The following is a 57671-nucleotide window of genomic DNA, read 5'->3' as shown; positions in this document are numbered from 1 at the left end:
GGGACAGGCGGTTGGCCTCTGATCATTCCCTCCGTCGGTGAAGGTATACCGATGTCGGTGATACTGGAACGCCTGGACGGCATTCTTTTTACCGGTTCGCCCTCCAATGTAGAGCCCCATCATTATGCGGGGACTGCGAGCGAGCCGGGTACTCACCACGATCCTCGTCGTGACGCCACCACACTGCCACTGATCAGAGCGGCGATTGCCGCCGGTGTGCCAGTGCTGGGAATTTGTCGCGGCTTTCAGGAAATGAATGTGGCCTTCGGTGGCAGCCTGTATCAAAAGCTCCACGAAACAGGCAAATACATGGAGCACAGGGAAGACAAACAAGCACCGCTTGAGGTGCAGTATGGTCTGGCCCATACGGTTACCCTGGAGCCCGGGGGGGTGATTTTTGAAGCCTGGGGCCGCAGCTCGGCGGAAGTTAATTCCGTCCACACTCAAGGCGTTGAGCGCCTTGGAAACGGGTTGCGGCCAGAAGCGTATGCTCCGGATGGCTTGATTGAAGCCTTTTCCGTAAAAGAAGCCACAAATTTCGCCCTTGGCGTGCAGTTTCACCCTGAATGGAAGGTAGCCGACAATGCATTTTATCTGTCGATTTTCAAAGCCTTCGGTGACGCGTGCCGACGCAGGGCCCAAGACCGAGTGAGATAACAAGATGGAAAAGCTAATCGCGTTTTTGAAAGAAAAGAAAATTACCGAAGTGGAATGCGTCATCAGCGATATGACCGGCATTGCCCGTGGCAAAATCGCCCCGGTAGACAAGTTTATTGCTGAGCAGGGCATGCGTCTGCCTGAAAGCGTGCTGCTGCAGACAGTGACCGGCGACTATGTTGACGACGACACCTACTATGAATTGCTGAACGAAGCCGACGTCGACTTTTTGTGTGTACCCGATGAAAACGCCGTGTTCGAACTGCCTTGGTGTGTGGAAGCCACCGCTCAGGTGATCCACGACGTGTACGATCGCATGGGGAATCCCATCGAACTGTCGCCACGTAACGTACTGAAAAAAGTGCTTAAGCTTTATGAGGACAAAGGCTGGGAGCCTGTGATTGCCCCCGAGATGGAATTCTATCTGGTGGCGCGCAATGGGGATCCTGATCTGCCGTTGAATCCGCCTCTGGGACGTTCCGGCCTTCCGGAAGCCGGTCGTCAGTCGTTCTCTATCGATGCTGCCAACGAATACGACCCGCTGTTTGAAGACATGTATGAGTGGTGTGAGGCCCAGGGCCTGTTTATCGACACCCTGATCCACGAAGACGGCCCGGCGCAGATGGAAATCAACTTCAGCCACGGCAATGCGCTGTCGCTGGCCGACCAGGTGTTTGTGTTTAAGCGTACCCTGCGTGAAGCGGCGCTCAAGCACAATGTATGTGCCACCTTTATGGCCAAGCCGGTGACCAACGAGCCAGGCAGCGCCATGCACATTCACCAGAGCGTAGTGGATAAAAAGACCGGCAAGAACATCTTCACCAAAGAAGACGGCACCAAGAGCGCCAACTTCCTCGGTTTCATCGCCGGTCTGCAGCGCTACATTCCCGAGTTTCTGCCATTGATGGCGCCCAGCGTGAACTCGTTCCGCCGCTTCCTGCCCGGCACTTCTGCGCCGGTAAACCTGGAGTGGGGCGAAGAGAACCGCACCTGTGGTCTGCGTATTCCTGAATCATCGCCGCAGAACCGCCGCATCGAAAACCGTATTCCAGGCGCCGATGCCAACTGTTATCTGGCCATTGCCGCGAGCTTGCTGGCCGGTTACATCGGTATGGTGGAAGGCCTTAAGCCAACCAATCCTGCCCTTGGCCGCGCTAACGAGAGCCGTACTGCTGAAGCTAACCACCTGCCACTGACTTTGGAAGAGGCACTGGTGGCGCTGGGTGAGAGCGATGCAGCACGTAAATATCTGGGTGATGCCTTCACCACCGGCTTTGTGGCGGTGAAGCAGGCGGAACTGGAAAACTTCAGGCGCGTGGTCAGTGCCTGGGAGCGTGAATTCCTGCTGTTGACGGTATAACAAGCACAACGAGCCGGGGCTTGCCCCGGCATTGAAAGGGGAAGGGCGAAGATGCAACAACAAAAGCAACATCACATCGGCGCACTGCAGGAGATGGATGCCAACCATCATCTGCATCCATTCACAGACACAGCCGATTTGGCGCAGCGTGGCACCCGCATTATCGAGCGTGCCGATGGCGTCTATATCTGGGATGCCGAAGGCAACAAACTGCTCGACGGTATGGCCGGTCTCTGGTGTGTGAATGTGGGCTATGGCCGTGAAAGCATTGCCAAAGCTGCCTTTACCCAGCTCAAAACCCTTCCTTTTTACAACAACTTCTTTCAGTGCACCCACGAACCGGCCATCAAGCTGGCGGCCAAGATTGCCGATCTGGCACCTGGGCACATGAACCGGGTGTTCTTTACCGGCTCGGGCTCCGAAGCCAACGACACCAATCTGCGGATGGTGCGCCGTTACTGGGATCTCAAAGGCAAGCCCGGCAAGAAAACCATCATCAGCCGCAAAAATGCCTATCACGGCTCCACCGTTGCCGGTGCCAGCCTTGGCGGCATGGGGTTTATGCATCAACAGGGCGACCTGCCCATTCCCGGCATAGTACATATCGACCAGCCTTACTGGTTTGGCGAAGGCCGTGATATGTCACCCGAGGATTTTGGCATCAAAACGGCCCGGGCACTGGAGGCCAAAATCCTTGAGCTTGGCGAAGACAAGGTTGCAGCCTTTATTGCCGAGCCATTCCAGGGGGCCGGTGGCGTAATCATTCCGCCAGCAAGCTACTGGAATGAAATAAAAAGCATTTTGGCAAAGTACGATATTCTGTTTATTCTGGACGAAGTGATCAGCGGCTTCGGCCGAACCGGTAACTGGTTCGCGGCGCAAACGCTGGATCTCAAACCCGATTTAATCACCATCGCCAAAGGCATGACCTCAGGGTATATCCCCATGGGCGGGGTGATTGTGTCCGATCGGGTGGCCGATGTGCTCGTCACTGAGGGCGGTGAATTTGCCCACGGCTTTACCTACTCGGGCCATCCGGTTGCCGCTGCGGCGGCGCTGGAAAATATCCGCATTCTCGAAGAAGAAGGCTTGGTGGACAAAGTAAGACAGGATACCGGCCCCTACCTGCAGGACAAGCTGCAGACACTGGCGGCTCATCCTTTGGTGGGCGAAGTGCGCGGCATGGGCATGGTGGGGGCTATCGAACTGGTGGCAAATAAGGACACCCTGGCCAGATTTGATAACGAAATCGGTGCCGGAATGCTGTGCCGTGAGGCCTGTATTGCCAAGGGTTTGGTTATGCGTGCTGTGGGTGACACCATGATAATTTCGCCGCCACTTTGCATCAGCCGCGATGAGATTGACGAACTGATTTTTAAAGCAAGTCAGGCACTTTCACTGACGCTTGAGAAGATTGCAGCTCAGGGTAACTGAGTGCATATTAAAAGCCTGCCAATGAGGTAAAAGAGGTACTGGGCAGCAGCAACTGCCGATGCAGTTTTTCAGGTTGTAGCATTGGTCCTAACAATAAAACTAAAGCCGGCCGCGCCGGCGACACAATCAGAGTAATTGGCTTTCAATTACGGCTACCTGCAAAAGGAGATAGCATGAAGTTATTACAAAAAATGACCGCTCTGGCATTGGCGACCGCCGGAATTATGGGCAGCGCTGTGGTATCGGCCGAAGAAGTGGTTCGGGTGTACAACTGGTCTGATTATATTGCCGAAGACACCCTGGAAAACTTCCAGAAGGAAACCGGCATTCGCGTGATCTACGATGTGTTTGACACCAACGAAGTGCTGGAAGCCAAGCTGCTCTCCGGTCGCAGTGGTTATGATCTGGTGGTGCCTTCTGCGCACTTCCTCGCCAAGCAGATCAAAGCCGGCGCCTTTATGAAGCTGGACAAGTCCAAGCTGCCAAACGAAAAGTACCTCAACAAAAACCTGATGACCCAGCTGCAAAAGAGCGATCCGGGTAACGAGCACGCTGTGCCTTACCTGTGGGGCACCACCGGCATCGGTTTCAACGTGGCCAAGGTAAAAGAAGTACTGGGCGAAGATGCGCCAGTGGATTCATGGGAACTGATTTTCAACCCAGCCAACGCCGAGAAACTGGCCAAGTGCGGTATCGCAGTGCTGGATTCTCCTGATGAAATCCTGCCACCTGCACTGAACTATCTGGGTCTGAACCCTAACAGCACCGACCCTGCCGACTATGAAAAAGCCGGTGAAGTTCTGCTGAAAATTCGTCCATATTTGAAGTATTTCCACTCTTCACGCTACATCTCAGATCTCGCCAACGGCGAAATCTGTGCTGCTATCGGCTGGTCCGGTGACGTGCTGCAGGCTCAGGCCCGCGCCGAAGAAGCCGGTAACGGTCAGGAAGTGGATTACCGTATCCCTAAAGAAGGTGCACCACTGTGGTTCGACATGATGGCGATTCCAGCCGATGCCGCTAACCCAGGCAATGCGCACGCCTTCATCAACTACCTGATGCGTCCTGAAGTGATTGCTTCCATCAGTAACTACGTGGCTTATGCCAACGCCAACGATGGTTCAACCCCTATGCTGGACGAAGAAGTGGCCAAGAACCCTGCTGTGTACCCATCAGAAGAAACACTCGCCAAGCTGTACCTGGGTGAAGTGCGTCCAATGAAGACCCAGCGTGCCATGACCCGCATCTGGACCAAGATCAAGTCTGGTCAGTAATCGACATTTGGGGCAGCGGATGGCTGCCCCACCTTTGACTCTATATTGCACAAGTAAACCGAGTTCCAGAAGGCCGGAGGCTCGTTCTGGCGCAGTTTGGAATGGAGAAGTATTATGGCTATGACCTCGGGCGTCACCAACAAACCAACGACAAAGACGCAGGAAGAAGTACTGCTCAAAATTGAGCGGGTAAGCAAGCTGTTTGACGATGTTCGCGCCGTAGATGACGTGTCGCTGACCATCAATAAAGGAGAGATTTTTGCATTGCTCGGCGGCTCAGGCTCGGGCAAATCCACCTTGCTGCGGATGCTGGCAGGCTTTGAAAGACCCACCGAAGGACGCATTTTCCTCGACGGTCAGGACATTACCGACCTGCCGCCCTACGAGCGTCCCATCAACATGATGTTCCAGTCTTATGCGCTGTTCCCTCACATGACTGTGGAGCAGAACATTGCCTTTGGTCTGAAGCAGGACAAGCTGCCAAAGGACGAAATTGCCCAGCGGGTGCAGGAAATGCTCAAGATTGTGCATATGGAGCAATATGCCAAGCGTAAGCCGCACCAGCTTTCCGGTGGCCAGCGTCAGCGTGTGGCTTTGGCCCGTTCTCTTGCCAAGCGCCCCAAACTGCTGCTGCTCGACGAGCCCATGGGCGCTCTGGATAAGAAACTCCGTACCCAGATGCAGCTCGAAGTGGTTGAAATTCTTGAGCGTGTAGGCGTGACCTGTGTGATGGTTACCCACGATCAGGAAGAAGCCATGACCATGGCGGGCCGTATCGCCATCATGAGCGACGGCTGGATTGCCCAGGTAGGCAGCCCCATGGACATCTATGAGAGCCCCAACAGCCGCATGATTGCCGAATTTATCGGTACCGTGAACCTGTTTGATTGCGAAATCATCGAGGATGAGGCAGACCACGCCATTTTGCAGTCGCCCACCTTGCCGCAGCCGTTCCTGATTGGCCACGGTGTAACCACCAGTCTGGAAGACAAGCATGTGTGGCTGGCGGTTCGCCCCGAGAAGACCCACATCAGCCGCGAGCAGCCTGAAGGTCAGTACAACTGGGCCAAGGGCAAGGTACATGACATTGCCTATCTTGGCGGTCTGTCGGTGTATTACATCAAGCTGGAAGACGGCAAAATCATCCAGTGCTCCATGACCAACACCGAGCGCCGTGCGGATCATCCCACCTGGGAAGATGAAGTCTACATCAGCTGGGAGGCCACCAGTGGCGTGGTATTGAGATCATGAGCAAACGAAAGAAAGGTTTTCGCTTTGCCATTCGTGGCAGGCACTTTACCCTCGGCTTTCCCTTCCTGTGGCTGACTCTGTTCTTTGCACTGCCATTTGCGATTGTGCTCAAGATCAGTTTCTCCACCGCAGCGATTGCCATTCCGCCCTACGAGCCCACGTTCACCTATGCGGATCAACTGCTGAATGTGGCGCTGAACCTCGGCAACTATTTGTTGCTGTTGGATGACGCGCTCTATTACACGGCATATCTTGGCTCGCTGAAAATGGCATTAGTGGCAACCCTCGGCTGTTTGCTGCTGGGCTACCCCATGGCCTATGCCATCGCCCGGGCGCCGGTGAAGATGCAGACGGTATTGCTGCTGCTTATCATGCTGCCGTCATGGACCTCGTTCCTTATCCGTGTGTACGCCTGGATGGGCCTGCTGGCTGACACCGGCCTTATCAACAACGTGCTCTTGTGGCTTGGGGTGATTAGCGAGCCGCTGAAGATAATGAACACCAACATCGCAGTATACATAGGCCTTATCTACGCCTACCTGCCGTTTATGGTGCTGCCGCTGTACGCCAACCTGGTGAAGATGGACGTGAGCCTGCTGGAAGCTGCGGCGGATCTCGGTTCCCGAAGCATTAACACCTTCTGGCAGATCACCTTGCCACTGTCCAAAGGCGGTGTGATTGCCGGCTCCATGCTGGTGTTTATTCCGTCTGTGGGTGAGTTCGTTATCCCTGAGCTGCTCGGCGGCCCGGACTCGCTGATGATAGGTAAGGTGTTGTGGCAGGAGTTCTTCAACAACCGTGACTGGCCGGTCGCCTCGGCGCTGGCGATAGTGATGCTGGGACTTTTGATTATCCCCATTACCCTGTTCCATCATTATCAGGCCCGTGATTTGGAGAAAGAGGCATGAAAAAGCTGAGTTTTTCTACCGTGATGTTGTGGTTGGGGCTCATCTTCCTTTATGCCCCTATGTTTATCCTGATTTTCTACTCCTTCAACGCGTCCAAGCTGGTGACCGTGTGGGGCGGATTTTCGGCCAAATGGTATGTGGAGCTGTTTAAGGATCAGCAAATTCTCGATGCGGTTTGGACCAGCCTTGAGATTGCCTTCCTGTCGGCCTCCATGGCGGTGGTGCTGGGCACTATGGCGGCGTTCGTGATGACCCGTTTTCGCCGCAGCTGGGCCAAGTTGTCACTGTCGAACATGATCACAGCGCCACTGGTAATGCCAGAGGTGATCACAGGTCTGTCGCTGCTGCTGTTGTTTGTGCACATGGCCGACCTTATCGGCTGGCCTGCCGAGCGTGGCAGACTCACCATTTGGCTGGCGCACTCTACCTTCTGTGCCGCCTATGTGGCCGTGGTGGTGTCGTCCCGCCTGCGTGAACTGGACATGTCGATAGAGGAAGCGGCAATGGATTTGGGGGCTACGCCACTCAAGACCTTCTTCCTGATCACTGTGCCCATGATTGCGCCAGCGCTGACCGCAGGCTGGCTGTTGTCCTTCAGCCTGTCACTGGACGACCTGGTTATCGCAAGCTTCGCCTCCGGCCCTGGTGCGACCACGTTGCCGATGGTGGTGTTCTCCTCGGTGCGTCTGGGGGTATCGCCCAAGATCAACGCCTTGGCGACCCTGATCATCCTTGCGGTATCGCTGATGGCTTTCCTGTCCTGGTACTTTGCCCGCCGGGCGGAGAAAAAGGCCAAGGCCGCCATGGAATAGTGCCTGGAGGCGCTTGGATTAACCTGCAAACGGTCGCTTCGGCGGCCGTTTTTATTTGTTTAATATATTCAACAAATATGCAAAATATTCGGCAAATACGGCTAGAGTTTCCCTTGTCGAAGGTGTAGGATGGTTCCGTTGTTTAAAATAATGAACATAAGAAAGAAGGAAGCATCATGTCTGCTACACCTCATACCGAGTCCTACTATGCCGCTTCCGCCAATGACACCCGCATTCGTCCTCGTCTTGAGGAGCATCTTGAAACCGACGTGTGTGTTATAGGCGCAGGCTATACGGGTCTGTCCTCGGCATTGCATTTGCTTGAAAGTGGTTTCAAGGTCGTGGTTTTGGAGGCCGCCCGAATTGGTTGGGGCGCCTCGGGTCGCAATGGCGGCCAAATCGTTAACAGCTATAGCCGAGACATTGATGTCATTGAAAAAACTGTTGGCAAGGAAAAGGGCAAGCTGTTCGGTGAGATGGCATTTGAAGGCGGTCGCATCATTCGCGAGCGCATCGAAAAATACAATATCGACTGCGATTTGAAAAACGGTGGCGTGTTTGCCGCACTGAACCAAAAACAGATGGGCCACCTCAAGGCGCAAAAGGCGCTGTGGGAAGCTCACGGCCACACTGAACAGCTGGAAATTCTCGACGAAGCCGGTATTCGTAATGTGGTAAATACTGAGCGCTACGTCGGCGGTATGCTGGACAAGAGCGGTGGTCACATTCATCCGCTGAACCTGGCCCTCGGCGAAGCTCGTGCGGTGGAAAGCCTCGGCGGTAAAATCTTTGAAGACTCAGCTGTGCTGGATGTGGTGGAAGGTGAGCCTGCCATCGTTAAAACCGAGTTCGGTCAGGTAAAGGCCCGCTTTGTGGTGGTGGCCGGTAACGCCTATCTGGGCAAACTGATGCCTGAGCTGATGGCCAAATCCATGCCGTGTGGTACCCAGGTGATCACCACCGAACCCCTGAGCGATGAGATGGCAAAGAGCCTGCTGCCTCAGGATTACTGCGTTGAAGACTGTAACTACCTGCTGGACTATTTCCGTCTCTCCGGCGACAAGCGTCTGATTTACGGTGGCGGCGTGGTATACGGTGCCCGCGACCCGGACAACATCAAGTCCATCATTCTGCCGAAGATGCTGCAAACCTTCCCGCAGCTGAAGGATGTGCGTATCGACTTTACCTGGACAGGTAACTTCCTGCTGACGCTATCGCGTCTGCCTCAGGTAGGCCGTATCGGCAAGAACATTTATTACTCCCAGGGCTGCAGTGGCCATGGTGTGACCTACACCCACTTGGCCGGCAAGCTGATTGCCGAAGTGCTGAACGGTCAGGCGACCCGCTTCGATGCCTTTGCCGCGCTGCCCCATTATCCGTTCCCCGGCGGCCACGCGCTGCGGGTACCTTTCAGCGCCCTGGGCGCCTGGTACTACACGGTTCGCGATAAGCTGGGTATCTAACAGCATTAACGGCGCAAGCGCCCAGTAACAAGTATCAAGGAGTCAGCTGTGCAGCTCAAACGTCCTTCACTTTTGAAAACTCAGTGTTATCTCAATGGCGAGTGGCGCGATGCCCTGTCGGGCGAGACGGTAACCATTGCCAATCCGGCTACCAACGAGGCTATCGCCGATGTGCCCGTGATGGGCCGCGATGAAACCCGTGAGGCCATCGCTGCTGCCGAAGCTGCGCTGCCGGCCTGGCGCGCGCTCACCGCCAAAGAGCGCGGTGCCAAATTGCGCCGCTGGTATGAGCTGATGCTGGAAAACGCCGACGATCTGGCGCTGATGATGACCACGGAGCAGGGCAAGCCGCTTGCTGAAGCAAAGGGTGAGGTGGTGTATGCCGCATCCTTTATCGAGTGGTTTGCCGAAGAGGCCAAGCGCCTTTACGGCGATACCATCCCGGGTCACCAGGGCGACAAGCGCATCATGGTGATTAAGCAGGGCGTGGGTGTTACTGCGGCCATTACCCCGTGGAACTTCCCGGCAGCGATGATAACCCGTAAGGCGGGCCCTGCGCTGGCTGCGGGCTGCACCATGATTGTGAAGCCTGCGCCGCAGACGCCGTTCACCGCGCTGGCGCTGGCTGAGCTTGCTGAAGAAGCGGGTATTCCACCAGGGGTATTCAGTGTGGTTACCGGCGATGCGGTGGCCATCGGTAACGAGCTTTGCGAAAGCCCTGTGGTGCGCAAGCTGTCGTTTACCGGTTCAACCGGTGTTGGCATCAAGCTGATGCAGCAGTGCGCGCCAACCTTGAAGAAAGTCTCGCTGGAGCTTGGTGGCAACGCGCCCTTTATCGTGTTTAACGATGCGGATCTGGATGCAGCCGTTGAAGGCGCCATGATTTCCAAATACCGCAACGCCGGTCAAACCTGCGTTTGTGCCAACCGTCTCTATGTGCAGGACGGTGTGTACGATGCCTTCGCCGAGAAGCTCGCCGCTGCTGTGGCCAAGCTCAAGGTCGGCAATGGCGCCGAGCCTGGCGTGACCACAGGCCCGCTTATCAACGCAGCCGCACTTGAGAAGGTGCAGGGCCATCTGCAGGATGCGCTGGATAAGGGCGCGACCCTGGTTGCCGGTGGCAAGCCGCTGGGTGGCAACTTTATGGAACCTGCGATTGTGACCAACGTGGATGCCAGCATGAAGGTGGCCCGCGAGGAAACCTTTGGCCCTCTGGCACCGCTGTTCCGTTTCAGCGATGTAGACGATGTGATTCGTCAGGCTAACGACACCGAGTTTGGCCTTGCAGCCTACTTCTATGGCCGTGATATCTCCCTTATCTGGAAGGTGGCCGAGGCGCTGGAATACGGCATGGTGGGCGTGAACACCGGGCTTATTTCCACCGAAGTGGCCCCCTTTGGCGGCATGAAATCATCGGGTCTGGGCCGCGAAGGCTCCAAGTACGGCATCGATGAGTATGTAGAAATCAAATATATCTGTCTGTCGGTGTGACCGGCGAAACAGGAGTACCCTATGAGCTTGACCAATGATTCATTGATGGTTCGTCGCCGCGCTGCTGTAGCCGGTGGCGTTGGCCAAATCCACCCTGTGTTTACCGAGCGTGCCGAAAACGCCACCGTGTGGGACGTGGAAGGTCGTGAGTATATCGACTTTGCCGGCGGCATTGCGGTGCTGAACACAGGCCACCTGCATCCCAAAGTGAAGGCCGCCGTGGCCGAGCAGCTGGATAAGTTTTCTCACACCTGTTTTATGGTGCTGGGCTATGAAAGCTACGTGTCAGTATGTGAAAAGCTGAACCAGCTGGTGCCCGGTGACTTCGCCAAGAAGTCGGCCCTGTTCACCAGTGGCTCGGAAGCCGTGGAAAACGCCATTAAGGTGGCCCGCGCCTACACCAAGCGTGCCGGTGTGATTGCCTTTACCTCCGGCTACCATGGCCGCACCATGGCGGCGCTGGCGCTGACCGGCAAAGTGGCGCCATACAGCAAGGGCATGGGGCTGATGCAGGCCAACGTGTTTCGCGCCGAATACCCCTGTGAACTGCACGGGGTGAGCGAAGACGATGCCATGGCGTCTATTGGGCGTATTTTTAAGAACGACGCCGAGCCAAGCGACATTGCCGCTATCATCCTCGAGCCTGTCCAGGGCGAGGGCGGTTTCTACGCCGCAACCCCAAGCTTTATGAAACGTCTGCGCGAGCTGTGTGACCGCGAAGGCATTATGCTGATTGCCGACGAAGTGCAAACAGGCGCTGGCCGTACCGGCACCTTCTTTGCCATGGAGCAAATGGGCGTTGCTGCGGACATCACCACCTTCGCCAAGTCGATTGCCGGTGGCTTCCCGCTTTCTGGTATTACCGGCCGCGCCGAGGTGATGGATGCCATTGGCCCCGGTGGCCTTGGCGGCACCTACGGCGGCAGCCCACTGGCCTGCGCCGCAGCGCTTGCTGTGATTGAAGTCTTTGAAGAAGAAAAACTGCTGGAGCGCGCCAACGCCATTGGCCAGACCATCAAGTCTGCCATCGGTGAGCTCGCCAGCCGTTATTCGCAAATCGCCGAGGTGCGTGGTCTGGGTTCCATGATTGCCATTGAGCTGATGGAAAACGGCAAGCCTGCCCCTGAGTATTGCCCGCAGGTACTCACCGAGGCCCGTAATCGCGGCCTTATCCTGCTGTCGTGCGGTACCTACGGTAACGTGCTGCGGATTTTGGTGCCCATCACGGCGCCGGATGAGCAAATTCAGCGCGGGCTGGAGATCATGGCTGAGTGTTTCGAGGCCGTACTCGGCAAATAATCTCAGCAACAAAGGCGGCCCATCAGGGGCCGCCTTTTTGTTGGATTAAATGATGTTATTGCGCAAGGTGTTACAGGGCAGGGAAGCTCATACCGACTATACTCAGACATGCCTTTTTTGGATTTTTGGGGAAAACCATGAAAAGACTTCCTTTGCGTCAGAAGCTGCTTTGGATGACCTCGGCACTGTTTCTGGCCACAGTGGCGATTATGTCCGTCAGCCTCTGGACCACATTGTCTGCCGATACCGAGGCACTTTCCAGTGAGGTCGACGATGCCCTCAATAATGAAATTCGTGCCAAGCTGACCGCCAGCGCCGGTCGCTACGGCGAGAAAGTAGCCGCCTTTATCAACGAGGCCTACCGCATTCCCTATTCGTTTTCCGCGATGATGGAAGACAGTGCCCTGAGTCAGGGTATGAGCCGTGAAGCAGTGCAGTCGGCAGTGGGCGCCATTTTGCAAAAAAACCAGCAGATATCGTCCATGTATTCCCAGTTTGAGCCCAATGGGTTTGACGGCCGAGACAGCGACTTTACCGCCCCGGGGCTGATGCACTCGGTGGCGGATGTGGGCACGCTGGAAGTGTATTTTTACCGCAATGACGATGGCAGCATTACCCAGCAGCAAGTGGAAGATGCCAGCGAAAAATACGTCGATACCCTCAATGAGTTTGGTCTGCGCGAGGCCGAGTGGTACCTGTGTGCCAAAGACACCGGCAAGCCCTGCCTGATGGAGCCCTACCTCTACGAAATCTCACCCGGCAACAATATGCTGATGACGTCGCTCACAGTGCCTATCATGCGCAGTGGCCGTTTCCAGGGCGTGGTTGGGGTTGACCTTAACCTGCCGGTGTTTCAAAAGCTGATTGAGGAGCTGTCTGCCAGTCTCTATCAGGGCAAGGCCAAGGTGACTTTGCTGTCCGGCAAAGGGCTGGTTGTGGCGGCGAGCCACTATGACAAAAAAGCGCGGCCGCTGTCGGAGTCCATCGACAATGCGCTGGCACAGCAGATCCTGGCGCTCGGCAAGGGAAGTGGTTACTTACTGAATGACACCAGTCTGATAGTGGGTTACCCCATTGAGATCCCACTGTCGGGCAGCCAGTGGCTGCTCAGCATTGAGGTGCCCCGCGAGATTGCCTTTGCCAGTGCCGACAAGGTCCACGACAGCATGGAGGCCATGGCATCGGGTATGGGCCGGTTCGTGTTGCTGCTGGGTATTGCGGTGGCGGCCGTGGCCGTGGTGCTGATAGCCCTGTTTATTCGCAGCATTGTGGCGCCTATTCAGCAAATTCAGCAGCGGGTAAGCCAGCTTGCCAGCGCCGAAGGGGATTTGACCCAGACGCTGAAAGTGGAGGAGCATGCCGAGCTGATTGCCCTTGGCGATGGCTTTAACGCCTTTATCGGCAAGCTTCACGGGCTTATCAGTGACCTTAAGTCGGTAGCCACTGAATCGCGCCATGAGAGTGAGGCAACCGCCCGTATTGCCGATGAAACCAAGCAAAGCGTAAACCGTCAGTACAGCGAAATCGAAAGCGTGGTCACCGCGGTAAACGAGATGAGCCACACCGCCCATGAGGTGGCCAAGGCGTCTGAGCAAACTGCGTCTGAGTCGTCGGCAATGGCATCGCAGGTGAAGCAGAGTCAGGATAGTCTCACCGAAGCGGTGAAACTGGTTTCCACCATGGCCAATGAGTCTCAGCAGGCGAAAATTGCTGTGGGCAAGGTGGCCGACAGCAGTACCAATATCAGTAAGATTTTGGAAGTGATCAGTGCGATTGCGGCGCAAACCAACCTGCTGGCGCTGAACGCGGCTATTGAAGCGGCCCGCGCCGGAGAGCAGGGAAGGGGCTTTGCGGTGGTGGCCGATGAGGTTCGTTCGCTGGCATCCAAAACCCAGGCTTCAACCGATGATATTGGCCGCTTGATTGATGCGCTGCAACAAGAGGTCAGTGGTGCCACCAACATTATTGACAATGGGGTGGAGTTGGCCGAACAGGCCACGGCACAAACCGAGCGGGCATTTGAAGCGCTGTCATCCATGGTGGAGCGGATTAATGAAATCTCCAATCAGGTGACTCAAATTGCCACCGCAGCCGAAGAGCAAAGCTCAGTCACCGAAGAGGTTAGCCGTAACATTACCGGCATTTCCGACTCGGCAGCCGAACTGATGCAGCTTGCCGAACGAGCCCGTGAAAGCAGTGAAAGCCTGGCCAAACTGGTGGGGCGCCAGGATAGTGAACTGGCCAAACTTCGTACCTGACGTCATTGTGCACAAAAAAGGCAGCCACCGGGCTGCCTTTTTCAATTGGCGTTTGCACTTAACTTAAGCTGATGTCCACATCGTCCACCGGCACAGCGCAGCAGGCCAGAATCAGCCCCGCGTTTTGCTCGGCTTCCGATAAGGCTTCGGCTTTGTGCTGCACCACCTCGCCACTGACGAGCCTGCATTTACAGCTGCCGCAGATCCCGGCGCGGCAAGACCAGGGGATGCTGATGCCCTGCGACTCGGCCTGAGCCAGCAGGCTGGTTTGGTTGTTGCCTTGAAACGCCTTGCCCGCGATGCGAATGCTGACGGATTTCTCTTCTCTGGCAGCAGGAGCTGCCAGGCCGCCAAAGCTTTCGGTGTGGATTTGGGTCTGGGATATTCCCACTGCCTGCAACTGGGCTTCCACATGTTGCATAAAGCCAACGGGCCCGCAAATATAGGCTTCGGTGATGGTGAGTTGATGCTCAAGCCTGGCGATGCTGTCTGACTCGTGAGCAAACCAGCGACCACGATTCCCTTGCCAGCTGTCATCAGCCTTGGTCAGCCAAATTTCCAGCGTCATGCCACTGGCGGCGAGTTCCTCTAACGCTTCGGCTTCCGGGATGTCCTCCTGGCTGCGGCATTGATGGATAAAATGGATATGAGACAGTGGCTTGGCATCAGTTGTTGCGCCGCCTTGTTGAGTGGCCTTCAGCAGTGCGGTGCGGGCCATGGCCAGCATGGGGGTGATCCCTGAGCCTGCGCTGATAAGCAGCAGTGTTGTGCCAGCCCTGGGGCTGAAACGCCCTTCGGGGCGTCCGCAGAGCAGAGTGCCCCCAATCGCCAATTCGTCATGCAGCCAGTTGGAAATATGCCCGCCTTCGGTGCGTTTTACTGCGATATGATACAGGCCGTCCCCCGGTGCATGGGTCAGGCTGTAGCGGCGGATGTGGCGCTCACCATCGATGTCCACGGCAAACACCAAATGCTGGCCCGGCAGGAATCCCGGCAGTGGCTTTTCATCGGCGGCTTTGAAGGAGAAGGCACAGAAATCACGGGCAATGACGCGTTTCTCGGTGAGGATTAGCGCGCGTTTTGCCGGGGCCAGATTGCGATAGTGTTCACTCTCCTGGGTTTCCAGTACCTCAATAACATCGTCTTCGTGGATGGTGCCTTCGTTCAGGGCTATCAAATTCTGGCCAAAGTTGACATCGCCATTGGCACTTTTGCGAAACTTGCTCAGGGTCGAGAGTGGTTCACCCTGGGGATGGAAGCGGGCGGTGCCGGGCTGCACCGTGGTCATTACGCAGCGACCACAGGGCTTGGCCACATCGAACTCGACCTCGCCAATACGAATACGCTTCCAGCTGTCTTCTTCGAAGGCGCTGGTGCCACTGACCACCAGATTGGTGCGAAACTGGCTCATCTGGCTGATGGCGTCGGACCGTAAATTGAGATCGTCAAGCGAGGCTTCACTGATAAGCAGCAGTGGATAGCCGTCGGCAAAGCTGACTCGGGTGCCGAGCTTTTCGCGGTAGCGGTCGGAGGTTTCGCCAAGCCATAAAAGCTGTGCACTTTCGCCTAAAATGGAGGACACCCAGGCATCGGCAAGTGGATGGGTGGCCAGGCCATTGAAGCTGTCCTTCCAGACCTGGGTTGCTACCTGGGTGCGTTGAAAGGCCGATGCCTGCAAACGCAGATCCGGCTTGCCGGTAAACCTGAGCCAGAGCTCGCCGGACTGAATGGCCTCGTCGGTTCCAAGGGGCTGGATCTGTTGCAGTAACGGATGAGTACGGGCGGTAATGAACTCACCATTTGGCCGCACCACCATAAAGCGGCGATCCCCGGCCAGGCCTTCTTTGCAGACCCGCGCCTGAGACAGCCGCTGCGCGGCCATGGACTTGACCGGATAGATATGGATTTCACTGAGTTTCGCCATTGGCCTTCTCCCTGCATCGGCGGCAAAAGGCTCACTATATACGTTTCGCGGGCAAAACAGCAGCCGTGAAGCGGGGTTTGAGGACGTGGTCGGGCAGCGTGTGTTATAGCTTGCAGCAAAAAAGGGGCTCAGGGCCCCTTTGGCGTCGTTAAGGCGTTCTCAGGGAGTGATGACGAAACTGCCCTGCATGATGGCCCAGTGGCCGGGGAAAGAGCAGAAGAAGCGGTAGGCCTCAGCGGGCGCCAGGCCTTCCAGGCTGAAACTGACAGAAGTGGACTCGCCGCCGCCCACCAATGCCGTGTGAGCCAGCACCCGGGTATCATCGGCCTTGATGTAAGCCGCGTCGGGGCCAGCTGCCATGCCGTCGGTAGCGACCGCCTGTACATCGGCAGCTTTGGTTAGCACCCAGTTATGGCCCATGGCTGTTTTGGGCAGGGTACCTGTGTGGGTCAGGGTCAGAGTGACTTGTTTGCAGCTGGCCGGAACCGTCAGCTCCTGTGCACTGAATTGCATGGCGTCGTTGGCGCTGATGCTGAGTTCGCAGTCGGAGGCAAAAGCCGGTGCTGCCAGGGTGCTGCTGCCAAGCAGCAAAGCCAGAGTGAAGTGTCGCATACGCTTATCCTTTTTTGAGTTATCGGTAGGATAATAGCAATTGACCTCATGCAAATGGGAATTATTTACATTTGTTATCTGAGCTGGTACGACCTTGGTTCGCCTTAATCGTTAAGCGGACTTTTGATGCTTTGAAAATGTGCGGCCTATGTTAAAGTATCGCCACCTGCCAACAGCAGGTGAATGAATCATAAGGATAAAGCCGTATTTTGTGCGGTAACTTGGGGCGAGATTGCCCGTTTTTAAGGAGAAACCATGGAATACTTTATTGGTGCACTGAAAAAGTACGCTGATTTCACAGGTCGCGCCCGTCGCAAAGAATACTGGATGTTCGTCCTGTTCTACTTGATTTTTTATGTTGTGACCATTGGCATTGATGTGGCTTTGGGCACGACATTTATCGCCGCAATTTTCTCGCTTGGTTTGTTGCTACCTTCGCTGGCCATCGGTGCCCGCCGTCTGCACGACACGGGTCGTAGCGGTTGGTGGCAGTTAATCGGGTTTATCCCATTGATTGGCGCTATCGTACTGATAGTTTTCTGGTGCCAGGACAGCCAGGACGAAAACGATTACGGTGCCAACCCTAAGGCGTTGGCCTGATACATCCGGGGGAGGCATTGCCTCCCCTTGTCTTTCAGCCGTTTCAGGATGAAACGGCATCGACTATCACGGAAGCTGATGATGACCCGATATTTGCTCCCTCTGTTCGCCCTGTTTGCGGCGGCGAATGTCCAGGCCCAAACCCAGGAGTTATCTCTGTTTGGTGCCCCTTTCTCATTTGAATTGCCGGACGGCTGGAAACAGGCGGCACAGGACAGCCGCGCCGACATGGTCAGTGCCGAGTTTGTGCCTGCGAGCGAAAACCTCAATCAATGGGGCGGGCTCATCTGTATTCAAAGCTTTAAGCTGGGCGGTGAAGCGCCGTCGCCGGAGGTGTTCCTCGATAGCCTGGCGAGCCAGTATCAACGCAGCTGTGAAGGTGAGTCGTCTTACCACAAGTTGGGCGAAACCCAGCTCGATGGCCATCAGGGCTTTCATGGCATTTTGGGGTGCAGCCGGATGCCCAATCAGCACCAGTCCATGGAAAATCAGCGGCCGTTTTTCAGCGAGCCGGAAGGTGAGGTGGGCTACTACACGGTTTTCCAGCGCCCTGGGCAATTGCTGCTGATGCACAAATCCATGCGAGGCCAGGTGTTTGGCGCGCAGAATATTCCGCTGACACCCGCTAACCATACTGAATTTATTGCCTCTATGTTGCCACTCAGGCTGAAGTGAAACGCCAGAAAGGCAATACAAAGGTATTAGACATTTATACGTATAGACGTCTATAATGCGCCGCCCGCCGAGTTCGGGCGGTTATTTTTTAAGTCAACCCTTTGGGTGCCCGCATTAGCGGGAGAATCGGGAAGTCGGTGCAAATCCGACACTGCCCCCGCAACGGTAATGGCGTTTTGCCTGAGTCCGGAGACCGGCCCAAAAGAGGTTTTGCTGTGGATTTCGGTGGGCAGATCCGCACATGTGGCTCCCTTTGGGCCGCCGACAACCTGCCCCGTTTCCCTTGAAGGAGAAAAAGGAAAATGGGAACCAAACCTTCTTTTATCGCACTGACTGTGGGCGCTTTGCTTGCTCCTGCTGCTTTTGCCGGGTCCTCTGCCGATGTGGCAACCCTTGATGCTGCCAACGCCAAAACCGTTGCCGACGAACACCTGGTGGTGATTGGTCGCCAGCTCGACACCCCGCTGAATATTGCCGCTAATGTGGCAGTGATTACCGCTGAAGAGATAGCCCTCAGTGGTGCCACCGACCTTGCTGGCGTGCTGCGCGGTCAAAGTGGCATTCAGGTGAGTGATAACGGGGTAGGCCCCGTGTTCGCCATGCGAGGCTTCGCTGCCGGCCAGGCCGCCAACAACACCTTGATTCTGGTCGATGGCCGTCGTCTGAATAACATCGATATCGCTGCGCCGAGTTTGTCGGCGGTTTCTGTCAGCCAGATTGAACGAATTGAGATCCTCTCCGGCAGCGCCGGTGTGCTCTACGGCGACCAGGCCGTTGGCGGGGTGATTAACATCATCACCAAGCGTCCGGAAGGTCAGAGCGGCGGCGCCAGCATTGGTGGCGGCAGTTTTAACAGCCTCAATGCCTCGGCCGATTTTGCCACCGAAATCGGTGCCGGCTGGCATGCCTTCTTTGGTGGCCATTTCGATAAGAGCGATAACTACCGCGATCACGCCAAGAGCGAGACCGGCAGCCTGCTGGGCCGCCTTGAGTACCGTGGTGATACCAATCAGTTTTTTGCTGAAACCTCGTATTTCGACAACGACAGACTGCTGGCAGGCTCGCTGAATGAAGCGCAGCTAAACGACAATCCGCGCCAGGCCAATGAATACAATGCCACTGATTATCAGCATGAAATCACCAAAGCGGTCCGCAGTGGTTATCAGCATCAGTTGAACGGGAACTGGGCCCTGGGCGCCGATGTGGATTACAGCGACACCCGGGTGAACTACATCAGCTGGGGTGGTCAGGGCACCACAGAGCGCTCACTGCTGGCATTCTCGCCCAAGGCCATCGGTAAATATCAGACCCGTGCCGGAGAGCTGAAGCTTATCACCGGCTTTGACCTGTCCCGCGGCGAGTCGGAATTTGAATCTGCTTACATGAGCCGGGGCAACACCCAAAAGCTGTGGGCGGGTTTTGTGCAGGCCAGCGTGCCGCTGACCGAGCATTTCAGCTATGTGGTGGGTGGCCGTTACGCCGAAGTGACCGATGACATTCGTGATGGCAATACCTTCCCCAATGGCGGCGAGCTTGACAACGATGCCCACGCGCTGGAGCTTGGCGTCAATTATCGCCCTTCCGATGCAAGCCGCTTTTATCTGCGTGCAGAAGACAACTTCCGCTTTGCCAAAGTCGATGAACAGGCCTACACCTCCCAGGGCAGCTTAAGACCCCAAACCGGCCGCAGCTATGAAGCGGGCTGGGATTATCTGGGCAACGCCCAGGCGCTGCGTCTGAGCCTGTATCGCCTGTCGCTGGAAGATGAAATCGTATTTGACCCCAGCGCCGAAACCCCAACCGGCGGTTTCTTCCAGGGCTCCAACGTCAACGCCGATGAGTCGCGCCGCTATGGCGCCATGCTGGATTGGGACTGGCAAATCAGCGATGTCGTTAAAGTGGGGCTGGACTACCAGTACACTGATGCCGAATTTACCAAAGGCCCCAACGACGGCAAGGCGCTGTCCTGGGTGGCCAGACACAGCGGCCGCGCCTTTGCAGGTGTGAACCTTGCAGAGCACTGGCAGCTGTATCTGGACGCCAGCTACACCGGCAGTCGTTTTGTTGAGGGTGACAATGCCAACGCGGGCAACCAGTTGGATGCATTCTGGCTTGCCAATGCGGCACTGAACTTCAACATCGACGCTATCAATGCCAGTCTGCGGGTGGATAACCTGTTCGATGAGCAATACGCCGCCTCTGGCTATTACAGCGAGTGGGGCAATGGCTACTATCCCGGTGAAGGCCGCAAGATCAGTCTGACACTGGGCGTGCGCTACTGATAAATGCCTGAAAACAAAAAGCCGGACTTGTGTCCGGCTTTTTTTTCGGCGATAACAGGTGGACTGAAAGGGAGACTGCTGTGCGACTGAGATATTGTTTGGCCATCATATTGATGCTGAGCGCCTGTGGCGGTCCGCGTTTGCCTTATTTGGGTGAGAATGCCCGGCTGCTGGCCTTTGGCGACAGTCTCACCGTAGGTGTTGGCGCCCCGGATGACGGCGATTATCCGGCGCACCTGGCCCGTCTGTGTGACTGTGAAGTCATCAATGGCGGGATCTCCGGTGAAACCACCGCCGAAGGGCTTGCCCGTTTTGCCGAGGTGCTGGAAGAATCCCATCCCGATATGGTGATCTTACTCGAAGGTGGTAATGATATTCTCAGAAACCTCGACAAGGTCGCCCTCAAAGCCAATTTGGCGGCTATGATTAGGGAAGCTCAGGGCAGGCAAATTCCGGTGCTGTTGGTGGCCGTACCCGACAGGCAATTGTTTTTATCGCCACCGGCCCTTTATGCCGAACTTGCCGATGAGTATTCGTTGCCGCTGCTGGAAAACACCCTGTCCAAGCTCCTGGCTGACAGCGCCATGAAATCGGACACTGTTCATTTAAATGACGCTGGTTACCGGGTTTTGGCCGACGATATTTACCGTTTGGCGAGCCAAAGTGGTGCCTTTTGATGACATGTGGCTAAAAAAGTGCAAACCCCGGGAAATCAACTTGACCGAGAACAGGATTTTATGGGTAAATTCCCCGATAATAATAACCAGGGCGGGTGTTGGTCAGGTCTTTTTTCGTTGCCCGGACAAGAATAGGTTAGTTTCATGACTGAGCTTGAGCATCAGGTTTTTTCTCAAATCAGGGCGATCATTGCCAATGAAGAACAGGTCATTGGTCGTCGCGGGATCCTTATCCCGCTGAAAAAGGCCATCATCGCAGACGGTGATGTGCGTAATGTGGTGGACATAGTGTCCAGCGATCCCGCGTTGGCGGCACATTTGTTGTGGCGCTCAACCACTGCCCATGCCGGTGGTGTGGCCAATAACAGCAAAAACCGCAGCCTCAAGGATGCGCTTATTCGCTTGGGTCAGGTCAACATTTACCGCTATGCCTTCAGTTTTTACCTCAAAGAGCGCCTCGATGAGCTGCCCCAGCCGTACAAAAAGTTGGTGCAGGGCTACTGGCGTCTGACCGAAAGCATTGCCGCCTCTGCCGTCGACAGCTTAAAGGATGTCGGCAGCCATATAGACCCGGATGAAGTGCAAACCCTGGCGCTGTTCAGCGTGTTCGGCCAAATCATTGCGCTGACTGCATTTGCCTATCTCAATGCTGAGTCGGAAGAGTCGTTCCCGCTCAGCATCATCAAGCAAATCATAGATACCCAACAGCAGACGCTGACGCTGGAAGCCTTTGATTCACTGGGGCTGGATGAGGAGCTTAAAGAAGAGTTTATGATTGCTCACAATCTGCGTCAGACCCGTAACCCCAACTCAGCCGGTCTGGTGCTGCGCCGGGTGTTGTCGATGCGTGGGTTGCTGCTGAATCCACTGTAAGAATGCTAAAAAAACGCCTGCAAATGCAGGCGTTTTTTTATGGGTTCTTTTCTATAAGTCGGCTGTTATCGCGGCTGACGGGCAATGCCTTCGGCGGCAACCAGTTCCAGATAACGTTGCAGCTGACTTGAGTTGGCACTGCCACGGCGGTAGGCGCCAAACAGGGGGCGTTTTAAGCCCTCAGCGCCGAGACGCACGCTGGTCAGGCTGAGTCCCTGGGCTTCGCTGATGGACCAGCTTGGCAGGGCGGCAATACCATCCTGGCAGGCGATGCGTTGCAGCAGTACCGAGGTGAGGTCGCAGGTTTTCTGCACCCCTGGGGTAACGCCAGCAGGCTCCAGAAACAGCCTGAACAAGTCCAGGCGCTCCAATGGTACCGGATAGCTGATAATCGGCAGTCCTTCCAGATCCCGTGGCAGCACCTGTGGTTTGCTGGCCAACGGATGTTCGTTGGCAACAGCCAGACGCACTTCAAAATCAAACAGATGCTGATAAGCCAGTTGGTGGCCGGGCACAGGATCGGACGTCAGCACTATGTCCAGCTCGCCGGATTCCAGCGCGTTGAGGGAGTCGAACAGGTGACGACTGGAGAGATCCAGATCTGAGTCAGGAAACTCTGCCCGGAAGGCTTCCATCACAGGCATCAACCAGCGAAAGCAGCTGTGGCACTCAATCCCAACCCGAATAAGGTTGGCATCACTCTCCAGCCCCTTTTTCAGTACAGATTCGGTTTCCATCACCCGCGGCAGAATTTCTTCGGCCAGATTCAGCAATCTGGCACCTTCCTGGGTAAAGGACAGGGGTTTACTTTTTCTCACAAACACAGGCGAGTTGATGCGGGTTTCCAGCTCTTTGATCTGATGAGACAAGGCAGACTGGGTGACAAAGCGTTTTTTGGCCGCGGCCGCGAGGCTGCCACTCTCTTTCAGTGCCATCAGGGTGCGAAGGTGTCTTAGCTCTATCATCTCTACTCCACATGAAGTTTGTTCATGTTGCCCGTGAATGCAATTCGTTTGCTTGCCAGAAGACTACCACAATAAACTTCTAGACGTCCAGACGCCTATTAAAATTTGTTTAACAGGGGTCCCTCTTTGAATTGTGTTCATATTAAACCAAGAAGGTATACAGTATGCAATTAAATAGTCTTGGCTTCCCACGGATAGGACGTCGCCGTGAGCTGAAGTTCGCCCTCGAGCAATACTGGCGTGGAGAGTTGTCCCAGAGTGAGCTGCTGGCACAGGCCAAGGCTCTGCGGCAAACCCACTGGCAGTGGCAGGCTGATGCTGGGGTAGAACGTTTGCCGGTGGGGGATTTTGCCTATTACGATCAGGTGCTGACCCTGGCGGCGACCTTAAATGCTATTCCTTTGCGACACCGTGATGGCGATAAGGTGGATCTGGATACCCTGTTCAGGGTTGCCCGTGGCCGTGCACCAAGTGGCAAAGCCGCTGCGGCGGCGGAAATGACCAAGTATTTCAATACCAATTACCACTACATAGTGCCCGAGCTTCACGCCGACCAAACCTTTTCCATCGCCTGGACTCAGGTATTTGATGAGGTTGAGGAGGTCAAAGCGCTGGGCTACGACCCCAAACCCTGCATTCTGGGCCCCGTGTCTTTCCTGTTTTTGTCGAAAGCCTATGGCAGTGAGTTTGATAAATTAAGCCTGTTGCCTCAGCTGCTGGCTACCTATGCTGAGCTGCTGGCGCGTTTTGCCGCTCAGGGCGTGACCTGGGTACAAATTGAAGAGCCTGTGCTGGCGCTGGATCTGGAGGAAAGCTGGCAGGCAGCCTTTGCCACGGCGTACCAGGCTTTTACCTGTGTGTCGGTTAAACTGCTGCTGACCAGCTACTACGGCTCAGTGGCCCATCATGCCGACACCATCGGTGCGCTGCCGGTGGCGGGGCTGCATCTGGATCTGGTGTCTGCGCCGGAGCAGCTTGAGGTCTTTTTGCCCAAGCTTGGACAGCAACAGGTGCTGAGTGTGGGGCTTATCAATGGCCGCAACGTGTGGGCCGCCGATCTTGATGTGATTGCCGAGCGTATTGCCCCGCTTGCCAGAGATCTTGGCGATCGCCTGTGGCTGGCAACTTCCTGCTCGCTGCTGCACACACCGGTTGATCTCGATGTGGAAACCACCCTTAAGCCCGAACTTAAGCGTCAGCTCGCCTTTGCCAGGCAAAAGCTGTTGGAGCTGAGAAGTCTCGATACCCTGCTGACCGTCCCCAATAGCGCTGAGGCTGCGGCGATTGTCGCCGAATGTGCGGTGCGCCGCGCCGAGCGCGCCCAGGCCGCCGATGCCGCGGTGGCCGCCAGGCTGGATGCACTCACCAGCGCCGATTTTGAGCGTCAAAGTGCGTTTGCTGCCCGTCAGCAACAGCAGCAACAGCGGCTTAAGCTGCCACTTTTGCCAACCACTACCATTGGTTCTTTCCCGCAGACCCCGGCCATTCGCGCCCTGAGAAGCCGTTTGCGCAAAGGTGAAATCAGCACCCTTGAGTACGATAGCCAACTCAAGCAGGTGTGCCGCGATACCATCGACCGTCAGCTGAAACTCGGTATCGATGTGCTGGTGCACGGCGAAGCTGAGCGCAACGACATGGTGGAATACTTTGGTGAGCAGCTCGACGGTGTTGGCTTTACCAAAAACGGCTGGGTGCAAAGCTACGGCAGCCGCTGCGTAAAACCGCCGTTGATTTACGGCGATGTATCGCGACCCAGGCCGATGACACTCGAGTGGGCCGAGTACGCCCAGAGCCTGACAGACAAGCCGGTGAAAGGCATGCTGACCGGACCTGTGACCATTCTGCATTGGTCGTTTGCCAGGGAAGATATCAGCCGCGAGACTATCTGTAAGCAGATTGCACTGGCGATCCGCGATGAAGTGGCGGATCTGGAGCGCTCGGGTATTGCCATCATTCAGATTGACGAGCCGGCCTTCCGCGAAGGGTTGCCACTGCGCCGCGCTGACTGGCAGGCGTATCTCGACTGGGCGGTGGACTCCTTCAAACTGAGTGCTGCCTGCGTGCGGGATAACACCCAAATCCACACTCACATGTGCTACAGCGAGTTTAACGACACCATAGCAGCCATTGCCGCCATGGATGCTGATGTGATCACCATCGAAACCAGCCGCTCGGCCATGGAACTGCTGCGCGCCTTCGAAGACTTTGAATATCCAGCCGAAATTGGCCCGGGTGTGTACGACATCCACTCGCCCAATACACCGGATGTTGAGGCCATGGTGGCGCTGATGGAAAGGGCAGCCAAGCGCATTCCGCTGCGGCAGCTTTGGGTTAACCCGGACTGCGGCCTTAAAACCCGTACCTGGGATGAGGTGGAGCCGGCGCTGCGTAATATGGTGGATGCCACCCGCGAGCTGCGTCGCCGCCTGGGCTGAGGCTTGCCGCTGAAATCAGCGACTATACTGAGGTAACAGTATCGGGGTAGCAGTTTAAGGCTGCTTCCCCGCCCCAAGGAGGCTTGCCATGAATCATGTCTACAAGATAGTTGAAGTCACAGGTTCCTCTACCCTCAGCAGCGACGATGCCATACGTAATGCAGTGGCTGCCGCGGCGCAGTCACTGCATCATTTACGTTGGTTCGAAGTGATAGAAACCCGCGGCCACCTTGAAGCGGGTGTGATAGCCCATTGGCAGGTAACGGTGAAAATCGGTTTTACCCTGGATACGCCTTAGGCGTCTCTGGGCATACCTTTTTCGATGGCGCGCACCAGTCGCGCCGTCTTGCGACTCTCTGTAGTGAGGCCACTTTGCTGACGGGCGATAGCCCAGTGAATGTGCTCAGCTACCATCTCATCGATATTTTCATCCATGAGCCGTGTGTTCAGGGCGCTCAGCACTTCTTCGCTTGCCGGCGCATTCCCAAGTGCCACCGCAATGTTTCTAAGCCACCTCTTATGGCCAATGCGGCGGATGGCGCTGCCCTCGGTCTCGCGCAAAAAAGTGGCTTCATCCCAGGCGAATAAGCTAAGCAGCGACGGCAGCTTGAGTGGCTGGCGGGTTTGAAAGTCGGCTTCAGCAGACAGCGGCGAGCCACTGTTGACCGGGCAGGCCAGCTGGCAGTCATCGCAGCCGTAAATGCGATTGCCCATCAAGGGGCGGAATTCTTCCGGAATGGCGCCCTGCAACTCAATGGTGAGGTAGGAGATGCAACGCCTGCCGTCCACCACATAGGGCGCGACTATGGCGTCCGTCGGGCAACTTTTGATGCAGGCGACGCAGGTATTGCAATCCTCGGCGATGGGAATGTCGATGGGCAGTGGCAGGTTAACCAGCAGCTCGCCCAAAAAGAACCAGCTGCCCGCCTGATGATTAAGAATAAGCGAGTGCTTACCGGTCCAGCCAACGCCTGCTTTTTCCGCCAACGGCCGCTCCAAAATGGGCGCCGAGTCGACAAAGGGGCGAAAGTTTGACGACGCAAAGCCTCGTTCTGCAAGCCAGGCATCGATTTGCTCGCCAAGCTTTTTCAGTCGATTGCGGATCAGTTTGTGATAATCACGGCCCCCGGCGTAACGGGATATGTAGCCAAGGTTGGGGTCGCGCAGGTTAGTGGCAAAACCGGCGTTTTCGGGCAGATAATCCATACGTGCGGCAATCACCCGAATGGTGCCGGGGTGCAGCTCCTGCGGGCGGGCACGCATCAGGCCATGGGTTTCCATGTAAGCCATCTCGCCATGGTAGCCCTTGGCGAGCCAGTCGAGGAATCTGGGTTCTTCGGCCGATAAGTCGGTATCCGTGATCCCAAGCTCAGCAAAGCCGAGTGTCTTGCCCCAGATTTTTATCTGGCTGGCAAGCTCTCGAAGATCGGCGGCACAAGGGAGGGATTCGGACATGAGATTAGGCTGGCTGGCTGAAAACCCCGACATCTTAGCAGCTTTTGCCACCATCGTCAGGCCAGTGCTGGAGTGGTGTGGCAATGACCGCTATGCTGTAACTATGATTTATCCGCACTTGGATGCTTAAGGCGTCAAACGCTTCAGCATCCGTGGGCGAGATATTTGACGCTTCGCTGCCGCAAGGACTCGCCATGCGCCGATTAGGCCTCACCTGCTTTGCTTTGATGTTGCCATTGCTGCTGACATCGGGTTGGGCTTTGGCCGATGAGGTATCGCCTGCACCGCCGCAACTGCGGCTACTCACCGAGCCGCTGCCGCCTTTAAGTTACATGGAGCAGTCGCGGATGACCGGTTTTTCGGTTGAGCTGGTTGAGCGGCTGAAGCCAAAGGTTGAGGTTAGCGCCGACATCGAGATGTTGCCTTGGGCGCGGGCCTTTAATATTGCCTCTCACACCCCCAATGTGATGTTGTTTTCCACTGCGCTGCGGGACAGCCGCCGCAGCCAGTTCGACTTTGTCGGCCCCATCGCCACCGCCAGAATCATGCTTTACAAGCTCACATCCGATGAAGCCCTGCCGACGGATATCACCGAGGCATCGAAACTGGGCAGCCTCGGGGTTTACCGTGGCTCACCCGCCGAGCGTATTTTAAAGCAGGCAGGGGTGCAGAATTTTGAAGTCTCAAGCTATCCCTTGCAGTCACTGCGCCAATTGCTGGCGGGCAGAGTGCGTTTCTGGTGCCAGGTTGATTTGACCGTGGGCCGGTTGCTGACGCAGGCCGGTACCAGTGAGCAGGCCTTAACCCCGCTTGCCGAGCTTGAGCGGATTGAGCTGTATCTTGCGTTTTCACGGGGCACGTCAAAGGAGATGGTGGAGCGCTGGCAGCAGGCGTTGATGGCTTATCAGGAAGAGGGCGGATTTGCCGAACTGTACGAGTATTGGTTCAGGTTGCCGCCTGAGTCTGACCGCAGCCATATTCTTTGGCGACTGACGCCAGAGGGTTAAGCGTCTTTCTCTACCCGATTGCGGCCGTTGTGCTTGGCGCGGTACAGCGCGTGATCGGCGCGGTTGAGCAGCGCCGAGAAGTTCTTGTCTTTTTCCGCATCAAAAGCGGCCACCCCGGCACTGATACTCATGCCCAGACCTTCGGCCACCTTGGACAGGTCAGTGCGCTCTATATTGCTGCGAAGACGCTCAGCAATTTCAACCGCTTGCTCAAGCGTGGTATTGGGCAGCAGCGCCAAAAACTCTTCGCCGCCAATCCGGCCGACCAAATCTCCCCGACGCATCTGGCTGCCAGAGCAGCTGGCCATGGCCATCAATACCTTGTCGCCAATATCGTGACCGAAGTGGTCGTTGATTTTCTTGAAGTGATCGGCATCGAACAGGATAACCGACAGGGGTTGCCCCTGTTTGGCACTGCGGAATAAAGCGTCGCCCTCATGATAGGTGTGGCGACGGTTTGCCAGTTGGGTCAAATGGTCGGTCAGCGCCAGCCGCTCCATCAGCCGCGAACGCTGGGCCTGCTTGAAGGCAAATACCGACACTATGCTGAGAATGATGATACCCATGACGATAATGGTCAGCTGCAGAAACTTGTTTTCCTGCAGTATGGTCATCTCTTTTTCTCTGAGCCTTTGATACTCAATCAGTTGCTTGTTTTGGTTCTCAATACGGTCAGTGTCAAAACGGGTGCGCATTTCGGTGGTGCGCTGGGACTGCAGCTGATTATCCAGCTCGGCATGAATGGCGTTTTGAATTTCCAGCGCATAAAAGGCATTAGCCCAGTCTTCCAGCGCGACATAGGCTTGGCTCTTGGTGAGATACAGCTCGGCAAGCCCGCGTTTATTCTGAATTTGCTGAAAGCTTTCTTCGCCGATTTCAAGCAGCGGCAGCGCCTCGTTGGCCTTGCCTTCCGCCAGCAGAATTTGCGCCATAAACAGATGCTCGTAAGCATAAAAACCAACGTGCTCGGGCTTAATTAGCGGGAATGCCAGTTCGAGGTTGGCTTTGGCTTCTTTGAGTCTGGCGAGCTTTATCAGGCTGCCGCTCATGTTCACCCGGGTAGTGGCGACACTGATGTCGTCGTTCCGCTCCTGCCAGGCTTGCAGCACCTCCTGATACATCTTCAGTGCCTGCTCCTGATCGTTCATGGTCTCGTAGGCCATGGCGATTTCGGCCTTAACGCCGATAACCCCGAATTCATCCCCCAAGTCCCGATACATCTCTTCCAGCTCTTCGTAGTAACGAATCGCGGTAGCCGGATCGCCAAAACGACGATAGCTGGTGGCAAGTTCCATCAGGTTGAAACGGGCCCAATACTGCAGGTTGAGGTTTTCGTAGAGGTGCTGCGCCGTGATGAGATCTTCCAGCGCGTCGGCAAAGTTGCCCTGATAAGAAAGGAGAGCGCCGCGCACACCGCGGGTGTCGGCGATAAGCCGTGGCTCTTCAGCCTGATATGCCAGCGCCACCGACTTGTTGAAGTCATGCATCGCCTCGTTGACCAGACCTTTTTGCTGCAGCATCCAGCCACGGCACAAAATAAGATCAGCACTGGTTGCTGTATCTGATTGCACCGACGGCAGCGCCAGTTGTTCGTTCGCAAAATCAATCGCTTTGTCAGGCTCGCCTTCCTTACTCAGGTCAAATGTCCAGCATTGGAGCCGCTTGAGTTTCAGATTGCGCAGCAGATCATCGGGGGAGATATTGGCTGCGATTTGATTGACTTTGCTTTGGATGACTTCGAAATCGACCAAGTCGCCGCTCTCGATCTCTTTGATAAGATTATCGATTTCTTCCAGCGATAAATCTCCCGCCAAAGCAGGAGATGTAGGGCCAAGCAGAGCTGCGGCCAAAAGCACAGAAGTGAGCAACACTCGGATCATGAAGATTTGGCGTCGTTTGTTATTATCTTTATTTAGGATAAATCATAACCGTATGTTGTGGCGTTTCCCAACAAATTATTGATAGGTTCAGCAAATTTACCTGTTTCATTCTGCTGGATTTTTGCACCGTTTTGCATTTATCCGGCGGAATGTGTATAAGTCGGCCTCGGTTTTTTAACGAGTGAAGCAAATGAAACACTGGATACTGCTGAGCCTGTGTTTGTTGTCCTTTGTCACTCAGGCCAAGGACAGCCTGGAAACATCCGGTGATGCACTGCATTACCTGCTACCCGCAACCGCGCTGGGCGCCACTTTGTTTTATGAAGAAGGCAACGAAGGCTCGTGGCAACTTATCAAAGCTGCCGTGGCAGGTCGGGTCATTACCGAGGGGCTTAAATACACGGTGGAAAAAGAGCGCCCTGATGGTTCAGGGGATGATGCCTTTCCATCGGGTCATACCGCAGATACCTTTATGGCAGCTACCTTTATTCACCAGCGATATGGCTGGGAATATGGGGTACCGGCCTACGCGTTGGCAAGCTATGTGGGCTATACCCGGATTGAGAGTGACCGGCACGAGATTGAAGATGTGCTGGCCGGTGCTGCCATTGGGGTGCTGGTGGGTTGGTACTTTACCGAACCCTATGAAGGGGTAAACATAGTGCCTGTGGTGGCAGACAATCATGTTGGCCTTTACATCAGTGGCCGTTTTTAAGGACGTAATATGTTTGAGTTAACCGATACTTACCGCGCCGAAGCCCAGGCTGTGGCCGACAGTGTGGCCGGACGGGTGGTCGCTCTTGAGCGTCTGCCTGAGCCTTTAATCGCGGCTTACCGAAATCTGTGCAATGAGCTGCTGGCTGATGAAAGCAGCCGCTTCACAAACGCCTGGGATGCCTTACCCTCAAGCGCCAAAGCCTTGTTTGAGCGCAGCCGCTTTCACGGCTTTTACATTGCCAATGCCTGGATCCAATTGAGTATTCTGGCCCAGGACATTGTTGAGCGTCAGGACACTGACGAAGCCATTGCCGAGCAGGAATACAGTGGCCTGTATGCTCGCCTTGCCGACGAGTCACTCAAGGAGAGCGTGAAAAAACTGAAAAAGGCCAGAACCGATCGCAGTATGTTAAACAGCATGCGCGAGGTGATGGGGCTGTAAGTTTGCTCTGGAATAAAAAACGCCCGGCTAAGACCGGGCGTTTTTTTATGGTGGGCAGCAATCAGAACGAGGTGCGCTTGTAGCGACGGTATTCCGGATACCAGAAGTTCGCCTCAATCGACTGCTCCAGCAGTTCGTCTGTGGTATCCAGCGCATGGCCCTGGGCAATCGCTACCTTGGCAACGGCAAAGGCGATGTGCTTGCTTACCTTGTGGATTTCTTCCAGCGGCGGCAGCAGTGCGCCCGTGCCATTGATGGCAAGCGGCGAGCACTCGGCCAGCGCACGGCTTGAAGCCATCAGCATCTCATCGGATACCCGCTTGGCGCCGCAGGCCAGCACGCCAAGGCCAATGCCGGGGAAGATGTAGCTGTTGTTGCACTGTGCAATATCGTAAGTGACATCGTCCACTACCACAGGCTCGAACGGGCTGCCGGTGGCCACCAGTGCCTGACCGTTGGTCCAGTGCAGAATATCCTTCGGTGTGGCTTCAACCCGGCTGGTGGGGTTGGACAGCGGGAACACGATAGGGCGCTCACAGTGGCTGTGCATGGCGCGGATGATTTCTTCGGTAAAGAGCCCCGGAGCACCGGATACCCCAATCAGCACCGTCGGCTTGGCGTTGTTGACCACATTGAGCAGCGACATATTGTCGCTGAAGTCTTGCCATTGGTTCACTGTATCGACTTTCTGCGCCAGCTTTTGCTGGAATGGCAGCAGGTTTGGCATGTTGTCCAGCAACAGTCCCCAGCGGTCGACCATAAACACCTGGCTGCGGGCCTGCTCGTCGCTGATCCCTTCGGACACCATTTGCGCCACTATGGCTTCGGCAATACCACAGCCTGCGCTACCGGCACCGAGGAAGGCAATGCGTTGGGCGCTGAGCTGAGTGTTGGCGGCTTTACAGGCGGCGAGCAGGGAGCCGACGGTCACGGCCGCAGTGCCCTGAATGTCATCGTTGAAGCAGCAGTACTTGTCTTTGTACCTGTCCAGCAGCGGCATGGCATTTTTCTGGGCAAAGTCTTCAAACTGGATCAGCACATCCGGCCAGCGGCGATGCACGGCTTCCATAAAGGCTTCGATAAATTCTGCGTACTCGTCACCGCCAATGCGCGGATGGCGCCAGCCCATGTACATGGGGTCTTCCAGCAGGTGTGGATTGTCGGTACCCACATCCAGGGTGATCGGCAGGGTATAGGCCGGACTGATGCCGCCACAGCTGGTATAGAGTGACAGTTTTCCGATGGGGATCCCCATGCCGCCAATGCCCTGATCGCCCAGACCCAAAATACGCTCGCCGTCGGTCACAACGATAATTTTTACCTTGTGACGGGTGGAGTTGTTGAGGATGTCGTCAATCCTGTCCTTGTTGGGATAGGAGATAAACAGACCCCGATTGCGGCGGTAATTCTTGGAGAAGCGCTCACAGGCCAGACCCACAGTTGGGGTGTAGATGATGGGCATCATCTCGGCGATGTGGTTTTGCACCAGACGATAGAACAGGGTTTCGTTGGTGTCCTGGATATTGCGCAGATAAATGTGCTTATCCAGATCGTTACTGAAACTCTTGAACTGATCGTAAGCGCGGGACGCCTGCTCTTCGATGGTTTCGATGGCGTAAGGTAACAGGCCTTCGAGGTTGAAAAATATGCGCTCTTCTTCGGTAAAGGCACTGCCTTTGTTAATGAGCGGGGCCTCAAGAATGGCGGGACCGGCGAACGGTAAATATAGCGGGCGTTTGTTATCGTCCATGGGCTACCTTTTGATTGCTTTTTTGGGTATGAGCGGTTGGCTGTCAATAACAGTAAAGATTATCACGAAATGTGATCTTTGTAGCTTTGGCGGGAAAGTAAATTGCGGATTTTTTCACAAATAAGCGTTTTAAACACATGTGCTTATGTGTCGAAAACGTTAAAAAATACGCGTGTATGGCGACACGCGTATTTTAAAGGCTGTTTAATCGGCCCGAAACGGCCTAGCGGATGGCGTTAACGGCCGCGATGATGCCTGGACAATCCTTTGAGGAAATTGCGCAGCAGCTGATTGCCGCAGGGACGATAGTGCTTGTGGTCTGGGTTGCGGAAAATGGCGCCAAGTTCCGACTTGGATAAATCAAACCCAGCCTTGGTCAGCAGCGCGAGAATGTCATCCTCTTTGAGCTCCAGTGCAATGCGGATTTTTTTGAAAATCAGATTGTTGTCGAGCGGCGTGGGCTTGGGAATGTCACTGCCGGGCTTCAGACCACGGCGGCTTATGATCAGCCCATCGAGGAACTGACACAGTTCTTTATCGGTGCAGGGACGAAAACCCGGCTCATCGTCTTTTTTCAGCATGGCCAGCAGCGCATCTTCGGTGATGGGCTGATGCACCAGGGCAAACAATTGCACCATCCCGGCATCGTTAATATCCAAGGCGAAGCGCAGACGGCGCAAAATATCGTTGTTGGTCATAGTTGTCCAGATTGAGGAGCTGATTTGGCGGCAAATGCCGAATGCAGCAATTATACCCAAGGCAGGCCCTGGGTGCGACTGTCCACTCGGCTTTCAGAGGCTATTGGCATACTCGCGAACCAGTTGTCTGAGTTTGTCCATTCTGGCAAAGGCGCGCTCCATATCGGCAAGATCCCGCGAGACATTGTCCAGCATCACCAGTTGCAGGCCGCTTTTGGGGTAATAAAGCATCAGGCTCATATAACCGGGCACATAGCCGCTATGGCTGTACTCCAGAGGGGCATCGACGATTTGAAGCCCGAGTCCATAGCTCATGGGGCCCCATCTATGCTCGCGTCTGGTCCATGGGGTGGTCATCGAATCAAGCGCCTGGGGTGAGAGCAATTTGCCGCCAAACAGCCGGTCCTGAAAATCTGCCATGCCGTCCACTGAGGCAATCAGGAACCCGGAAGCAAGTTCAGGCTCGGCAATCGTGAGTTCAGTGGCGGTAAGCCTGGGGCCATTTTCTGTTAGCTGCTCCTCAAAGCCTGACTTGAGTCTGGGCTGACGGGCTGTTATCTGACCGAGTTCACCGGTTTGTGCCTGGATATCCCATCGCTGGCGGCTGAAAAAGTCATTCAGCGCCGCTTGGAGCCCTGGCTTGTTATCTTGCTGAATGTTTGAACGGACAGTGGACTCAGTGCTGGAAGGGGCGGGGAATAGCAATCTCGCCAGCAGCTGATAATTGGCATTGCTGTAGACAAATGCGGCTTTATCTCCCTGTTTCTTGTCATGTAAACCACTGCCATTTCGATTAATTCCCGAGGTGTGGCTGAGCAGCATCAAGGGTGTCAGCGGCGCAGGTCGTCGCAATATCGCCGGCAGGGCATTCTGATCCAGCGGCTGATGTAACTGCGCTTCATGCTGCGCCAGATAGAAAGCGGCAAACACGGTTTTTGACATGGAACCAATCACATAAAGATTGCCTTTGGGGGCTTCGGTCTCATCTGATGTTGCCCGTGAGCTTTGGTACAGCGGGCGACCGTGCCGGCGCAGCAGCACCTCGCCCTGAAAGTCTGTCACCAGCTCTTCATCGATTGCCTTTGTCAGAGTTAGTGTCTTCTGAGCAAGTTTTTGCCCCTCCGTGGTGTCATCTGCTTTCGCTGCCAGGCCTGTGAGAGACCACAGTGCGAAAGTACACAAGAGCCATGGGAGCGACCACTCCATCCTTTTTACGACAGACATAAGTTTCCTTCAGAAAAATGTGCGCAATTGTTTCCGTATTGTTGACATTGTTAATGGTTTGATTAGCTTGGAAGCGTACATCAGTAATTACTCATCGATGGAAGTGTGCGGTCGCCGATGGGAAAAAACAACAATCCACACAATTGGGGAATGACTATGAAAGCTCAAAAATGGATCCCGAGCGCTTGCGCTCTGGCGGTGGCTCTGGCGTTGCCATCCATCGCATCAGCGGAAGATGGTGCAAAGGTTGAACGTATTGAAGTGACAGGCTCGCGCATTAAGCGTACAGATATTGAAGGGCCTTCACCAATCCAATCCATCGGCAAAGACGACATTGCCAATATGGGGTTTGATAACCTGCAGCAATTGCTTGAAAAGATCCCCGCCAACGGAGCCGGTGCCTTCTCAACCCGTGGCAACAGTCAGGACTCTACCGCCAATGGTGCAGCTTCTATCAGCCTTCGCGGAATGGGACCCGATGCAACCCTGGTGCTTATCAACGGTCGCCGCGTGGCCATCAGCTCCTTTGCTGAAGGCGTCAGCAACTCCTTCGTAGATATCAACAACATTCCCGTATCGGCCATTGAGCGCATTGATATTCTCAAAGATGGTGCCTCAGCTATTTATGGCTCTGATGCCATTGCCGGTGTAGTCAACATTGTGCTGAAAAAAGACATCGAAGGCATCGAAGTTAATCTGGGCTACGGCACAGCAACCGGCCCAAGCTACGATGAGCAAACTGCCAGTCTGGTGTGGGGAACCAAGGGCGAGAAGGGTAACGCATCCATCATCCTCGATTACTTCAAAAATGGCACCCTGAGCGCCGATGAAATGGGCCGCTTTGGTACGGCGAATCAGGAGCCCTATGGCGGTGAAGATTTCCGTTCATCCCGCGGTTATCCTGGCTATTTTTATGTGGATGGCGTGAAAACCATCGACCCCGACTGCCCACCTGAAAACGCAACGTCCGGCGGCAGCTGTCTGTTTGACTATGGTCCATATAACCTGACAATTCCCGGTGCTGAGCGCGTTGGCGCCATAGGTCAGTTCGAATACTTTCTCAATGATGATTTGACTGCCTTCCTCGAATTTGCGGTGCAGCATAACACCTCTGAAGCCGGTGGTGCTGCTACGCCACTGGATGAGTCTGCAGGCCTTACCGTTCCCGGCTCGCATCCAAACAACCCTTGGGGTAAAGACATTGAAATTGGCCGTTATCGTCCGGTGGATGCCGGAGCGCGCCGCTGGGATATTGAATCTGACAGCATGCGTTTGGTGGCGGGTCTACGCGGCACGATCAAAGAGTGGGACTGGGAGGTGACTGCTCAGAAAGGTCGCAGTGAGTCAACCCAAACCGGTGATCGTACTCAGGGCTGGGTGCGGGTGGATTATCTGCAGCGTGAAATCGATGCCGGTCGCTACAACCCCTTTGGTGCGGCGGTTAACTCACCGGAAGTAATCGATTCCATTACCACCAGTCTGGTGCGTCAGGGCGTATCACACATGACAGCCTATGATGCCAGCGTGACAGGTCAGGCATTCACTCTGGGTGACCGTGATGTGATGATGGCTGCGGGTGTGGAATACCGTGAAGAAGATGTCAGTGACGTGCCTGATGAGCAGTTCCAGCGTGGTCTGATTTTTGGTACCGAGTCAGTTTCAGCTTCGGCCAACAGGGATCAGTGGGCCGCTTATGTGGAGTTCTCTATTCCTTTGGCGGATAACTTTGAATTGCAACTTGCCGGCCGTTACGACCACTACAGTGACTTTGGTTCCACCACCAATCCCAAAGTGGCCTTCCAGTGGGGGATTACTGACGAGCTGACTGCCCGGGGTTCCTGGGCTACCGGCTTCCGCGCCCCATCTCTGGCGCAGATTGGCTTGGGCCCTTCAGAAGAAAGTAGCTTCTTTATCGATAACTACCGCTGCACAGCGGATGGTGTGGATTGTACTGCTCTCGATTACAACACCGAGTTTGCCGGTAACCCAGAGCTGGATGCCGAAGAGTCTGAAACCTGGAACGTGGGGATGATCTGGGCACCGTCTCAAGCATTTGACGTCGGTTTTGATATCTTCAGCATTACTCAGGATAACAAGATTGATAAGCAGCCTCTGGGTGAAATCTACAATGCCAACTGTAATGACCAAAGCAGCACCATCTGTGAACGTCTGACACCACAGCCTGGTCAGTCACTGGGCCCCATCGATGTGATCCACTCAAGCTTTATCAACCTGAGCTCGCAGGAAGTACAGGGGATGGATCTGTCGAGCCATTACACCATGGCGATGGATAGCTATGGCGACCTGAAGTTTGGCTTGGAGATGAGCTATCTGCACAACTTCGAAAAGGATGGTCGCGACTGGACCGGTGAATACCGCTATCCGCAGTATCGTTGGCTGGCCACCACTAACTGGACCATGGACAACTTTGCCGCCAACCTGAACCTTACCTATATCGGTGAGTTTGAAGATACGCCTGATATCGATTTTGATGGTGAGCTGGACTTCGACAAGAACCAGTCCCGTACCGTCGATTCGCAGATCCTGGTTGATATGTCAGCATCTTACCGCTTCAGTGAAACCTTCAAGTGGACTGTGGGTGTAAACAACGTGCTGGATGAAGAGCCGCCATTCGCCATCGGCGATGGTGACTCCGACCTCTATGGTTATGTGATGTCAATTCACAACCCATTGGGCCGTTACGTGTACACCAAGGTAACCATGAACTTCTGATAACCGCATCAGCAACAAAAACGGCATCCAGAGGATGCCGTTTTTTATGTACTGCAATTTATATACAGTAATAATATCAGAGGCTTATTTCAGTTGGGCTGCGGCCCACTTGGCGCGGCTTTCGCGGCTTTCGCCCAGGCTATTTTGCTCGCGGAAGGCTTTGTAGCTCTCCACATCCAGTGGCACCAGGGTCACTTCGACTTCCAGCATCAGTTGGCATTCTTTTTTGATGCGCCAGGCGGAAGTGTTATACAGCTCGGCCAGTGGCAGCGAGCTTAAAAACTCCGGGTTGTACTGGGCATACACAGCTTGCGTGGGGTAAACCACGAAGGCCAGGCGGCGCTTGGGCTCTTTCTTGAACATGGCTTCGATGCCGTCTGAAGTGTTCAGCACCTGCATCTCAATCACTTCGTCGATATCCAGCAGCTTTTTCTGTGCCAGACCGGGCGCTTCAGTGCTGCCGGCTTCCCAGGCAATCACCTCATCTTCGCTGTGGCCGGTGACTGTGCCCGCCTGCGCAGGGCTCAGGCCCAGTGACAGCCTCAGGTACTGCATTTCGATGCCGTTGAGGCCAATCTCTTTTGCCATGATGGTTTCCGTAATTAACTGTTCATCCAGACGTCTTCGGCCCATTCCCAGAAGGAGTCCCACTGGTCTTCGGTGAAGTCGCCAAAGGCCCAGTAGTGTACCTGACCTTCCTGATCGATACAGTAAAAGTTATCGCCGTTCTGACAGATGGGGATCATGGCGCGGGGCAGGCCGATGGACCAGGCATAAGCAGCCACTTCCGGTAAGAAGGTGTGGCTTTGACGGTCGGCGGCGGTGACTGGCTCCAGGCTGCCCACAATCACGTCACTGGCATGCAGTAGGTATTCTTTCAGCTCAGATGGCAGAGGGATCAGTATCTCTTCTTCCACGTCAATCAATTGATCAAATGAAGGCAGTTCCAGCGGTACCGGAACCTGTTCACTCATTTCTTGTAGTTGTTCGATGAGTTCGTGCATGGTGATTACTCCTTGGAATTAGCCGAGTATAACCATGGCCTGATATAAAAAAAAGGGCGCCCTGAGGCACCCTTGATTTGTATCAGTTTTTACTGATTTTTACCCTTGCGGGCGCGTCTGGATTACCAGATTTTCACGCGCTTTTCAGGGGCCAGATACATGGCGTCGCCTTCTTTCACATCGAAGGTGCTGTAGAACTCAGGCATGTTCGACAGGGCACCCAGGGCGCGGAACTTGGCCGGTGAGTGTGGGTCGGTGGCCACGCGGTTACGCAGTGCTTCTTCTTTCATCTTGGCGCGCCAGATTTGGGCAAAGCCGATGAAGAAGCGCTCGTCGCCGGTCAGACCGTCGATAACCGGCGCTTCTTTGCCGTTGAGTGACATCTTGTAGGCCTTGTAGGCGATGGTCACGCCAGACAGGTCACCGATGTTTTCGCCGAGGGTCAGCTCGCCGTTCACGTGCAGGTCGTCGAACACCTGATAGCCGTTGTACTGCTCAACCAGGGCCTTACCACGGGCAGCAAACTCCTGCAGATCTTGCTCGGTCCACCAGTCACGCAGGTTACCTTCGCCGTCGAACTTGGCACCCTGGTCGTCGAAGCCGTGGCCCATTTCGTGGCCGATAACCGCACCGATACCACCGTAGTTTACGGCATCATCGGCTTCCATGTTGAAGAAAGGTGGCTGCAAAATAGCGGCAGGGAACACGATTTCGTTCATGGTTGGGTTGTAGTAGGCGTTCACGGTTTGTGGGGTCATGTGCCACTCGTCGCGATCGATTGGGGCGCCCAGCTTGGCCAGCTCTTTTTCGTGCTCCTGAGTAGACGCGCGCTTGGCGTTGCCAATCAGGTCATCGGCCTTGATGGTCAGCTTGCTGTAGTCTTCCCACTTGTTGGGGTAGCCAATTTTTGGATTGAACTTGGCCAGCTTGTCTTTGGCGGCCACCTTGGTGTCGGCGCTCATCCAGGACAGCTCTTCAATGCTCTTACCGTAGGCACCGCGCAGGTTTTCAACCAGTTCCTGCATACGGGCTTTGGCTTCTGGTGTGAAGTGACGCTTCACGTACACTTTACCCACTACTTCGCCGAGCATGCCGTTTACCGAGGCTACACCGCGCTTCCAGCGTGGTTGCTGTTCGGCCTGGCCGTTCAGGGTCTTGGAGAAAAACTCAAAGTTTTCTTTGTCCAGCGCTTCGGTGAGGTAACCGGCTGCGTGGGTCAGAGTTTGCCACTGCAGGTAAGTCTTCCAGCTGTCGAGCGACTCACTCTTCACCAGGGCGTTCAGGCCTTCAACAAAGCTTGGCTGGTTGATGATGATATCGGTTTGCTTATCTGCACCCAGGGCCGCCAGATACACGCCCCAGTTGATGTCTGGCGCCAGCTTTGGCAGGTCGGCAACCAGGTACTTGTTGTAGGTCTTGGTGCTGTCGCGAACGTCAACCACGTTCCAGTGGGCGTTGGCGATGGCAGTTTCCAGCTTAAGTACGGTCTCAGCTGCTTCTTTACCGCCGCTCAGGCCAGCCAGTTCGTACATTTTTTCGATGTGGGCCTTGAAGGCGTCACGAATTTTCACGAAGCGCTCGTCTTCGTTGAAGTAGTAATCTTTCTCAGGCAGGCTCAGGCCGTATTGCCAGATGTGAGTGGCATAGCGGCTGGAGTCTTTGGCATCCACACCAATGTAAAATGCCATTGGGGTGCCGCCGCCAACGATTTGGCTGTGGGCGAAGAATTTCACCAGATCGTCAGTGTTGGCAATGCCCTTGATGGCATCCAGCTCTGGCTGAATAGGGGTGATGCCCAGCTTGTTGAGGGTTTCCACATCCATGAAGGAACGGTACAGATCGGCAACTTTCTGCTCGTCTGTGCCTTCTTTCAGGTTCGGGGTTGCAGCTACTTCGTCGATGATGGCTTTTACGTCGTCACGTGACTTTTCACGCAAATCGTAGAAGGCGCCGGTGCTGGTGCGATCGCCAGGGATCTCGGTGTTCTTGTTCCAGGTGCCGTTCACATAGTCGTAGAAGTCATCCTGTGGGCGGACGCTCTTGTCGAAATTGGCAAAATCAATACCTGAGCCCAGGGCTTTGGCTACGGCTTCTGCGGCTGCGGTTTTGGCGACTTCAGGCGCTTTGGTTTCTGCAGCTTTTTCTTGATTGCACGCGGCCAGACCCATGATGAGCGAGGCACACAATCCCCCGATGAGTACTTTTCTCATTGCTTTTCCTTGGTTGTTTCGCCTCCGTTCGATACCTTTTTAAGTATTTCGTCCGGTTAACAGGCGGTTACTGTGCTTGTGTCCGGCCGATATGTTAAGGCTTTTGCAGGAATGTAAACAAGGGCGGGGCAACAATAGTTTGTTAGGGGTTGTAAGCAAAACTGTCGACATTGCCTTTTAGTGTCGCCGCGGCATAATGGCGGCGCAAATTCACTGTGGGATATATGATTGTGAGACTGGATAAATTTCTGGCGGAAACCACCGACCTTAGCCGTGGTCTGGCAAAAAAGGCCATTAGCGGCGGCGATGTCACCTGCAACGGTGAGGTGGTGACGAATTCGGCCTTTAAAGTGCCGGAGGGCGCGCGCGTCTGTCTTGAAGGTGAACACCTTGAGCTGGTGGGCATTCGCTATCTGATGCTGAACAAGCCGGTGGACACCATTTGCTCCACCCTGGATGAATACTATCCGTCGGTGATTTCGCTGCTCGATATTGCCCGTGCCGACAAGCTGCACATTGCCGGGCGTCTCGATGCCGATACCACAGGGCTTGTGCTTATTACTGACGATGGTCAGTGGTCGCACAAGATCACCTCCCCAAAGCGCGATTGCGCCAAGCGGTATCGGGTACAACTGGCTGACCCGCTTACCCCGGATCTGATTGATACCTTTGCCGGCGGGCTGCAGCTCAATGGTGAAGAGGGGCTGACCAAGCCCGCAGTGCTTGAGATCCTGGCTGACACCGAAGCCCTGCTCAGCATTACCGAGGGGAAATATCATCAGGTGAAGCGGATGTTTGCTGCGGTGGGAAATAAAGTGGTTGGCCTGCACCGCGAGGCGGTGGGGGCCATTGAGCTTGACCCGGCGCTTGAGCCCGGAGAGTGGCGTTACCTGACCGAGGCCGAAATAGCCTCCGTTAAATAGCGTGTGAAATAGCTTGTGAAATCTCTTGTTGAATCGCTTGTGAAATAGCGCGGCGAACTCGCCTCCAGCAAGCGGTTAGCGGCGCCGCTGTGCAAGTGCACCACTTGATGCAGAGTATAAAAAAGGCCTTCAATAGAGGCCTTTGTTGTTTTTCACCGAGTGTATGGCTCACTCCAGTGACAGGGTGCCGCTCAGGGTCGAGAGTTCAATAACTCCCTTACCATTGCCAAGCTGCATATTCAGGCTGCTGCCAGGGCCATACTTGGGCTTTTTGGGCGACTCACTGGAAAGGCCGTTGCTAATTTTGCCTCCCGGGCCACCATTGATGGCGACGCGGGCGTCGGCATTACTGAGCAGCTTAATCATGATATCGCCACTGACGGACTCCCCAGATACCTTCACATCACCTTTGAGTGCGAGCTCGGCATCGCCACTGACGGCGTTGTACTGCAGCGCGCGGGCATTGGCGAGCCTGGCTTCGGTATCGCCCGATACCTGTTCGATATGCACCACCTGAGCCTCGGTATCGAGCTTGATATCACCGCTCACCGACTTGTAGCTGGCATCCGGGCTGCTGGAGTCCTTGTCCTTGATGGCGCCGGAGACGGTTTCCATGCTCACTTTGCCGCTCAGTCCTGTGGCGTCAATTTCACCGGAAACCGTGTTGAAGTTGACTCTGCCGCCAAGTGCCCCTGCCTTGATGTCGCCGGAGACAGTACCCAGGTCCAGCTCGCCATTGAGGCCATTGACCTGATAGTCGGCCGACACGCCTTCGGCTTTCAAGGTCAATGCGCTCGGCACCTTAATGACCAGATTTGAGCCCTGATTGCTTTTACCCTGATAGCTTTTGGGCATCTTGTCTTCCAGCAGAATACGGCCGTCCTGGCTTTCGAAAATCAGACCTTTACTGAGTTCATCCAGAGTGCCCTGCACCTGAATTTTGTTCTGATCCCAGGGGCTTAATTCAACGTTGCCGCGTTGAACCCGGATTTCCAGCACCGACTGGGCACCAACGTCCAGGCTTTGGTCCACTTTTTCGGCGGCAAATAATGGGCTTGCGAGCAGGCACAGCAGCGACAGTGAATGCAGTGTCTTCATAGGGTGTCTCCTTGTGTGGCGCCGGCAGGCAACCTTTGTCCCTGGGTAAGAAGTTCAATTTCGCGGCGCTGGACCCAGAGCCAGAGCTGCCAAAGTTGTTTGTCATTCGGATTGGATTTGAGCGAGACAAGGATAAGCCGCGCGGCTTCCCGAAGCTCTTTAAGGCCGGCGTCCACCGGTTCCTGAAAACCCACCCGTTGCCAGCCGTGGTTGGATGACTCGGCAAGGGAAGCCACTTCCTGGCGGTGAGCAAGCTCGATGCTTTCAATCAGCGGCAACAGGCTGGTATCCACTTCGGGTGCATTGCCATTGGGCGTCAGCGGCGTCAGCGGCATCAGCGGTATCAGGGCCAGCAGCAGCGCTGCAGCCACCGCGGTGGGCACATACCAGGGCAGCCTTGTGGGCCGTGCTTGTTTCCGGTCTTCTTCGGCCCGGGTTGGCTGCGGGCGGTCGAGTCTTGCGGCAATTGCATCCCAGTTGGCCGCGGGCGGCGTCAACTCTTTGGGGGCATTGGCTATCAGTTGGTCGAGGCGTTTGTCGGCTGTATTGGTCATGACAGCATCTCCTTCATCAGTTCCCGCGCCCTGTGGTAGTGGGCTTTGCTGGTGCCGGCCGAGATACCAAGCACTTTGGCTACTTCCTCGTGGGAGAAGCCTTCAACGGCAAAGAGTACGAACACCAGCCGCGCACGCTCCGGCAGTCGCAGAATTAAACGGTCGAGCAGGAGGCTATCGTCCTGTGACGATGACTGCGGCGCGTCCTGTAACTGCCAGTCGGGGATGAAACGTGCCCAAAAGCTGCGGTGTTGCTTGAGAGTATTCAGCGCCTGATTGAGTGCCAGTGAATAAAACCAGGTGCCAAACTGGCTCTCACCGCGAAACTGCGGCAGCTTGTGCCACAGGCGCACAAAACTTTCCTGCAGAATTTCATCGGCAAGGCTGGGCTCGCCGCCAAGGCGCAGCGCCAGGGCATAAATCCGTTTATGATGCCGTTGATACAGCTGTTCAAAGGCGAGCTTATCGCCGTCAGCGGCCAGCTGAGCCAAATGGCTGTCGCTGACGTCTGCTTGCTGTGTACTGGCCTGCTTGAAGATGGGGAGCACCTTGGGTTCCATCGGTCTTTGTTTGCTATTTAAGACAGATGCCCAAGATAGAAAGGTTTAGTCGGGATGCCAATTTTTTTACATCCCGGCGGTTAAATGCAGTCAAACGGATGTGAAAACGCTTATATCGGGTCGCGATTGGTTTGGTTAAGACGCTGATATACAAGCCTTGCTCCGGCCAAATCGGCAAGGGCAGAGCCTACACTTTTAAACAGGGTGATGTCGTCATCCGATTGTCTGCCGCCAACTTCGCCGCTGCAAAGCTGTGAAAGTTCGGCCCTGACCGAAGACAGGGCAAAACGGCCTTCGGCTACCGGCAGCAGCAGTTCTCCGGCTTCGTTAAATACATTCAGGCGTGAATCGACGAAAACCTGAGCATTTATCACCAGTTCTGTATCACACTCCCTACAGTTTTTATGGTGATTGCCGACAAAGTCGGTATGGGTACCTGGCGTGACCCAGGCGCCGCTGAAAAGTGGCTCCGGGCTGCCGGTGGCGCAGCTGATGATATCGGCCCAGGGCACATCCTGTTCGAGCGCCTGGCTGATGGTCACTGTCATATCTGGTCTTGCCGCCTGAATTTGCCGGCACAGCTGCTCGCATTTGGCAGCGCTTCGCCCCCATATTCTGATCTCACGGATGGGTCTGACACTGGCATGCGCCAGGGCCATGAAAGGCGCCAGATTCCCCGTGCCAATCACCAGCAGCCGGGAGCTGTCCTTTCTTGCCAGGTAATCGGCCGCCAGCGCTGAAACCGCCGCGGTGCGCCAGTAGGTAACACTGGTGCCATCCACCAATGCCTGCGGGGCACCGGTTTGACGATCGAACAACAGAATTTGTGAGTAAAGGCTCTGAAACCCAGGATTTTTAGCAGGATTATCAGGAAGGTAAGTAAAGGCTTTCACGCCTATACTGTCATTGTCCCAGGCTGGCAGAACCGCAAAGGCGTCGTGGCTGTCGGCGGCCAGCGGGTACACCTGTCGCTGTGGAATGGAAGAGGGGCGGGCGAATTGTTGCCGCAGGGCAGCAATCAGGGCATCAAAAGTCAGTGACTGATGCACCTGGTGGGCGTCGATAACATTCATGGGCAGCACCTGTGTGGGCACGTAAAGCAAAACGTGCAGAGAAGAATTTAAGAATATTGTATGCAATCTTGCTTGGCGTTGTAAATGTGCTATTTTTCCGCGCCGGTGTGAATGCTGGCTTGGTTAGTGTGTGGCTGTAAAATCTACAGCAATTGAATAATTTAGTGGTAAAAATTGCTTTTCATTTGCAAAATTGCAACAGAAAATATTGGTGACATTTTCGTGACAGGGATGCGTCCGTATACCAATTTCGAACTTAGGGTCTACAGTTAATAAGAGCGGGCAACCGGGGAGAGTAACATGCTCATTCGTCAAAAATTAATGCTCAGTGCAGCCCTGTCTATCGGTGCACTGGTCGCCATGTTTGGCCTTCAGCTCTACTCGGGGAAAACTCAGGTGGAATTAGCCCTTGCCGCCCAAACCGTGGTGGAGCTTGAACGGGATATGCTCGAGCTGAGAAAGGATGAAAAAGACTTTCTCGACCGCAAAGAAATGGAGTACGTCGCAGACCATAAAAAACACGCTGATGCCTTGCAAACCAAGCTTGTCTACATCCAGCAAGTGTTTGCCGAATATGATATCCCTCCTACGGCGCTTAACCGCTTTGAAGTGCTGGTGAATCAGTATCTGGCTTTGTTTGCCGATGTTGTGGTGCTTGAACAGCAAATTGGTTTAAACCCCAAAGCAGGCCTTTATGGGGCACTGCGCGAAGCTGTGCATAACGTTGAGACCCTGCTTAAGCAATACGATGAGGCCGAGATTGCGGTGCAAATGCTGCAACTGCGTCGTAATGAAAAGGACTTTATGCTCCGCCGTGATGCCAGCTACATGGACAAATTCCATAAGACGCTGGCTAACTTCAATACGGTTCTGGATGGCGCCGACCTGGATGAGTCTGTCAAAGGGCAAATCCGCCAGTTGATGACGGACTATAAAAACAACTTTGAAGCGCTGGTCAATAAAGAGAAGGAGTTTGGCCTGGCCAAAGAAGAAGGCAAGCTCGGTGAACTGCGCAAAGTGGTGGATGAAATCGATCTGATGACACTTGAGCTGCGTGAGCTGGCGCTGGCCGAGATCCACGACGAAGAGTCAGACAGTGTCTTTATGGCCACCACCCTGTTTGCAGTGATTGCCGCGCTGGTGGCCATTGTCACCCTGATGATCATCCGCGCCATTATTCGCCCCATCAACAATATTAATCAGGTGATTTCCCAGGTTGGCCGTGAAAAGGATTTGACCCTCAGATGCGATACCACCAGTGAGGATGAAATTGCTGAAGTCGGGCTGCACTTTAATCAGATGGTGGAGAGTTTCCAGGCACTGATCCAACAAGTGAATGAAGCCGTCGCCGTGATGCACGAGTCGTGCAGCGAGCTGTCTGAAAACGCCACCCGCACCTCTGATGGCGTGATGCGCCAACTTAACGAAACCGATATGGTCGCCACCGCCATTACTGAAATGGGCGCCACTATCGATGAGATTGCCAAGAACACCGAACTTGCCGCCGAGCGCGCCAATCAAACCCACACCAATGCCCAGAATGGTCAGTTGGGCGTGGAGCAGACCATCGAAAAAATCCAGTCGCTGGCACAGCAGCTCAACAGCTCTGCCACTGTGGTTTCTGAACTTGAGCGCGACAGCGGCACCATCGGCAGTGTGTTGGATGTTATTCGTGGTATTGCCGAGCAAACCAACCTGCTGGCGCTGAACGCCGCTATCGAAGCGGCTCGCGCCGGTGAGCAGGGGCGGGGTTTTGCGGTGGTGGCCGACGAGGTTCGCTCTCTGGCCATGCGTACCCAGGAGTCCACCGAAGAGATTGCCGGCATTATTCAAACCCTGCAAAGCCGCACCCGCTCCATTGTGCAACTGATGGAAGCCAGTCAGCGTCAGGGCGGTGAAAGTGCCGAGCAGGCGGCCAGTGCCGGTACCTTGCTGGCGCAGATCAACGCCGATGTGACCAACATTATGGACATGAGCACCCAGATTGCCGCTGCCATTGAAGAGCAAAGCTCGGTGGCCGCCGAGGTGAACAAGAACGTGGTGATCATCCGTGATATTGCCGATGAGTCTTCCCATGCTGCGCTGGCCAATGCCAAGGCATCGGACGATGTGCGTGAGCGGGCGGAGTACCTCAAAAACGCCGTGAGTCAGTTCCGGATTGTGTAGCGATTCAACATCGCCTAGATCTTGAAAAGTCAAATAAAAGCCGCCATTGAGCGGCTTTTATTTTTTCAGCAAATTCTGTGTCGCTGGCTAAGCTTAAAGTATGAATGGCTGGGGCTGGGACTATGAGGCTAAATCACTTTACCTTGCTGCTTGGCGGTGGACTCACCCTGATAGCGTTTGTTACTTCTTTTCTGCTCTATGGCCTGTTTCTGCGGCCAAGTCTGTTGCATGAGCTTAAAGATCAGCAAGTGATGGAGGTTCGTGCCCTGCAGGCCGGGATGGATTTCTTTCGTCAGCCACTGACCACCTTCAGTTTTGATTATGCCGTGTGGGACGACATGGTCGAATTTGTCCTGAGTCCTACCGATGAGTTTGTCGAATCCAATCTGTATGACGAGGCCTTTGTAGCCGCCGAAATGGACGGCGCCTTCCTGTTTGATACCAAAGGCAAACTGATCTGGGCCTATCAGTCTCAGCCCGGACTGCTGCCGGAGGACATTAAGAATCAACCCATTTGGTTTGGCCGGGTGCTGCCGGGGGAGGATGAGCTTGCCAACGACAGACCAAGCAGTCGTTCAGGGATCCTGAGGCACGGCGCCAAGGTGATGTTTTTCAGTAACAGCACAGTGTTGCCAAGTAAGGGGGTGGGCAAGATTGTCGGCAGCTTTATGGTGGTGCGCATAGTGGATGTGGCACTGACCGAGAAGCTTAAGCAGCTTACGCTGGTAGAATCCAGCATGGCGCTGGCGAACCCAAGGCTTCACGGCAGCCTGCCCACCCTGCATGGACAAATCACTATTCAGGATGTGCTGCAAACCCATCAGTGGCTTTTGGAAGATGTGTTCCAATCTCCTGCTTTGGTGCTGACGGTCAGGCATCAAAAGGGCGAATTGCCTTCCTTTATTTCCCGTGAGTCGGGGCTGATATTTATTACCTTTATGGTGGTTTTGCTGATTGGCACTGTGCCAATTTCGCTGCTGGTGTTAACGCCCCTTGGCAACATCAATCGGGTGCTGATGAAGATGACCTCGCGAGGGCGGATGATAAAGATAAATCAGCGCTTCTTTTTGGATGAGCTCGACCGTCTGACCTTATCCTTTAATCAACTTGCCGAAATGCTCGAGCGGCACCAGAACTACCTTGAATCACTGTCATTGAAAGATCCACTCACAGGTATTGCCAATCGGCGGGGGCTAGAGGCATTCGCCGAGCGGGCCCACAAGGAGTGGCGCGAAGGCAAAGGGGCGTTGGGCTTTTTGATGGTGGATGTGGATGAATTTAAAAAGTTCAACGACACCCAGGGCCACAGTGCCGGCGATAAGGCACTGCTCGCGATTGCTCAGGCGCTGCTGATTGAATGTCGCCGCCGTGGTGAGTTGGTTACCCGCTTCGGCGGCGAAGAGTTCTGTGTGGTTATCCATGGTGATAATGTTACCCAAATCGAGCGTCTGGCCGAGCGGATGTTGGTGCGGATCCGCTCCATGGCGATTCCTCATCCGGCAGGACAATTTGGCTGCGTCACCATCAGTATCGGTGGCATTTTGTTTGAGCGCTACGACCGACAGTTTGATGACACCTCTTGGCAGGATATGTTGGTGATGGCCGATAAGCAGCTGTATCTTGCCAAGTCGGAAGGCAGAAATCGTGTTTGCCTGCGCTTTATGCAGGCGGCCAAGTTGGTAAAAACCGTCGGTTGATGCAGTGCCTGCTGTTTTGAATGCCTGCCGTTTTGAGTGCTTGCTGTTTTGAATGCCTGACGTTTCGAGTGTCTAGGTGCGATAGCTTGCTTTTGCTCGCTTTCCTTCATGGTTTTAGCATCCCTTTATCTCCCCTTAGGTTACTTGCATTGTTGACCACAGTTGATATCAGCTGCGGCGAACATCATCGCATTTAAAACACCTGGAATAGTGTTCAGGATGCCTGAAGTCGTTGGTGTCCTGAACCTTGGATAATGGCTTGAGGGGTCAGCGGCAGAGGGGAGGTGATAAGCTCGCAGCCAGACTTTGGAACACGGGCTCAGGCAGAGAGCTGAATGCTCATCCCAAAACGCGGCAAATAGGCTTCGAGGTGACCAATTGACGAGGCAAATAAGCGGCAGACAAGTAAGCGACGAGGCGAATACGTGGTGAGACAAATAAGCGGCGAGACAAATAAGTGGCGAGACAGGTAAGTGGCAAACAAACACTGGATGGGAGTGGTTTCTTGCTGGTGCCAATAAAAAGACCGCCGTGGCGGTCTTTTCAGGGCGTATCTTAGTCTCAGTCTTAGTCTTAGGTTACTCAACGCGGCGCCATCCGCTCACGCTGGGTATCCGGACTTTGCAGTAACAGCAGCAAAGGCAACGGCCGTAAAAGCCGCGGCTAATCCAGTACAGCCGAGCCATCCCGGCGGCTTACAGGGTGAAGGTACCCACCTGTTTGCGCATTTGTCCTGCCAGGCTTGCAAGCTTAGCCACTGCATTGGTCATGTCGTTTGACGCCTGGGTTGAGGTCTGGGCGATATCACTGATGGCGATAATGCTGCGATTGATGCTCTCGGCCACGCTGCTTTGCTCCTCCGCCGCCGTCGCAATATGGGTGTTGAGCTGGGTGATGCTGTCCACTGCGGTGACGATTTCCCTAAGGGCGACACCAGCTTCATTGGTACTGCGGTTGGCTTCATCTACCTGATTTATGCCTTGCTCCATGGAGCTGACGGCACTTTTAACCCCTTGTTGCAGTGACTCAATCATCGACTCAATTTCCTGAGTCGATTCACTGGTGCGCTGAGCCAGGGTTCGCACTTCATCCGCGACCACCGCAAAACCGCGTCCCTGCTCACCGGCACGGGCTGCTTCGATGGCGGCATTCAGCGCCAGCAGGTTAGTTTGCTCGGCGATACTCTTAATCACATCCAGCACCCGACCAATGTTCTGGCTCTCGGTTGCGAGCTGGCCAATCACTGAGGCTGTGCTTTGGATTTGATTGGCCAGTGCCGACATGCTGGAAATGGACTGCTGGACAATATTGTCGCCCTTGGTTGCGCTGTCGTCGGCGCTTTTGGCCGATTGAGCGGCTGAGTTACTGCTTTGGGCAACTTCGGCCACGGTTGCTGTCATTTGATTCATGGCCGTGGCAGTCTGCTCGGTTTCCGACTGCTGCTGATACATGCGCTCGTTGGCTTGCTGGGTAAATTCATTCAACTCATCAGCGGCATCACCCAGGGTGCCAGCGGCATCGGCAATACTCTTTAAAATGCCCTGCAGATGCTCCACCACGCCGTTCAGATCTTTGCTGATATGTCCAAGCTCGTCTTCATGGAATACGTCAAAGCTGACTGTCATGTCGGATTGCTCGCGAATAAGCCTGAGCTTTCTGCGTATTTCGGTTACCGGCAGCATTACCCCACGATTGACCCAATAGCCGAATAGTGAGGTAACCACCACCGCGAATACTGCCAGAACGGAAAACCAGACAACAGAGCTTGAGTGGAGCGACTCTACCTTGGCACGCTCTTCACCGGCTATCTTGATTTGCAAAGTAACCAGTTCGGCGATTTTGCCACTGATGGGGTCTATCACATTGTAAAGCGGCATGATGTCGTTTGAGAGTTGGCCGCTGATATTGCCGGAAAGGCCGTTCAGCTTGTTTTGCAACTTGCCGATTTGCTCGTTGGCCGGGCCAAACAGCCCCTCGGCTTCACTGGCGAGCACGCGCTCCTCGTCGGTCAGTTCGGTGGCCATGTATTTGCGCCAGCGCTTGTCGATGCTCTGGCTGGCATCCACCAGGCCGCTTCTTGCTTCTTCCGCGCTGAATCCGCCGGCATTGGCCTTGTTGATGGCATCAATAACAAATACTGCATAGTCATCGCCAATCAGTTTGAGATCTTCCAGCGGTACCACACGATCGTTATAGATGCTGAGCACGCCATCTTCGATTTTCGACATGATGGTCAGCGACGCGCCGCACAGTATGATCAGTAAGGACACGGGAAGAAAGAAGCCAAGCAGCATTTTGTGCTTGATCTGCAACTGGTTCATCACACACCCCCAAACAGGGAAATGACGCTTCCTTGATGACGACTCAGTCATGCCTTTGGTTGAGCCATAACTATAGGTATAGCAAAAGGAGGGGTATTTAGGGGAAGAAGGGGAATTTCAGGCACAAAAAAACCTCGCCTGAGCGAGGTTAATTTGTTGGTACAGGTGAGAAGACTTGAACTTCCACGCTCGTAAGAGCACCAGCACCTGAAGCTGGCGTGTCTACCAATTCCACCACACCTGCACTGTATTGTTAAAGACTCTTTGTGTTAATTGGTACAGGTGAGAAGACTTGAACTTCCACGCCCGTAAGGGCACCAGCACCTGAAGCTGGCGTGTCTACCAATTCCACCACACCTGCACAATGAGTCTTTGTACAGCTAACTATAATCGCAAAGTGGTACAGGTGAGAAGACTTGAACTTCCACGCCCGTGAGGGCACCAGCACCTGAAGCTGGCGTGTCTACCAATTCCACCACACCTGCACTGTACTGCTTTGCAATTTTTCTCAGTCGCCTGAGCACCTTAAGTTGAAGGTGGTGCCCGAACCCGGAATCGAACCAGGGACACGCGGATTTTCAATCCGCTGCTCTACCAACTGAGCTATTCGGGCGACGGGGTGCATTAAATAGCTTTTGGGGTTTTGAGTCAACTCTTTTCTTAGGAATATTTCAAAAATATGTGTGTTTGGATAAGTTTTGCCCAAAAACGCCTGAAAGCGGTGTTTTTGTGTATTTTTCTTGTGCAACCCGGTCAGGTTCATCGTTTTTAAGAAGGGGTTTTGCCGGACGGCAATTTGGCTGTAGCGCCCATGTAGAAGGCGAAAAGGAAAATCAAAGCGTAGATTTTCAGGCTTGGGTGGGTAAAAAAACAACGCCCGGCGATTTGCCGGGCGTTATAAAAGGGAGGAATGCTCAGTCTTGCAGCATTTCATTGTTGGGATAATTCTCCCGCATCACCATCAGTACGTGGGACTTAAGCTGTTCCTGGCCCAGCTCATCATAAGCTTCGGCCATGATTTCCAGCGCCCGTTCAGTAGAAGGGGTACCCGGGAAGGACTCCATCACAGATTGAGCACGCACAGCGGCGGCACTCCAGGCGTTCATCTTTACATAGTACTCGGCTACCTGAATTGAGTAGCGTGCCAGACGATTCTTCAAATATTGCATCCGCTGACGGGCATCGGCGGCATACTTGCTGTTGGGGAAGGTCTTCAGCAGCCGGTCGAAATCCTTGAAGGCATCCATGGCGTTCTTGGGATCCCTGTCTGTACGGTCGATGTTCATCATCTCGTGGAACAGATAGCTGTCGGCCTGCATGTTTACCAGACCCCGCATATATTGCACATAGTCAACATCGGGGTGGGTGGGGTTCAAACGCAGAAAGCGGTCAATGTTGGCAATCGCCTGTGGCGTATCGTCCAACTTATAGTAGGCGTAGATCAGATCCAGTTGCACCTGAGTCTTGTGCGGGCCAAAGGGAAAACGGGAGTCCAGGGCCTCCAGGCTCTTGACTGCTTTGGAGAAATTACCCAGCTCCATGGAGGTTCGGGCCTGGGCATAAAGCGCGTCAGGCGACTTCTGGCTCAGTACAACATCTTCCTGACTACCCGAGCTGCTACAAGCGCTCAGAACCAGGGCTAACAAGGCAACGGCCGAGCCTTTGGCAAATTTTGACATACGCGAATTCAATTCTTTTGAAGTTGTAGTTAAGAATTCTTCCATTTCACGATAAAATGGAGAACATCCGATTGTAACAGATAGCACACCAATTTGGACCCCAATGCAGGGGTACGGTTCCCATGACCCAAGAGATTAATCTAAAAAGCGAGATTTCAGCAACACAAACGGGGCTGAGACTCGATCAGGCCGTCGCGGAATTATTTCCCGACTATTCACGCACCCGCATCAAGGAGTGGATCCTGGCGGGCAACGTCTATATAGATGGCGTTGCCGTGACCAAGCCCCGTGAAAAGGTGCTGGAATCCCAGGTGATCGAAATCGAAGCCTTCCTCGAAGAAGAGGTTGTGGCTGAGGCTCAGGCCATCGATTTGGATATCGTCTATGAAGATGATGACATTCTGGTGATTAATAAGCAGGCGGGCCTGGTGGTTCATCCGGGGGCTGGCAATGCCGATGGCACCCTGATGAATGCACTCTTGCACCATTGCCCCGAAATCGAGCATGTGCCCAGAGCCGGTATCATCCATCGTCTGGATAAAGACACCACAGGTTTGATGGTGGTGGCCAAAACCGTGGAGGCCCAGACACATTTGGTGGCCGCATTGCAAGCCCGTGAAATCACCCGTGAGTACGAAGCCATAGTGCTTGGCACCATGACCGCTGGCGGCACAGTCGATGCGCCTATCGGCCGTCACCCGACCAAGCGTACCCATATGGCGGTGCATCACAGTGGTCGTCCTTCGGTGACTCATTACCGGGTGGCTGAAAAATTCCGTGCCCACACCCGCTTGCGCCTGCGTCTGGAAACAGGCCGTACCCACCAAATTCGTGTCCACATGGCCCATATTGGTCATGTACTGGTGGGCGACCCTGTATATGGTGGCCGTCCAAAACCACCAAAAAATGCCAGCCCGGAGTTTTTTGAAATCCTGAAAGCCTTCACCCGCCAGGCGCTGCACGCGGTAAGGCTGGAGCTTGCGCACCCGGTCACCATGGAAATTATGACCTTTAATGCGCCTATTCCTGAGGATATGGTGCAGCTGACCAAGGCGCTTCGCAAAGACACCGAAGCCAACCCACAGGATCACCTGTAACATGCCCATCGGCGACTGGCCCATCCCTCAGGGGGTACACTTGGCGTTTACCTCCCGTAATGGTGGTGTAAGCCAGGCTCCATACAGCAGCCTCAATCTGGGGCTGCATGTGGGGGATGATGCCGGCTGCGTGCTTCAAAACCGTGACATCCTGTTTGATAAGCTTGGGTTGAAATCTCAACCTGTGTGGCTCAATCAGGTGCATGGCATAGAGGTGCATGAGGTGCATGAAAACAGTTGCGATGTGCTGACTGCCTTGTCATCAGCAACTGACTCTACTTACGCAGACACTCAAGTCGATGTTCAAGCTGATGTTATTGATGCCGATGCCAGTTATAGCCGGGAGTCCGGCGCCGTCTGTGTGGTGATGACTGCCGACTGTCTGCCGGTGCTGTTTGCCTCCAAAGATGGCCGCGAAGTAGCAGCGGCGCACGCAGGCTGGCGAGGCCTGTGTGACGGTGTGCTTGAAGCCACGCTGGCAAAGTTTGAATCACCCACAACAGAGATATACGCCTATCTTGGTCCTGCAATAGGACCAAAAGCCTTTGAAGTGGGCGCTGAGGTTCGCGCGGCGTTCATAGCGCAAGATGCCGACGCCGAAAGCTGTTTTGAAGACATTGGTGGCGGAAAGTTCCTGGCCGATATTTTTGCCCTAGCCCGCCAGCGTCTTGGCCGTGCAGGTATTAAACACTGTTTTGGCGAGAATATTTGTACCTATTCCAACCCTGCGGACTATTTTTCTTATCGCCGCGACCGGGTAACTGGCCGCATGGCTGCGCTTATCTGGCGAGATTGATTCACTTTTTTGCAGTGGGTGAATTTTACCCACTTGAAAAATCCCTAATCAGCCCCATCTTTTAGCTAACCCAGGAATTCCTGCAGTTCGTGTTTCAGGAGGCTGTATGCGACTCGATCGTATGACCAATAAATTCCAGATAGCTATATCCGATGCGCAGTCTCTGGCGCTTGGCAGAGATCATCAATTTATCGAACCCGTGCACCTGATGATGGCATTGCTGAATCAGGATGGCGGCTCTATTCATCCTTTATTAACTCAGGCCGGCATTCGGGTGAGTAACCTGCGCTCGCTGCTGTCTCAGGAGCTTGAGCGACAACCTCAGGTGGAAGGTACCGGCGGCGATGTGCAGTTGTCGCAGGCGCTCATTCGTTTGCTTAACCTGTGTGACAAGCTGTCGCAAAAACGCAAAGACAAATACATCTCCAGCGAGCTGTTTGTGCTGGCGGCGCTGGAAGGTAACGACACCCTGGCGCAAATCCTTAAGCAGGCTGGCGCCACCAAAGAGCGGCTGGAGCAAACCATTGAGGATATCCGTGCAGGCCAGAAGGTGGACGACCCCAACGCCGAGGACAATCGTCAGGCACTGAAAAAGTACACGGTCGACCTGACCGAGCGCGCCGAGCAGGGCAAGCTTGATCCCGTAATTGGCCGTGACGATGAAATTCGCCGCACCATTCAGGTGTTGCAGCGCCGCAGTAAAAATAACCCTGTGCTCATCGGTGAGCCCGGCGTGGGTAAAACCGCCATCGTCGAAGGGCTTGCCCAGCGTATCGTTAATGGCGAAGTGCCTGAAGGCATCAAGAATAAGCGGGTGTTGTCGCTGGATATGGGCGCGCTGGTAGCCGGTGCCAAGTATCGCGGTGAGTTTGAAGAGCGCTTGAAAGCCGTGCTCAATGAGCTTGCCCAGGAAGAAGGCCAGGTCATTCTCTTTATCGATGAGCTGCACACTATGGTGGGCGCCGGTAAGAGCGATGGCGCCATGGATGCCGGTAATATGCTTAAGCCTGCGCTGGCCCGCGGCGAGCTGCACTGTGTTGGCGCCACGACTCTGGATGAATATCGTCAATATGTGGAAAAAGATGCCGCCCTTGAGCGCCGTTTCCAAAAAGTGCTGGTGGACGAGCCCACTGTAGAAGACACCATTGCCATTTTGCGTGGTCTTAAAGAACGTTACGAGCTGCACCACCATGTGGAAATTACCGATCCGGCCATTGTGGCGGCGGCAAGTATGTCGCACCGCTATGTATCCGACCGTAAACTGCCCGATAAAGCCATCGACCTGATTGATGAAGCCGCATCCAGCATCCGGATGCAGATTGACTCCAAGCCGGAATCGCTTGACCGTCTCGAGCGCCGCGCTATTCAGCTTAAGCTGGAAGAGCAGGCGCTGGCGAAAGAAAACGATGAGGCGAGTCGAAAACGTCTGGAGCATTTGCGCCATGAGCTGAAAGACGTGGAAGCCAAGGCCAATGAGCTCAATGAAATTTGGCGCACCGAAAAAGCGGCTTTGGCTGGCACTCAGCATATTAAGGCCGATTTAGAGCAGGCGCGGATGGATCTGGAAGTGGCCCGCCGGGCTGGGGATTTGACCCGCATGTCTGAGCTGCAATATGGCCGCATACCCGAGCTTGAAAAGCAGCTCGATTTGGCCGCCCAGGCGGAAATGCAGGACATGAAACTGCTGCGCAACAAGGTTACCGATGTGGAAATTGCCGAGGTGTTGTCCAAGGCAACCGGTATTCCTGTGGCCAAGATGCTTGAAGGTGAACGTGAAAAGCTGCTGCAAATGGAGCATGCGCTGCATGAGCGGGTGATAGGTCAGAACGAGGCGGTGGATGCGGTGGCCAATGCCATTCGCAGAAGTCGAGCGGGACTTGCCGATCCTAACCGCCCCATCGGCTCATTCCTGTTCCTCGGCCCTACCGGGGTGGGTAAAACTGAGCTGTGTAAATCGCTGGCAAAATTCCTGTTCGACACCGAATCGGCGTTGGTACGCATCGATATGTCGGAGTTTATGGAGAAGCACTCGGTTTCCCGTTTGGTGGGGGCGCCTCCTGGCTATGTGGGTTACGAAGAGGGCGGTTACCTTACCGAAGCCGTGCGCCGCAAGCCTTATTCGGTGATTTTGCTCGACGAGGTGGAAAAAGCGCATCCCGACGTGTTCAACATCCTGCTGCAGGTGCTGGATGATGGTCGCCTGACCGATGGCCAGGGTCGCACTGTGGATTTTCGTAACACAGTAGTGATCATGACCTCGAACCTTGGCTCTGACATTATTCAGGAACGTTTCGGTACCCTGGATTATGCCCAGATGAAGCAAGAGGTCATGAATGTAGTGGTGCACAGTTTCCGGCCGGAGTTTTTAAACCGGATTGACGAGACCGTGGTGTTCCACCCACTGGATGCTGAGCACATTAAGAACATTGCTTCCATCCAAATCGAGTCACTGCGTAAGCGTCTGGCCGAGCGTGAGTTTGAGCTTGAACTCAGTGATGAGGCGCTGGCTTTTATCGCCAGAGCCGGCTTTGATCCTGTTTATGGTGCGCGGCCGCTGAAACGGGCGCTGCAACAAGAGGTGGAAAATCCGCTGGCGCAGAAACTGCTGCGGGGTGAGTTTATCCCCGGCAAGCCGATCCGGGTCGACTGCCAAGATGCAGAGTTGGTATTTGCTCAGTAACAAAGACGGGCCCGAAGCCTCAGGCATTCGGCGAGTTATTAGTTGATGCAGTAAAAAGGGAGCCAATCGGCTCCCTTTCTTTTTTCATCATCAGATGCTGGATGGTCCTTGGGTTACTTGTCCTTACAGAACAGTTCAACCCGTTTCTTTGAGTCGGCGAGGGCGGCTTCACGGTCATCGTCAGACATCACCACAGGCTCGTTGGTGGTCGGATCGGTTTTGGTTACCCGGTTGAAATTGGAGAGCACTTCAAGATTCTGTTTAGCTTGCTCACAGATAGCATCGGCCTGCTGGGCGTTTTGCTGACGTATAAGGTCTGCATTCTTTTGCTCTTCACTTGCCTCGGCATCCTGCTTGGTGGCCACCTTCGGGGAGTCAAAGCCAATCCGCTTGGGTTCAATTTTTTTGGCATCCAGGGTTTGCGCCTGGGCATCTTCTGCTGGGGGCTGCTCGCTGTAGTGGGTCACGCCATTCTTATCGACCCACTTATATATAGTAGAAGCGCCAGCCATGCCACTTGCCAGCAGCAGTGACACCAATAACACCTGGTATCTGGTTCCCATATAACCTGTCTCCAAAAGCGCTCGCCAGAGGCGGGCGAAAGTGTGATATCTTGGTAAGGATGTTAATCAATGATACTCAGTGTATGCAAAATAT

General features: G+C 54.7%; 48 protein-coding genes, 4 tRNA genes and 1 riboswitch (2 of these 53 running past the window's edge). Of the genes, 30 read left to right on the top strand and 22 right to left on the bottom strand.

Annotation, left to right across the window (positions count from 1 at the left end):
* The 11 genes from STH12_RS12620 to STH12_RS12570 form a co-directional block, all read left to right on the top strand.
* Nucleotides 1-657, top strand: partial view of a gamma-glutamyl-gamma-aminobutyrate hydrolase family protein gene (locus tag STH12_RS12620; RefSeq protein WP_126167855.1) — the 3' portion only. The gene continues 108 nt to the left of window position 1, outside the view; the window shows 657 of its 765 coding nt (coding positions 109-765); its start codon lies beyond the left edge, outside the window; its stop codon occupies nt 655-657.
* A gap of 4 nt (nt 658-661) precedes the next feature.
* On the top strand, nt 662-2017 hold the full coding sequence (locus STH12_RS12615) for a glutamine synthetase family protein (RefSeq protein WP_126167854.1): 1356 nt from the start codon (nt 662-664) through the stop codon (nt 2015-2017).
* Between the two features lie 51 nt (nt 2018-2068).
* Nucleotides 2069-3451, top strand: a complete 1383-nt coding sequence (locus STH12_RS12610; RefSeq protein ID WP_126167853.1) for an aspartate aminotransferase family protein — start codon at nt 2069-2071, stop codon at nt 3449-3451.
* A 173-nt stretch (nt 3452-3624) separates the two neighbouring features.
* On the top strand, nt 3625-4725 hold the full coding sequence (locus STH12_RS12605) for a polyamine ABC transporter substrate-binding protein (RefSeq protein WP_126167852.1): 1101 nt from the start codon (nt 3625-3627) through the stop codon (nt 4723-4725).
* A 114-nt stretch (nt 4726-4839) separates the two neighbouring features.
* A complete protein-coding gene (gene potA, locus STH12_RS12600; protein ID WP_126167851.1) occupies nt 4840-5976 on the top strand; it encodes a polyamine ABC transporter ATP-binding protein in 1137 nt (378 codons plus the stop codon).
* Nucleotides 5973-6884, top strand: coding sequence for an ABC transporter permease subunit (locus tag STH12_RS12595; RefSeq protein WP_126167850.1), 912 nt, complete (start codon nt 5973-5975; stop codon nt 6882-6884). Before potA ends, STH12_RS12595 begins: the two co-directional genes overlap by 4 nt.
* Nucleotides 6881-7696: an ABC transporter permease subunit gene (locus STH12_RS12590; protein WP_126167849.1), complete on the top strand. Its 816-nt coding sequence runs from the start codon at nt 6881-6883 to the stop codon at nt 7694-7696. The genes STH12_RS12595 and STH12_RS12590 overlap by 4 nt, the downstream gene beginning before the upstream one ends.
* Nucleotides 7697-7872: 176 nt before the next feature.
* A complete protein-coding gene (locus STH12_RS12585; protein ID WP_126167848.1) occupies nt 7873-9159 on the top strand; it encodes an NAD(P)/FAD-dependent oxidoreductase in 1287 nt (428 codons plus the stop codon).
* 48 nt (nt 9160-9207) lie between these two features.
* Complete coding sequence (gene gabD, locus STH12_RS12580; RefSeq protein WP_126167847.1) at nt 9208-10650, top strand: NADP-dependent succinate-semialdehyde dehydrogenase; 1443 nt, start codon at nt 9208-9210, stop codon at nt 10648-10650.
* A gap of 21 nt (nt 10651-10671) precedes the next feature.
* A complete protein-coding gene (gene gabT, locus STH12_RS12575) occupies nt 10672-11949 on the top strand; it encodes a 4-aminobutyrate--2-oxoglutarate transaminase (protein ID WP_126167846.1) in 1278 nt (425 codons plus the stop codon).
* 137 nt (nt 11950-12086) lie between these two features.
* The gene (locus tag STH12_RS12570) at nt 12087-14207 is read left to right on the top strand and encodes a methyl-accepting chemotaxis protein (RefSeq protein ID WP_126167845.1); all 2121 of its coding nucleotides are present in this window, start codon (nt 12087-12089) and stop codon (nt 14205-14207) included.
* Between the two features lie 58 nt (nt 14208-14265).
* Here the strand turns inward: STH12_RS12570 and STH12_RS12565 are convergent, their stop codons facing one another.
* Nucleotides 14266-16131, bottom strand: coding sequence for an MOSC N-terminal beta barrel domain-containing protein (locus STH12_RS12565; protein WP_126167844.1), 1866 nt, complete (start codon nt 16129-16131; stop codon nt 14266-14268).
* Nucleotides 16132-16290: 159 nt separating this feature from the next.
* Nucleotides 16291-16743 carry an azurin gene (azu, locus tag STH12_RS12560; RefSeq protein ID WP_126167843.1) on the bottom strand — a complete coding sequence of 151 codons (453 nt, stop codon included), beginning with the start codon at nt 16741-16743 and terminating at the stop codon, nt 16291-16293.
* A gap of 255 nt (nt 16744-16998) precedes the next feature.
* On the opposite strand from azu, the gene STH12_RS12555 reads away from it, so the two are divergent.
* The 5 genes from STH12_RS12555 (at nt 16999) to STH12_RS12535 (ending at nt 21850) form a co-directional block, all read left to right on the top strand.
* Nucleotides 16999-17343, top strand: a complete 345-nt coding sequence (locus tag STH12_RS12555; RefSeq protein WP_126167842.1) for a DUF805 domain-containing protein — start codon at nt 16999-17001, stop codon at nt 17341-17343.
* A gap of 78 nt (nt 17344-17421) precedes the next feature.
* Nucleotides 17422-18018, top strand: a complete 597-nt coding sequence (locus STH12_RS12550; protein ID WP_237158604.1) for a hypothetical protein — start codon at nt 17422-17424, stop codon at nt 18016-18018.
* A gap of 88 nt (nt 18019-18106) precedes the next feature.
* A riboswitch (cobalamin riboswitch) is annotated at nt 18107-18234 on the top strand.
* 86 nt (nt 18235-18320) lie between these two features.
* Nucleotides 18321-20300, top strand: a complete 1980-nt coding sequence (locus tag STH12_RS12545) for a TonB-dependent receptor (protein WP_126167840.1) — start codon at nt 18321-18323, stop codon at nt 20298-20300.
* Nucleotides 20301-20380: 80 nt separating this feature from the next.
* On the top strand, nt 20381-20977 hold the full coding sequence (locus STH12_RS12540) for a GDSL-type esterase/lipase family protein (protein ID WP_237158603.1): 597 nt from the start codon (nt 20381-20383) through the stop codon (nt 20975-20977).
* A 144-nt stretch (nt 20978-21121) separates the two neighbouring features.
* Nucleotides 21122-21850, top strand: a complete 729-nt coding sequence (locus STH12_RS12535; RefSeq protein WP_126167839.1) for an HDOD domain-containing protein — start codon at nt 21122-21124, stop codon at nt 21848-21850.
* A gap of 65 nt (nt 21851-21915) precedes the next feature.
* Here the strand turns inward: STH12_RS12535 and STH12_RS12530 are convergent, their stop codons facing one another.
* Entirely contained in the window at nt 21916-22815 is a 900-nt protein-coding gene (locus STH12_RS12530) for a LysR family transcriptional regulator (protein ID WP_126167838.1), read from the bottom strand.
* 164 nt (nt 22816-22979) lie between these two features.
* Here STH12_RS12530 and metE point away from each other — a divergent pair, with 164 nt between their 5' ends.
* Both metE and STH12_RS12520 read left to right on the top strand, forming a co-directional pair.
* A complete protein-coding gene (metE, locus tag STH12_RS12525) occupies nt 22980-25250 on the top strand; it encodes a 5-methyltetrahydropteroyltriglutamate--homocysteine S-methyltransferase (protein WP_126167837.1) in 2271 nt (756 codons plus the stop codon).
* An 88-nt stretch (nt 25251-25338) separates the two neighbouring features.
* Nucleotides 25339-25548, top strand: a complete 210-nt coding sequence (locus STH12_RS12520; RefSeq protein ID WP_126167836.1) for a dodecin — start codon at nt 25339-25341, stop codon at nt 25546-25548.
* Here STH12_RS12520 and queG read toward each other — a convergent pair.
* A complete protein-coding gene (gene queG / locus STH12_RS12515; protein WP_126167835.1) occupies nt 25545-26705 on the bottom strand; it encodes a tRNA epoxyqueuosine(34) reductase QueG in 1161 nt (386 codons plus the stop codon). The two genes, STH12_RS12520 and queG, sit on opposite strands and share 4 nt — an antisense overlap.
* On the opposite strand from queG, the gene STH12_RS21725 reads away from it, so the two are divergent.
* Together STH12_RS21725 and STH12_RS12510 are read left to right on the top strand one after the other, a co-directional pair.
* Nucleotides 26704-26835, top strand: a complete 132-nt coding sequence (locus tag STH12_RS21725) for a hypothetical protein (protein ID WP_257791719.1) — start codon at nt 26704-26706, stop codon at nt 26833-26835. The two genes, queG and STH12_RS21725, sit on opposite strands and share 2 nt — an antisense overlap.
* A 64-nt stretch (nt 26836-26899) precedes the next feature.
* Nucleotides 26900-27712 carry a substrate-binding periplasmic protein gene (locus tag STH12_RS12510; protein WP_164551207.1) on the top strand — a complete coding sequence of 271 codons (813 nt, stop codon included), beginning with the start codon at nt 26900-26902 and terminating at the stop codon, nt 27710-27712.
* Here the strand turns inward: STH12_RS12510 and STH12_RS12505 are convergent.
* A complete protein-coding gene (locus tag STH12_RS12505; protein ID WP_126167833.1) occupies nt 27709-29592 on the bottom strand; it encodes a diguanylate cyclase in 1884 nt (627 codons plus the stop codon). The two genes, STH12_RS12510 and STH12_RS12505, sit on opposite strands and share 4 nt — an antisense overlap.
* A 190-nt stretch (nt 29593-29782) precedes the next feature.
* Between STH12_RS12505 and STH12_RS12500 the strand changes: the two genes are divergently transcribed.
* The gene (locus STH12_RS12500; protein ID WP_126167832.1) at nt 29783-30307 is read left to right on the top strand and encodes a phosphatase PAP2 family protein; all 525 of its coding nucleotides are present in this window, start codon (nt 29783-29785) and stop codon (nt 30305-30307) included.
* Between the two features lie 9 nt (nt 30308-30316).
* Entirely contained in the window at nt 30317-30751 is a 435-nt protein-coding gene (locus STH12_RS12495) for a DUF3069 domain-containing protein (RefSeq protein WP_126167831.1), read from the top strand.
* Nucleotides 30752-30812: 61 nt separating this feature from the next.
* Here the strand turns inward: STH12_RS12495 and STH12_RS12490 are convergent, their stop codons facing one another.
* From STH12_RS12490 to STH12_RS12480, 3 genes are all read right to left on the bottom strand, one after another.
* A complete protein-coding gene (locus tag STH12_RS12490; RefSeq protein WP_126167830.1) occupies nt 30813-32501 on the bottom strand; it encodes an NAD-dependent malic enzyme in 1689 nt (562 codons plus the stop codon).
* A 236-nt stretch (nt 32502-32737) separates the two neighbouring features.
* A complete protein-coding gene (locus STH12_RS12485; protein ID WP_126167829.1) occupies nt 32738-33199 on the bottom strand; it encodes a YehS family protein in 462 nt (153 codons plus the stop codon).
* Between the two features lie 93 nt (nt 33200-33292).
* Nucleotides 33293-34261, bottom strand: coding sequence for a serine hydrolase domain-containing protein (locus tag STH12_RS12480; protein ID WP_164551206.1), 969 nt, complete (start codon nt 34259-34261; stop codon nt 33293-33295).
* 318 nt (nt 34262-34579) lie between these two features.
* Here STH12_RS12480 and STH12_RS12475 point away from each other — a divergent pair, with 318 nt between their 5' ends.
* Nucleotides 34580-37156 carry a TonB-dependent receptor gene (locus tag STH12_RS12475; protein WP_126167827.1) on the top strand — a complete coding sequence of 859 codons (2577 nt, stop codon included), beginning with the start codon at nt 34580-34582 and terminating at the stop codon, nt 37154-37156.
* A gap of 84 nt (nt 37157-37240) precedes the next feature.
* Here the strand turns inward: STH12_RS12475 and STH12_RS12470 are convergent, their stop codons facing one another.
* The 3 genes from STH12_RS12470 to STH12_RS12460 form a co-directional block, all read right to left on the bottom strand.
* On the bottom strand, nt 37241-37744 hold the full coding sequence (locus tag STH12_RS12470; protein ID WP_126167826.1) for a DUF4447 family protein: 504 nt from the start codon (nt 37742-37744) through the stop codon (nt 37241-37243).
* A gap of 14 nt (nt 37745-37758) precedes the next feature.
* Nucleotides 37759-38160: an SMI1/KNR4 family protein gene (locus STH12_RS12465; protein ID WP_126167825.1), complete on the bottom strand. Its 402-nt coding sequence runs from the start codon at nt 38158-38160 to the stop codon at nt 37759-37761.
* A gap of 122 nt (nt 38161-38282) precedes the next feature.
* A complete protein-coding gene (locus tag STH12_RS12460; RefSeq protein WP_126167824.1) occupies nt 38283-40370 on the bottom strand; it encodes a M13 family metallopeptidase in 2088 nt (695 codons plus the stop codon).
* A 224-nt stretch (nt 40371-40594) separates the two neighbouring features.
* Between STH12_RS12460 and rsuA the strand changes: the two genes are divergently transcribed.
* Nucleotides 40595-41293 (top strand): 16S rRNA pseudouridine(516) synthase RsuA, encoded by a 699-nt coding sequence (gene rsuA / locus STH12_RS12455; RefSeq protein ID WP_126167823.1) that lies wholly within the window; start codon nt 40595-40597, stop codon nt 41291-41293.
* Between the two features lie 168 nt (nt 41294-41461).
* Here rsuA and STH12_RS12450 read toward each other — a convergent pair whose 3' ends face one another.
* The 4 genes from STH12_RS12450 to lhpI form a co-directional block, all read right to left on the bottom strand.
* Nucleotides 41462-42391, bottom strand: a complete 930-nt coding sequence (locus tag STH12_RS12450) for a DUF4097 family beta strand repeat-containing protein (protein WP_126167822.1) — start codon at nt 42389-42391, stop codon at nt 41462-41464.
* Entirely contained in the window at nt 42388-42945 is a 558-nt protein-coding gene (locus STH12_RS12445) for a hypothetical protein (protein ID WP_126167821.1), read from the bottom strand. Before STH12_RS12445 ends, STH12_RS12450 begins: the two co-directional genes overlap by 4 nt.
* Nucleotides 42942-43505, bottom strand: a complete 564-nt coding sequence (locus tag STH12_RS12440; protein ID WP_126167820.1) for an RNA polymerase sigma factor — start codon at nt 43503-43505, stop codon at nt 42942-42944. The genes STH12_RS12445 and STH12_RS12440 overlap by 4 nt, the downstream gene beginning before the upstream one ends.
* A 110-nt stretch (nt 43506-43615) precedes the next feature.
* Nucleotides 43616-44578 carry a bifunctional Delta(1)-pyrroline-2-carboxylate/Delta(1)-piperideine-2-carboxylate reductase gene (gene lhpI, locus STH12_RS12435; protein ID WP_126167819.1) on the bottom strand — a complete coding sequence of 321 codons (963 nt, stop codon included), beginning with the start codon at nt 44576-44578 and terminating at the stop codon, nt 43616-43618.
* Nucleotides 44579-44878: 300 nt separating this feature from the next.
* Between lhpI and STH12_RS12430 the strand changes: the two genes are divergently transcribed.
* Together STH12_RS12430 and STH12_RS12425 are read left to right on the top strand one after the other, a co-directional pair.
* Nucleotides 44879-46744, top strand: coding sequence for a methyl-accepting chemotaxis protein (locus STH12_RS12430; protein ID WP_126167818.1), 1866 nt, complete (start codon nt 44879-44881; stop codon nt 46742-46744).
* 122 nt (nt 46745-46866) lie between these two features.
* Nucleotides 46867-48441 carry a sensor domain-containing diguanylate cyclase gene (locus STH12_RS12425; RefSeq protein ID WP_126167817.1) on the top strand — a complete coding sequence of 525 codons (1575 nt, stop codon included), beginning with the start codon at nt 46867-46869 and terminating at the stop codon, nt 48439-48441.
* A 695-nt stretch (nt 48442-49136) separates the two neighbouring features.
* Here the strand turns inward: STH12_RS12425 and STH12_RS12420 are convergent.
* The 6 genes from STH12_RS12420 to STH12_RS12395 form a co-directional block, all read right to left on the bottom strand.
* Nucleotides 49137-50762: a methyl-accepting chemotaxis protein gene (locus tag STH12_RS12420; protein WP_126167816.1), complete on the bottom strand. Its 1626-nt coding sequence runs from the start codon at nt 50760-50762 to the stop codon at nt 49137-49139.
* A 157-nt stretch (nt 50763-50919) separates the two neighbouring features.
* A tRNA-Leu gene (locus STH12_RS12415) sits at nt 50920-51006 on the bottom strand.
* Nucleotides 51007-51036: 30 nt separating this feature from the next.
* Nucleotides 51037-51123 (bottom strand) — tRNA-Leu (locus STH12_RS12410).
* A gap of 37 nt (nt 51124-51160) precedes the next feature.
* Nucleotides 51161-51247: transfer RNA gene (locus tag STH12_RS12405), tRNA-Leu, on the bottom strand.
* Nucleotides 51248-51299: 52 nt separating this feature from the next.
* Nucleotides 51300-51375, bottom strand: a tRNA-Phe gene (locus tag STH12_RS12400).
* Nucleotides 51376-51676: 301 nt separating this feature from the next.
* Nucleotides 51677-52441: an outer membrane protein assembly factor BamD gene (locus STH12_RS12395; protein ID WP_126167815.1), complete on the bottom strand. Its 765-nt coding sequence runs from the start codon at nt 52439-52441 to the stop codon at nt 51677-51679.
* 122 nt (nt 52442-52563) lie between these two features.
* On the opposite strand from STH12_RS12395, the gene rluD reads away from it, so the two are divergent.
* The 3 genes from rluD to clpB all read left to right on the top strand — a co-directional run bounded on the left by rluD (nt 52564) and on the right by clpB (nt 57014).
* On the top strand, nt 52564-53538 hold the full coding sequence (gene rluD, locus STH12_RS12390; protein ID WP_126167814.1) for a 23S rRNA pseudouridine(1911/1915/1917) synthase RluD: 975 nt from the start codon (nt 52564-52566) through the stop codon (nt 53536-53538).
* Nucleotide 53539: 1 nt separating this feature from the next.
* Nucleotides 53540-54334 (top strand): peptidoglycan editing factor PgeF, encoded by a 795-nt coding sequence (gene pgeF, locus STH12_RS12385; protein ID WP_126167813.1) that lies wholly within the window; start codon nt 53540-53542, stop codon nt 54332-54334.
* A gap of 106 nt (nt 54335-54440) precedes the next feature.
* A complete protein-coding gene (gene clpB, locus STH12_RS12380) occupies nt 54441-57014 on the top strand; it encodes an ATP-dependent chaperone ClpB (protein WP_126167812.1) in 2574 nt (857 codons plus the stop codon).
* 113 nt (nt 57015-57127) lie between these two features.
* Here the strand turns inward: clpB and STH12_RS12375 are convergent, their stop codons facing one another.
* Complete coding sequence (locus tag STH12_RS12375) at nt 57128-57577, bottom strand: DUF4124 domain-containing protein (RefSeq protein ID WP_126167811.1); 450 nt, start codon at nt 57575-57577, stop codon at nt 57128-57130.
* 83 nt (nt 57578-57660) lie between these two features.
* On the opposite strand from STH12_RS12375, the gene pssA reads away from it, so the two are divergent.
* Nucleotides 57661-57671, top strand: partial view of a CDP-diacylglycerol--serine O-phosphatidyltransferase gene (pssA, locus tag STH12_RS12370; protein WP_126167810.1) — the start only. The gene runs 853 nt beyond the window's last position; 11 of the gene's 864 nt are visible here — the first part of the coding sequence; the start codon lies at nt 57661-57663; the stop codon falls past the right edge of the window.

Source organism: Shewanella khirikhana, from assembly GCF_003957745.1.
Taxonomy (GTDB): domain Bacteria; phylum Pseudomonadota; class Gammaproteobacteria; order Enterobacterales; family Shewanellaceae; genus Shewanella; species Shewanella khirikhana.
This window is presented reverse-complemented; position numbering and strand designations above follow the sequence as displayed.

What these genes read in the sequence shown, in the direction of transcription:
- STH12_RS12615 (WP_126167854.1), top strand. Translation starts at nt 662, where the DNA reads ATGGAAAAGCTAATCGCGTTTTTGAAAGAAAAGAAAATTACCGAAGTG.
- STH12_RS12610 (WP_126167853.1), top strand. Translation starts at nt 2,069, where the DNA reads ATGCAACAACAAAAGCAACATCACATCGGCGCACTGCAGGAGATGGAT.
- STH12_RS12605 (WP_126167852.1), top strand. Translation starts at nt 3,625, where the DNA reads ATGAAGTTATTACAAAAAATGACCGCTCTGGCATTGGCGACCGCCGGA.
- potA (WP_126167851.1), top strand. Translation starts at nt 4,840, where the DNA reads ATGGCTATGACCTCGGGCGTCACCAACAAACCAACGACAAAGACGCAG.
- STH12_RS12595 (WP_126167850.1), top strand. Translation starts at nt 5,973, where the DNA reads ATGAGCAAACGAAAGAAAGGTTTTCGCTTTGCCATTCGTGGCAGGCAC.
- STH12_RS12590 (WP_126167849.1), top strand. Translation starts at nt 6,881, where the DNA reads ATGAAAAAGCTGAGTTTTTCTACCGTGATGTTGTGGTTGGGGCTCATC.
- STH12_RS12585 (WP_126167848.1), top strand. Translation starts at nt 7,873, where the DNA reads ATGTCTGCTACACCTCATACCGAGTCCTACTATGCCGCTTCCGCCAAT.
- gabT (WP_126167846.1), top strand. Translation starts at nt 10,672, where the DNA reads ATGAGCTTGACCAATGATTCATTGATGGTTCGTCGCCGCGCTGCTGTA.
- STH12_RS12570 (WP_126167845.1), top strand. Translation starts at nt 12,087, where the DNA reads ATGAAAAGACTTCCTTTGCGTCAGAAGCTGCTTTGGATGACCTCGGCA.
- STH12_RS12565 (WP_126167844.1), bottom strand. Translation starts at nt 16,131, where the DNA reads ATGGCGAAACTCAGTGAAATCCATATCTATCCGGTCAAGTCCATGGCC.
- azu (WP_126167843.1), bottom strand. Translation starts at nt 16,743, where the DNA reads ATGCGACACTTCACTCTGGCTTTGCTGCTTGGCAGCAGCACCCTGGCA.
- STH12_RS12555 (WP_126167842.1), top strand. Translation starts at nt 16,999, where the DNA reads ATGGAATACTTTATTGGTGCACTGAAAAAGTACGCTGATTTCACAGGT.
- STH12_RS12550 (WP_237158604.1), top strand. Translation starts at nt 17,422, where the DNA reads ATGATGACCCGATATTTGCTCCCTCTGTTCGCCCTGTTTGCGGCGGCG.
- STH12_RS12545 (WP_126167840.1), top strand. Translation starts at nt 18,321, where the DNA reads ATGGGAACCAAACCTTCTTTTATCGCACTGACTGTGGGCGCTTTGCTT.
- STH12_RS12535 (WP_126167839.1), top strand. Translation starts at nt 21,122, where the DNA reads ATGACTGAGCTTGAGCATCAGGTTTTTTCTCAAATCAGGGCGATCATT.
- STH12_RS12530 (WP_126167838.1), bottom strand. Translation starts at nt 22,815, where the DNA reads ATGATAGAGCTAAGACACCTTCGCACCCTGATGGCACTGAAAGAGAGT.
- metE (WP_126167837.1), top strand. Translation starts at nt 22,980, where the DNA reads ATGCAATTAAATAGTCTTGGCTTCCCACGGATAGGACGTCGCCGTGAG.
- STH12_RS12520 (WP_126167836.1), top strand. Translation starts at nt 25,339, where the DNA reads ATGAATCATGTCTACAAGATAGTTGAAGTCACAGGTTCCTCTACCCTC.
- STH12_RS21725 (WP_257791719.1), top strand. Translation starts at nt 26,704, where the DNA reads ATGAGATTAGGCTGGCTGGCTGAAAACCCCGACATCTTAGCAGCTTTT.
- queG (WP_126167835.1), bottom strand. Translation starts at nt 26,705, where the DNA reads ATGTCCGAATCCCTCCCTTGTGCCGCCGATCTTCGAGAGCTTGCCAGC.
- STH12_RS12510 (WP_164551207.1), top strand. Translation starts at nt 26,900, where the DNA reads ATGCGCCGATTAGGCCTCACCTGCTTTGCTTTGATGTTGCCATTGCTG.
- STH12_RS12505 (WP_126167833.1), bottom strand. Translation starts at nt 29,592, where the DNA reads ATGATCCGAGTGTTGCTCACTTCTGTGCTTTTGGCCGCAGCTCTGCTT.
- STH12_RS12500 (WP_126167832.1), top strand. Translation starts at nt 29,783, where the DNA reads ATGAAACACTGGATACTGCTGAGCCTGTGTTTGTTGTCCTTTGTCACT.
- STH12_RS12495 (WP_126167831.1), top strand. Translation starts at nt 30,317, where the DNA reads ATGTTTGAGTTAACCGATACTTACCGCGCCGAAGCCCAGGCTGTGGCC.
- STH12_RS12490 (WP_126167830.1), bottom strand. Translation starts at nt 32,501, where the DNA reads ATGGACGATAACAAACGCCCGCTATATTTACCGTTCGCCGGTCCCGCC.
- STH12_RS12485 (WP_126167829.1), bottom strand. Translation starts at nt 33,199, where the DNA reads ATGACCAACAACGATATTTTGCGCCGTCTGCGCTTCGCCTTGGATATT.
- STH12_RS12475 (WP_126167827.1), top strand. Translation starts at nt 34,580, where the DNA reads ATGAAAGCTCAAAAATGGATCCCGAGCGCTTGCGCTCTGGCGGTGGCT.
- STH12_RS12470 (WP_126167826.1), bottom strand. Translation starts at nt 37,744, where the DNA reads ATGGCAAAAGAGATTGGCCTCAACGGCATCGAAATGCAGTACCTGAGG.
- STH12_RS12465 (WP_126167825.1), bottom strand. Translation starts at nt 38,160, where the DNA reads ATGCACGAACTCATCGAACAACTACAAGAAATGAGTGAACAGGTTCCG.
- STH12_RS12460 (WP_126167824.1), bottom strand. Translation starts at nt 40,370, where the DNA reads ATGAGAAAAGTACTCATCGGGGGATTGTGTGCCTCGCTCATCATGGGT.
- rsuA (WP_126167823.1), top strand. Translation starts at nt 40,595, where the DNA reads ATGATTGTGAGACTGGATAAATTTCTGGCGGAAACCACCGACCTTAGC.
- STH12_RS12450 (WP_126167822.1), bottom strand. Translation starts at nt 42,391, where the DNA reads ATGAAGACACTGCATTCACTGTCGCTGCTGTGCCTGCTCGCAAGCCCA.
- STH12_RS12445 (WP_126167821.1), bottom strand. Translation starts at nt 42,945, where the DNA reads ATGACCAATACAGCCGACAAACGCCTCGACCAACTGATAGCCAATGCC.
- STH12_RS12440 (WP_126167820.1), bottom strand. Translation starts at nt 43,505, where the DNA reads ATGGAACCCAAGGTGCTCCCCATCTTCAAGCAGGCCAGTACACAGCAA.
- lhpI (WP_126167819.1), bottom strand. Translation starts at nt 44,578, where the DNA reads ATGAATGTTATCGACGCCCACCAGGTGCATCAGTCACTGACTTTTGAT.
- STH12_RS12430 (WP_126167818.1), top strand. Translation starts at nt 44,879, where the DNA reads ATGCTCATTCGTCAAAAATTAATGCTCAGTGCAGCCCTGTCTATCGGT.
- STH12_RS12425 (WP_126167817.1), top strand. Translation starts at nt 46,867, where the DNA reads ATGAGGCTAAATCACTTTACCTTGCTGCTTGGCGGTGGACTCACCCTG.
- STH12_RS12420 (WP_126167816.1), bottom strand. Translation starts at nt 50,762, where the DNA reads ATGAACCAGTTGCAGATCAAGCACAAAATGCTGCTTGGCTTCTTTCTT.
- STH12_RS12395 (WP_126167815.1), bottom strand. Translation starts at nt 52,441, where the DNA reads ATGTCAAAATTTGCCAAAGGCTCGGCCGTTGCCTTGTTAGCCCTGGTT.
- rluD (WP_126167814.1), top strand. Translation starts at nt 52,564, where the DNA reads ATGACCCAAGAGATTAATCTAAAAAGCGAGATTTCAGCAACACAAACG.
- pgeF (WP_126167813.1), top strand. Translation starts at nt 53,540, where the DNA reads ATGCCCATCGGCGACTGGCCCATCCCTCAGGGGGTACACTTGGCGTTT.
- clpB (WP_126167812.1), top strand. Translation starts at nt 54,441, where the DNA reads ATGCGACTCGATCGTATGACCAATAAATTCCAGATAGCTATATCCGAT.
- STH12_RS12375 (WP_126167811.1), bottom strand. Translation starts at nt 57,577, where the DNA reads ATGGGAACCAGATACCAGGTGTTATTGGTGTCACTGCTGCTGGCAAGT.